This is a genomic window from Paenibacillus senegalimassiliensis (assembly GCF_001486585.1).
Taxonomy (GTDB): Bacteria; Bacillota; Bacilli; order Paenibacillales; family Paenibacillaceae; genus Fontibacillus; species Fontibacillus senegalimassiliensis.
The window spans coordinates 576,716-634,386 of record NZ_LN909045.1; the positions used below are offsets into that span (position 1 = coordinate 576,716).

At 42.7% G+C, this 57,671-nt stretch carries 55 protein-coding genes, 5 tRNA genes and 2 pseudogenes (2 of these 62 running past the window's edge); 51 read left to right on the forward strand and 11 right to left on the reverse strand.

Annotated elements, in window-relative coordinates; translation table 11 throughout:
- A protein-coding gene (locus BN3279_RS12495; protein ID WP_059051296.1) for a Tex family protein crosses the window boundary here: on the forward strand, positions 1 to 1,979 show its 3' portion. It extends 250 nt beyond the left edge of the window; 1,979 of the gene's 2,229 nt are visible here — the last part of the coding sequence; the start codon falls outside the window, past its left edge; the stop codon is at positions 1,977 to 1,979.
- 79 nt (positions 1,980 to 2,058) lie between these two features.
- On the opposite strand, the gene BN3279_RS12500 is transcribed toward BN3279_RS12495, so the two are convergent.
- The 3 genes from BN3279_RS12500 to BN3279_RS12510 all read right to left on the reverse strand — a co-directional run bounded on the left by BN3279_RS12500 (position 2,059) and on the right by BN3279_RS12510 (position 3,518).
- Entirely contained in the window at positions 2,059 to 2,742 is a 684-nt protein-coding gene (locus tag BN3279_RS12500) for a Crp/Fnr family transcriptional regulator (protein ID WP_059051298.1), read from the reverse strand.
- 125 nt (positions 2,743 to 2,867) lie between these two features.
- The gene (gene cmpA, locus BN3279_RS23575; RefSeq protein WP_089153476.1) at positions 2,868 to 2,999 is read right to left on the reverse strand and encodes a cortex morphogenetic protein CmpA; all 132 of its coding nucleotides are present in this window, start codon (positions 2,997 to 2,999) and stop codon (positions 2,868 to 2,870) included.
- A gap of 168 nt (positions 3,000 to 3,167) precedes the next feature.
- Complete coding sequence (locus BN3279_RS12510; RefSeq protein WP_059051302.1) at positions 3,168 to 3,518, reverse strand: hypothetical protein; 351 nt, start codon at positions 3,516 to 3,518, stop codon at positions 3,168 to 3,170.
- A gap of 100 nt (positions 3,519 to 3,618) precedes the next feature.
- Here BN3279_RS12510 and BN3279_RS12515 point away from each other — a divergent pair, with 100 nt between their 5' ends.
- The 9 genes from BN3279_RS12515 to BN3279_RS12555 all read left to right on the forward strand — a co-directional run bounded on the left by BN3279_RS12515 (position 3,619) and on the right by BN3279_RS12555 (position 8,363).
- Positions 3,619 to 4,089 (forward strand): SprT family protein, encoded by a 471-nt coding sequence (locus tag BN3279_RS12515; RefSeq protein WP_059051304.1) that lies wholly within the window; start codon positions 3,619 to 3,621, stop codon positions 4,087 to 4,089.
- A 46-nt stretch (positions 4,090 to 4,135) separates the two neighbouring features.
- A complete protein-coding gene (locus BN3279_RS12520) occupies positions 4,136 to 4,348 on the forward strand; it encodes a hypothetical protein (protein ID WP_059051306.1) in 213 nt (70 codons plus the stop codon).
- A 72-nt stretch (positions 4,349 to 4,420) separates the two neighbouring features.
- Positions 4,421 to 4,496, forward strand: a tRNA-Asn gene (locus BN3279_RS12525).
- 7 nt (positions 4,497 to 4,503) lie between these two features.
- Positions 4,504 to 4,592, forward strand: a tRNA-Ser gene (locus BN3279_RS12530).
- 153 nt (positions 4,593 to 4,745) lie between these two features.
- The gene (locus BN3279_RS12535) at positions 4,746 to 6,896 is read left to right on the forward strand and encodes a 3-keto-alpha-glucoside-1,2-lyase-like domain-containing protein (protein WP_082673054.1); all 2,151 of its coding nucleotides are present in this window, start codon (positions 4,746 to 4,748) and stop codon (positions 6,894 to 6,896) included.
- A gap of 156 nt (positions 6,897 to 7,052) precedes the next feature.
- Positions 7,053 to 7,127 (forward strand) — tRNA-Glu (locus BN3279_RS12540).
- 17 nt (positions 7,128 to 7,144) lie between these two features.
- A tRNA-Leu gene (locus BN3279_RS12545) sits at positions 7,145 to 7,227 on the forward strand.
- 88 nt (positions 7,228 to 7,315) lie between these two features.
- Positions 7,316 to 7,636 (forward strand): AzlD domain-containing protein, encoded by a 321-nt coding sequence (locus BN3279_RS12550; protein WP_059051308.1) that lies wholly within the window; start codon positions 7,316 to 7,318, stop codon positions 7,634 to 7,636.
- A 13-nt stretch (positions 7,637 to 7,649) separates the two neighbouring features.
- A complete protein-coding gene (locus BN3279_RS12555) occupies positions 7,650 to 8,363 on the forward strand; it encodes an AzlC family ABC transporter permease (RefSeq protein WP_059051309.1) in 714 nt (237 codons plus the stop codon).
- Positions 8,364 to 8,381: 18 nt separating this feature from the next.
- Here the strand turns inward: BN3279_RS12555 and BN3279_RS12560 are convergent, their stop codons facing one another.
- Entirely contained in the window at positions 8,382 to 9,014 is a 633-nt protein-coding gene (locus tag BN3279_RS12560) for a PAS domain-containing protein (RefSeq protein WP_059051311.1), read from the reverse strand.
- Between the two features lie 223 nt (positions 9,015 to 9,237).
- On the opposite strand from BN3279_RS12560, the gene BN3279_RS12565 reads away from it, so the two are divergent.
- The 10 genes from BN3279_RS12565 (at position 9,238) to BN3279_RS12605 (ending at position 19,452) form a co-directional block, all read left to right on the forward strand.
- Entirely contained in the window at positions 9,238 to 9,552 is a 315-nt protein-coding gene (locus tag BN3279_RS12565) for a helix-turn-helix domain-containing protein (RefSeq protein WP_059051820.1), read from the forward strand.
- A 77-nt stretch (positions 9,553 to 9,629) separates the two neighbouring features.
- Positions 9,630 to 9,712: transfer RNA gene (locus tag BN3279_RS12570), tRNA-Leu, on the forward strand.
- 48 nt (positions 9,713 to 9,760) lie between these two features.
- Positions 9,761 to 9,910, forward strand: coding sequence for a hypothetical protein (locus tag BN3279_RS24000; protein ID WP_187377788.1), 150 nt, complete (start codon positions 9,761 to 9,763; stop codon positions 9,908 to 9,910).
- Entirely contained in the window at positions 9,888 to 11,453 is a 1,566-nt protein-coding gene (locus tag BN3279_RS12575) for a response regulator transcription factor (RefSeq protein WP_059051313.1), read from the forward strand. The genes BN3279_RS24000 and BN3279_RS12575 overlap by 23 nt, the downstream gene beginning before the upstream one ends.
- Entirely contained in the window at positions 11,450 to 13,231 is a 1,782-nt protein-coding gene (locus BN3279_RS12580) for a sensor histidine kinase (protein ID WP_059051315.1), read from the forward strand. Before BN3279_RS12575 ends, BN3279_RS12580 begins: the two co-directional genes overlap by 4 nt.
- Positions 13,232 to 13,385: 154 nt before the next feature.
- Complete coding sequence (locus BN3279_RS12585) at positions 13,386 to 14,759, forward strand: ABC transporter substrate-binding protein (RefSeq protein ID WP_232436836.1); 1,374 nt, start codon at positions 13,386 to 13,388, stop codon at positions 14,757 to 14,759.
- A 121-nt stretch (positions 14,760 to 14,880) separates the two neighbouring features.
- The gene (locus BN3279_RS12590; protein WP_059051821.1) at positions 14,881 to 15,807 is read left to right on the forward strand and encodes a carbohydrate ABC transporter permease; all 927 of its coding nucleotides are present in this window, start codon (positions 14,881 to 14,883) and stop codon (positions 15,805 to 15,807) included.
- On the forward strand, positions 15,807 to 16,637 hold the full coding sequence (locus tag BN3279_RS12595) for a carbohydrate ABC transporter permease (protein WP_059051318.1): 831 nt from the start codon (positions 15,807 to 15,809) through the stop codon (positions 16,635 to 16,637). The genes BN3279_RS12590 and BN3279_RS12595 overlap by 1 nt, the downstream gene beginning before the upstream one ends.
- A gap of 30 nt (positions 16,638 to 16,667) precedes the next feature.
- On the forward strand, positions 16,668 to 18,512 hold the full coding sequence (locus tag BN3279_RS12600; RefSeq protein ID WP_059051320.1) for a glycoside hydrolase family 127 protein: 1,845 nt from the start codon (positions 16,668 to 16,670) through the stop codon (positions 18,510 to 18,512).
- A gap of 16 nt (positions 18,513 to 18,528) precedes the next feature.
- Positions 18,529 to 19,452 carry a glycoside hydrolase family 43 protein gene (locus tag BN3279_RS12605; RefSeq protein WP_082673057.1) on the forward strand — a complete coding sequence of 308 codons (924 nt, stop codon included), beginning with the start codon at positions 18,529 to 18,531 and terminating at the stop codon, positions 19,450 to 19,452.
- Between the two features lie 96 nt (positions 19,453 to 19,548).
- On the opposite strand, the gene BN3279_RS12610 is transcribed toward BN3279_RS12605, so the two are convergent.
- Complete coding sequence (locus BN3279_RS12610; protein WP_059051823.1) at positions 19,549 to 20,850, reverse strand: Nramp family divalent metal transporter; 1,302 nt, start codon at positions 20,848 to 20,850, stop codon at positions 19,549 to 19,551.
- A gap of 312 nt (positions 20,851 to 21,162) precedes the next feature.
- On the opposite strand from BN3279_RS12610, the gene BN3279_RS12615 reads away from it, so the two are divergent.
- The 4 genes and pseudogenes from BN3279_RS12615 to BN3279_RS12630 all read left to right on the forward strand — a co-directional run.
- The gene (locus BN3279_RS12615) at positions 21,163 to 21,441 is read left to right on the forward strand and encodes a hypothetical protein (RefSeq protein WP_059051322.1); all 279 of its coding nucleotides are present in this window, start codon (positions 21,163 to 21,165) and stop codon (positions 21,439 to 21,441) included.
- A gap of 190 nt (positions 21,442 to 21,631) precedes the next feature.
- A complete protein-coding gene (locus tag BN3279_RS12620; RefSeq protein ID WP_059051325.1) occupies positions 21,632 to 22,054 on the forward strand; it encodes a thiol-disulfide oxidoreductase DCC family protein in 423 nt (140 codons plus the stop codon).
- Positions 22,055 to 22,204: 150 nt separating this feature from the next.
- Positions 22,205 to 23,344: a P-loop NTPase family protein gene (locus tag BN3279_RS12625; protein WP_059051327.1), complete on the forward strand. Its 1,140-nt coding sequence runs from the start codon at positions 22,205 to 22,207 to the stop codon at positions 23,342 to 23,344.
- Positions 23,345 to 23,347: 3 nt separating this feature from the next.
- Positions 23,348 to 24,235 (forward strand): annotated as a pseudogene (locus BN3279_RS12630) (CpaF family protein); the annotation flags it as partial.
- A gap of 34 nt (positions 24,236 to 24,269) precedes the next feature.
- Here BN3279_RS12630 and BN3279_RS12635 read toward each other — a convergent pair.
- Positions 24,270 to 24,692 (reverse strand): hypothetical protein, encoded by a 423-nt coding sequence (locus BN3279_RS12635; protein WP_059051329.1) that lies wholly within the window; start codon positions 24,690 to 24,692, stop codon positions 24,270 to 24,272.
- A gap of 27 nt (positions 24,693 to 24,719) precedes the next feature.
- Positions 24,720 to 24,800 (reverse strand): annotated as a pseudogene (locus BN3279_RS24480) (hypothetical protein); the annotation flags it as partial.
- Positions 24,801 to 25,059: 259 nt separating this feature from the next.
- On the opposite strand from BN3279_RS24480, the gene BN3279_RS12640 reads away from it, so the two are divergent.
- Complete coding sequence (locus tag BN3279_RS12640; RefSeq protein ID WP_059051330.1) at positions 25,060 to 25,887, forward strand: hypothetical protein; 828 nt, start codon at positions 25,060 to 25,062, stop codon at positions 25,885 to 25,887.
- Positions 25,888 to 26,802: 915 nt separating this feature from the next.
- Here the strand turns inward: BN3279_RS12640 and BN3279_RS12650 are convergent.
- Positions 26,803 to 27,630, reverse strand: coding sequence for a discoidin domain-containing protein (locus tag BN3279_RS12650; protein WP_059051332.1), 828 nt, complete (start codon positions 27,628 to 27,630; stop codon positions 26,803 to 26,805).
- 563 nt (positions 27,631 to 28,193) lie between these two features.
- Here BN3279_RS12650 and BN3279_RS12660 point away from each other — a divergent pair.
- Entirely contained in the window at positions 28,194 to 28,820 is a 627-nt protein-coding gene (locus tag BN3279_RS12660; protein ID WP_059051334.1) for a hypothetical protein, read from the forward strand.
- Between the two features lie 558 nt (positions 28,821 to 29,378).
- On the opposite strand, the gene BN3279_RS12665 is transcribed toward BN3279_RS12660, so the two are convergent.
- Positions 29,379 to 30,161 carry a caspase family protein gene (locus tag BN3279_RS12665; RefSeq protein ID WP_059051335.1) on the reverse strand — a complete coding sequence of 261 codons (783 nt, stop codon included), beginning with the start codon at positions 30,159 to 30,161 and terminating at the stop codon, positions 29,379 to 29,381.
- Positions 30,162 to 30,181: 20 nt separating this feature from the next.
- Positions 30,182 to 31,417 carry a trypsin-like serine peptidase gene (locus tag BN3279_RS12670; RefSeq protein WP_059051337.1) on the reverse strand — a complete coding sequence of 412 codons (1,236 nt, stop codon included), beginning with the start codon at positions 31,415 to 31,417 and terminating at the stop codon, positions 30,182 to 30,184.
- 645 nt (positions 31,418 to 32,062) lie between these two features.
- Between BN3279_RS12670 and BN3279_RS12675 the strand changes: the two genes are divergently transcribed.
- The 10 genes from BN3279_RS12675 to BN3279_RS12720 all read left to right on the forward strand — a co-directional run bounded on the left by BN3279_RS12675 (position 32,063) and on the right by BN3279_RS12720 (position 44,751).
- Positions 32,063 to 33,055: an exodeoxyribonuclease VII large subunit gene (locus tag BN3279_RS12675; protein ID WP_059051339.1), complete on the forward strand. Its 993-nt coding sequence runs from the start codon at positions 32,063 to 32,065 to the stop codon at positions 33,053 to 33,055.
- A gap of 47 nt (positions 33,056 to 33,102) precedes the next feature.
- Positions 33,103 to 33,897, forward strand: coding sequence for a hypothetical protein (locus BN3279_RS12680; protein ID WP_059051341.1), 795 nt, complete (start codon positions 33,103 to 33,105; stop codon positions 33,895 to 33,897).
- Positions 33,894 to 34,925, forward strand: coding sequence for a RelA/SpoT domain-containing protein (locus BN3279_RS12685; protein WP_198343582.1), 1,032 nt, complete (start codon positions 33,894 to 33,896; stop codon positions 34,923 to 34,925). The genes BN3279_RS12680 and BN3279_RS12685 overlap by 4 nt, the downstream gene beginning before the upstream one ends.
- Positions 34,926 to 34,934: 9 nt before the next feature.
- Positions 34,935 to 36,305: a hypothetical protein gene (locus tag BN3279_RS12690; RefSeq protein WP_059051342.1), complete on the forward strand. Its 1,371-nt coding sequence runs from the start codon at positions 34,935 to 34,937 to the stop codon at positions 36,303 to 36,305.
- A gap of 449 nt (positions 36,306 to 36,754) precedes the next feature.
- Complete coding sequence (locus tag BN3279_RS12695) at positions 36,755 to 38,731, forward strand: AAA family ATPase (protein ID WP_059051345.1); 1,977 nt, start codon at positions 36,755 to 36,757, stop codon at positions 38,729 to 38,731.
- A gap of 156 nt (positions 38,732 to 38,887) precedes the next feature.
- Positions 38,888 to 39,502 carry a hypothetical protein gene (locus BN3279_RS12700; RefSeq protein ID WP_059051346.1) on the forward strand — a complete coding sequence of 205 codons (615 nt, stop codon included), beginning with the start codon at positions 38,888 to 38,890 and terminating at the stop codon, positions 39,500 to 39,502.
- The gene (locus BN3279_RS12705; protein ID WP_059051348.1) at positions 39,495 to 40,013 is read left to right on the forward strand and encodes a hypothetical protein; all 519 of its coding nucleotides are present in this window, start codon (positions 39,495 to 39,497) and stop codon (positions 40,011 to 40,013) included. The genes BN3279_RS12700 and BN3279_RS12705 overlap by 8 nt, the downstream gene beginning before the upstream one ends.
- On the forward strand, positions 39,994 to 40,737 hold the full coding sequence (locus BN3279_RS12710) for a hypothetical protein (protein ID WP_059051349.1): 744 nt from the start codon (positions 39,994 to 39,996) through the stop codon (positions 40,735 to 40,737). Before BN3279_RS12705 ends, BN3279_RS12710 begins: the two co-directional genes overlap by 20 nt.
- Before the next feature lie 686 nt (positions 40,738 to 41,423).
- Positions 41,424 to 42,290, forward strand: a complete 867-nt coding sequence (locus BN3279_RS12715) for a copper amine oxidase N-terminal domain-containing protein (RefSeq protein ID WP_059051351.1) — start codon at positions 41,424 to 41,426, stop codon at positions 42,288 to 42,290.
- Between the two features lie 79 nt (positions 42,291 to 42,369).
- Positions 42,370 to 44,751 carry a CARDB domain-containing protein gene (locus BN3279_RS12720; RefSeq protein ID WP_059051353.1) on the forward strand — a complete coding sequence of 794 codons (2,382 nt, stop codon included), beginning with the start codon at positions 42,370 to 42,372 and terminating at the stop codon, positions 44,749 to 44,751.
- A 162-nt stretch (positions 44,752 to 44,913) separates the two neighbouring features.
- Here the strand turns inward: BN3279_RS12720 and BN3279_RS24260 are convergent, their stop codons facing one another.
- Positions 44,914 to 45,024: a putative holin-like toxin gene (locus BN3279_RS24260; protein ID WP_222860887.1), complete on the reverse strand. Its 111-nt coding sequence runs from the start codon at positions 45,022 to 45,024 to the stop codon at positions 44,914 to 44,916.
- A 139-nt stretch (positions 45,025 to 45,163) separates the two neighbouring features.
- Between BN3279_RS24260 and BN3279_RS12725 the strand changes: the two genes are divergently transcribed.
- From BN3279_RS12725 to BN3279_RS12800, 15 genes are all read left to right on the forward strand, one after another.
- Positions 45,164 to 45,595, forward strand: coding sequence for a prepilin peptidase (locus tag BN3279_RS12725; RefSeq protein ID WP_059051355.1), 432 nt, complete (start codon positions 45,164 to 45,166; stop codon positions 45,593 to 45,595).
- Positions 45,596 to 46,660, forward strand: coding sequence for a DUF6710 family protein (locus BN3279_RS12730; protein ID WP_059051356.1), 1,065 nt, complete (start codon positions 45,596 to 45,598; stop codon positions 46,658 to 46,660). It begins immediately after the preceding gene.
- 380 nt (positions 46,661 to 47,040) lie between these two features.
- On the forward strand, positions 47,041 to 47,502 hold the full coding sequence (locus BN3279_RS12740; protein ID WP_187377789.1) for a hypothetical protein: 462 nt from the start codon (positions 47,041 to 47,043) through the stop codon (positions 47,500 to 47,502).
- Positions 47,495 to 47,830, forward strand: coding sequence for a helix-turn-helix domain-containing protein (locus BN3279_RS12745; protein WP_059051361.1), 336 nt, complete (start codon positions 47,495 to 47,497; stop codon positions 47,828 to 47,830). Before BN3279_RS12740 ends, BN3279_RS12745 begins: the two co-directional genes overlap by 8 nt.
- A 21-nt stretch (positions 47,831 to 47,851) precedes the next feature.
- Complete coding sequence (locus BN3279_RS23790) at positions 47,852 to 48,043, forward strand: hypothetical protein (protein WP_222860888.1); 192 nt, start codon at positions 47,852 to 47,854, stop codon at positions 48,041 to 48,043.
- 195 nt (positions 48,044 to 48,238) lie between these two features.
- A complete protein-coding gene (locus BN3279_RS12750; RefSeq protein ID WP_059051363.1) occupies positions 48,239 to 48,808 on the forward strand; it encodes a hypothetical protein in 570 nt (189 codons plus the stop codon).
- Between the two features lie 71 nt (positions 48,809 to 48,879).
- Entirely contained in the window at positions 48,880 to 49,245 is a 366-nt protein-coding gene (locus BN3279_RS12755; protein ID WP_148466841.1) for a hypothetical protein, read from the forward strand.
- A complete protein-coding gene (locus BN3279_RS12760; RefSeq protein WP_059051366.1) occupies positions 49,242 to 50,501 on the forward strand; it encodes an FtsZ/tubulin family protein in 1,260 nt (419 codons plus the stop codon). Before BN3279_RS12755 ends, BN3279_RS12760 begins: the two co-directional genes overlap by 4 nt.
- Before the next feature lie 95 nt (positions 50,502 to 50,596).
- Positions 50,597 to 51,226, forward strand: a complete 630-nt coding sequence (locus tag BN3279_RS12765; protein WP_059051368.1) for a hypothetical protein — start codon at positions 50,597 to 50,599, stop codon at positions 51,224 to 51,226.
- 241 nt (positions 51,227 to 51,467) lie between these two features.
- Positions 51,468 to 52,490: a replication-relaxation family protein gene (locus BN3279_RS12770; RefSeq protein WP_059051370.1), complete on the forward strand. Its 1,023-nt coding sequence runs from the start codon at positions 51,468 to 51,470 to the stop codon at positions 52,488 to 52,490.
- Between the two features lie 566 nt (positions 52,491 to 53,056).
- Positions 53,057 to 54,550, forward strand: a complete 1,494-nt coding sequence (locus tag BN3279_RS12780) for a type IV secretory system conjugative DNA transfer family protein (protein ID WP_082673060.1) — start codon at positions 53,057 to 53,059, stop codon at positions 54,548 to 54,550.
- A 70-nt stretch (positions 54,551 to 54,620) separates the two neighbouring features.
- Positions 54,621 to 55,439, forward strand: a complete 819-nt coding sequence (locus BN3279_RS12785; RefSeq protein ID WP_232436837.1) for a hypothetical protein — start codon at positions 54,621 to 54,623, stop codon at positions 55,437 to 55,439.
- Positions 55,440 to 55,489: 50 nt separating this feature from the next.
- Positions 55,490 to 56,161 carry a hypothetical protein gene (locus BN3279_RS12790; protein ID WP_059051375.1) on the forward strand — a complete coding sequence of 224 codons (672 nt, stop codon included), beginning with the start codon at positions 55,490 to 55,492 and terminating at the stop codon, positions 56,159 to 56,161.
- A 106-nt stretch (positions 56,162 to 56,267) separates the two neighbouring features.
- Positions 56,268 to 57,311 (forward strand): recombinase RecA, encoded by a 1,044-nt coding sequence (gene recA / locus BN3279_RS12795; RefSeq protein WP_059051376.1) that lies wholly within the window; start codon positions 56,268 to 56,270, stop codon positions 57,309 to 57,311.
- A gap of 308 nt (positions 57,312 to 57,619) precedes the next feature.
- Positions 57,620 to 57,671: the start of a DUF6650 family protein gene (locus BN3279_RS12800; RefSeq protein ID WP_059051379.1), read on the forward strand. The gene runs 428 nt beyond the window's last position; only the first 52 of its 480 coding nucleotides appear in the window; it begins with the start codon at positions 57,620 to 57,622; the stop codon falls past the right edge of the window.

A 57,671-nucleotide genomic window follows, 5' to 3' on the forward strand; every position in this document is an offset into this window, starting at 1 on the left:
GAAATTTGGAAGAACGGAAGCAAGAGGTTCTGCGTATCATTGAGGAGCAAGGTAAGCTGACGGAAGATTTGGCGGCAGCAATTAACCGTGCGGTCAAACTGCAAGAAGTAGAAGACCTTTATCGTCCGTATCGGCAGAAGCGGAAGACGCGGGCGAGCGTGGCTAAGGAGAAGGGACTGGAGCCGTTGGCCGAATGGCTCTTGTCACAGCCCAAGCAGGGAGACCCGTTGAACGAATCAGCGAAGTATACCGTATCTGCTGGTGTGAAGGATGGGGTGGAGACACCTGAAGAGGCGCTTCAAGGAGCGATGGATATTGTGGCTGAGCGAATCGCTGATGAAGCTGCCATTCGTACCTGGGTCCGCCAATATACAATGGATCACGGCATGATGGTCTCCGAGGCGAAGACACCGGAAGAAGAATCGGTATACGAGATGTACTATAACTACCAGGAGGCAGCCAAGAAGATGCCTTCCCACCGTATTCTGGCCATGAATCGTGGCGAGCGTGAAAATGTATTGAAGGTGGGGCTGGAGGTGGAGGCCGATGCAATCTACCGATACATTCAGGGACGAGTTATTCGCGGACAGTCCGCCACACAAGCCGTATTGCAGAACGTAGCCGAAGATGCCTACAAACGACTCATAGCTCCTTCGATTGAACGCGAGGTGCGCGGTGAATTGACAGAGAAGGCAGAAGCTCAGGCGATTACCATATTTGCCGGCAACCTGCGCAGCCTGCTGTTACAGGCTCCAGTCCGGGGCAAGAACGTGCTGGGTGTTGATCCGGCTTACCGGACAGGCTGTAAGCTGGCTGTAGTTGATGATACTGGTAAACTCCTTGAGGTAGCCGTTACTTATCCTACACCGCCGAATAATAAGAAACGTGAGGCTACGGCTAAATTTCATGAGTTAATTGATAAGTACAGCGTGGAACTGGTGGTGATCGGCAACGGTACGGCCTCGCGTGAGACAGAGCAATTTGTGGCTGAGATCATCGCGGAGCGAAAGAACCGGGGAGGAGAACTGGCTTATCTGATCGTCAACGAGGCGGGAGCGAGCGTGTATTCGGCTTCCAAGCTAGCTCAGGAGGAGTTCCCGAATCTGGATGTGGCCGAGCGTAGTGCTGTGTCCATTGCCCGGCGGCTTCAGGACCCTCTGGCTGAACTGGTCAAGATTGAACCTAAAGCGATTGGCGTAGGCCAATACCAGCATGATGTGTCACAGAAGCAACTGGACGGAAGCTTGACCCATGTGGTGGAATCCGCAGTGAACCATGTGGGTGTCGACGTTAATACCGCTTCTCCGGCATTGCTCGGTTACGTATCTGGGGTGAATGCAACCACGGCTAAGAATATCGTGAAATTTCGGGAAGAGAACGGCCGGTTTCTCAGCCGGAAGCAATTGCAGAAGGTACCGCGCCTGGGGGCCAAAACGTTCGAACAGTGTGTGGGCTTCTTGCGCATAGCTGAAGGGGAGAATCCGCTGGACCGAACACCGATTCACCCGGAATCCTATGGTGTAGTCAACCGTTTGTTCGCTGAATTGGGTGTTGCGTTAAGTCAGTTAGGGACCAAGGAATTAAACGAGAAGTTGACGGCGCTTGATGTAAGTGAACTGGCTACCAAACTGGAGGTTGGGGTACCTACCTTGCGTGACATTCTGGAGAGCTTGCAGCGTCCGGGTCGCGACCCACGGGAAGAGCTGCCGTTGCCGATCTTCCGCACCGACGTGTTAAAGATTGAGGATTTGACACCAGGGATGGAATTGCATGGTACCGTACGCAATGTCATCGATTTTGGCGCCTTTGTAGATATCGGTATCAAGAACGATGGCCTGGTTCATATTTCACAGCTTAGCAACGGTTACGTTAAGCATCCGATGGACGTTGTGTCCGTAGGAGATAATGTGACTGTATGGGTGCTGAATGTGGATATTAAGAAGGGGAGAGTTGGTTTGACCATGCGGCGTCCAGATTAAAGGGTGGATAGCCAGCAATACTGCGAGGCCGAGCTTGCCGGGAGAAGTTCAAGGCAGGCTCGGCCTTCTTGGTATTGAGCTATAATCCGGCAGCTTGTCTTAGCAGCAGGGGTTCCCGGATTAGCACCATCTTCTTCTCAACTTGAATCAGCTCGCTGAATTGTAGCTCCAGCATGACCTTGGTCACCGTCTCCCGAGCGGTACCGGACATGTCAGCCAACTGCTGATGGGTCAACTTAAAGGCGATTAGAACGCCACCTGGCTGTTTGGTCCCGTGTTGCTCAGTCAGTCGCAGCAAGGTTTTGACAATGCGTGCGCGGGCATCCAGCAGGGTCAAATCCATGATGATTTCGTTGGCCTTGCGAAGCCGTAATAACGTAGTCTCCAGAATTTTCATCGATATGAGGGGGTTATGGCTGAGCAGATTCATAAAGTCTAGCCGTTTCAATACATACAACACCGATCTTTCGATGGTTCGGGCAGAGGAGGTCCTATGTTTGATGCTTTCCAGAAGGGCCATTTCTCCAAAGAAATCTCCTTCGCAAAGTACGGACAATATAATCTCCCGGTTCTCATCATTCCGGTATACGTGAACAAGTCCGGATTGAATCAGATATAGCTCGTCCCCTTCTTCGCCTTCCCGATAGATTGCAGTTCCCTTATCATACTCCCGTGTAATAAATAATGGTGCAATTTTAATCAAATCAGCCATATCCAGATGCTCAAAATAAGGAAAACTCCGAATCAATTCAAGATTGTGCATCATCACGCCTCCTTTCTCCCACAGGAGAACTAATTCGTGATATTTTCAAAGTTTCCTTCAATTATTTTAATTTAGAGAGATATCCCCTCACATGGAGGGGCTGATCGAGATCTGCTTCTATGGATTTATTGCACGTTCTTATCCTGGGAATATTGCCGATTGTAATAAAAAAACCAACAGTCATTAAGCAAACGAATTTGACGGCGGTCTCTCTTATGAAAGGCACGCATGATTTGATGACTGAGCCAATTTGGCAAGCGTATCTCCTCCTTGGTGATTCCTCGTATGGATAGGGTATGGGGCATTTCCCCAGAACGTGCAAGTCCTGCATGGATCGGAATAAAAAAATCCGGCCTGCGCGCATCCCCCTCATTACCAGGGGATAATCGCAGGCCGGATGCCGAATGATTCATCATTCTTGGAACTTACGCGTATTCCTCTTCATACCATTGCTCCAATTGAGCCTGAAGCGCCCGAATCTCGGTCAGGAGTGAGACTAGCGGGTAATTCTCTTCTTGAATTGCAGCAAAGGAGGCTTCCAATTCATTGATGTAAGCCAGGCCGCTCTTGATTTGAAGCGATTCCTGGAGCAGGTCCAGACGGTCGCATTCGGCTACCGCGCGTGGCAAAGCCGGAACCTGACTCGCTGTCAGCTTGGCAATTTCCTTGTTAAGACGCAGATTCAATGCACTAAGCTGGTAGGCATAGTCCGCGGGCATCTCGACAAATTCCAACTGCTCTCCTTGCTGCAAAATGACATACCTCATTGTGGACATGCTTTCCATTCTCCTTTTCTAACCATCCTACTTGACAGTGTAGCGTAAGAAGAAGTTAAAATTCAAGTAGTAGAGAGAGACAGCGGGGAGGAGAGAGTCCATGACGAATGAACAATTACAAGCCTGGGTTGAACAGATTTCGCTGCATTCCTTCGGAGTACCCTTCCGCCATCAAGCCAGCTTTAATTCCCGGCTACGTACGACCGGAGGCCGTTATTTTATGAAGAGTCATCACATTGAGATCAATCCGTCTCAGCTTGCCGTCTACGGTCAGGACGAGGTCGAGCGCATTATCAAGCATGAGCTATGTCATTACCACCTGCATCTGTCAGGGCGGGGATATCGCCATCGCGATGCTGACTTCAAAGCATTGTTGCAGCAAGTGGGAGGTAGCAGATATTGCCATTCCTTGCCTGATGGGAAGGAGCGCAAGGTCTTGCCTCATCGGTACAAGCTGATTTGTGCGGACTGTGGGATGGAGTATTTACGCAAGAGGCGCGTGGACCCCAGCCGTTACCGCTGCGGGCAATGTGCCGGGCGATTACGACTGGTAACACTTGATAACTCCTGATATGGTATAATGAAGGCATATTTATATCATTGAAGGAGTGATAAGCATGGCTCGATCCAAAGCCAAGAAGCTGCGCCAGAAGCTGGTGCGGGAGGGAAAACGAAGTCCTGAGCTTAGCCGTAGCCCCTTTGCTACAGCCGATCTGAGAACACGAAAGACGAAGACGAAGCGAGAACTAATCCATACGCAAAAATACAAGAACCACGCTTCCTATCATGGAGACGATGGTTCTTTATTTTGGCTGCTGGCGGCATCCTGAACCTCCCAGGATCTTGACTTTGACGCGGAAGCGTGATAAATTAGGTGATGTTCTTGCTTCATTTGTAAACGTTCCCTGATAGCTCAGTTGGTAGAGCACTCGACTGTTAATCGAGTTGTCACAGGTTCGAGTCCTGTTCGGGGAGCCATTTTCTTGGAGAGATACCCAAGTGGCTATAAGGGGACCCTCTGCTAAGGGGTTAGACTGCGTAAGCGGTGCGAGGGTTCGAATCCCTCTCTCTCCGTTGATAGAAAGAGCATCTTCTTTAATAAGAAGATGCTCTTTTTTTGCTTTTATTCCAATTTAAGTGGGAAAGATTGCATAAGACTACAATAATTATGGATTAAATCATATTTCTTGTTTGCTTACCATAAGATCAATTCAGGGAGGAGATGAGATGTTGAGAAGAGTAATGTGTGCAGGGATTGCGCTACTAATCATGCTTTTAATGGTACCCCAGGTGTTGGCCGAAGGAGGTCCGGCGACGGTTCAGAGTGAGGTGACTGTAAATAATATCCCCGTCTTCACGGATGCGGGGACAGATGCAAGAGGAATAAATCCGGGTACCTTCGGTTCAGAGTATGGTCGGTTGCTTCAGTTGTCGAATGGTCATTGGCTCTCAGTGTATACAATTTACAATAATAATGGGTATACCCGCGATACTAACGGTGGAACAAGGCTCCAGGTGGCAAGAAGCACGGATAACGCCCGCACCTGGACGGTGCTCAGTACAATCGACGACCCGGGAAGTGATCTGGATAACGGTCAAATGCTTCAGTTGCCTACAGGGGATATCCTTCTGGCGGCCCGTTCCGTGCGCTGGGGAGAATCCTTCTATTTGCCTGTATACAGAAGCACCGATGGGGGTGTGACCTGGACCTATCTCAGCAATATTGATAGCAATGTTGGTGCACCTGGGACGCTTGGTGGCCGAGGAGTGTATGAGCCGCATCTGGGCTTCCTCGATGACGGACGGGTGGCTGTGTATTATGCCAGTGAGAAGTATGCGGCAAGCACGCCAGCCTATAGTCAAGTTATCTCCTTGAAAATATCTGCGGATAGTGGAGCTATGTGGGGGAATGAGATTTTTGCGGCCTGGGACCCGGGCAATTCCGCTTCAAGACCAGGGATGCCGGTATGGACCAAGATGAATAACGGAAAATATATTTTGACCTATGAGGTTTGCGGAACGGCAGGTTGCAATATCTACTATAAAGTATCCGAGGATGGTGCAACCTGGTCCAGCGGCCTGGGGAATCCAATCCCCAACCAAAATGGTGCGCCATACATTCTTTCGCTAAGTGATGGACGGCTGGCCGTTACGAGTAATAATAGCAAATTATCCTTCAGCAACGATTATGGCGCGACCTGGTATACCAATGACGAGGTGTTATGGCCGGGGGGCTTCCCGGACTATTACTGGGCCAGTCTCTATCAAACGGGAGATCATGAACTCGCGGCCATGACCTCTGCGTTGCGATCTGAGGGCGGACACAACGTCAAAATCAAGTTCCTTACGTTGCCAACTCGCTTCTCGGATGATTTCTCTGACGGGAATGACGTGGGCTGGACGAAATACGAAGGGACCTGGACCGTCTCCAGTGGAGCTTATCAGGTAACTTCGGCGAATGCGGCAAAATCGGTCATTAATCCTTATATCTCTCTGGTTAACTACTCGGCGGAAGCAGATGTTACGCTAAATGATGCTGGTCAGGCCAGCTTGATCTTTGATGTAACTGGTCCGGCTAACGGCACCGACCACTTTAAGGGATACGGCGCCGGGATTGATACGAACGGCACGGTATGGTTAGGCAAATTCAACAATAACTATACGGAATTATCCAAGGCATCCGTCCCTATATCGTCAGGGTCCAAGTATCACTTGAAGGTGGTCAAAAATTTCGGCAGAATTCAGGTATATGTAGATGGCGTGTTGAAGCTGGACCACACCGACACCTCGTATAACAGAGGAACGGTAGGCGTACGCGGAGGCTTTGGCAACACTGTCCGGTTCGATAATATCGTGGTAACTCCTCACACGTATTCAAATTCGTTCGATAGCAACTCTGACCCTGGCTGGATACGTTATGGTGGGACCTGGTCATTGCAGGATGGGATATATACGGTCGATTCTCCAACGGCCTTTGCCAAATCAGTGTTCAACCAACGGACGACAGGTTTGAATTACACGATTGAGGGTGACATTCGTCTCCATGATAGCGGAGAAGGCAGCTTGATCTGGAATACAACTCAACTGGCGGTGGGCACAGATAGCTTCAAAGGATACGGAGCAGGCATCAAAGCGGATGGTTCTGTCTGGTTGGGCAAATTTAATAACAATTATACGAATCTAGGCGGAGCCTCCTTCTCCATTAACCCGGGGGAGTGGTATTCATTGAAAATCGTAGTCACCGGTCCACGTATGCAGGTGTATGTCAACAATAATCCACTCATCGACAGAACGGATTATACTTATCATAACGGTTCATTAGGTGTGCGGGCTGGATATAACAATAAGGTTAGTTTTGATAATATTCGGATGTACTAACTAACAGAGCAGGGCGCCGTAGCACCCGTTATAGGGAATGGCGGCGCCTTTCCTAATAGATAAGGTAGCGAAGAATCCAGAGTAAAAATAGGGTTGCAAGGTACTATAGTTTTTGCTATACTCAATTTTGTCGCCGCTTAAGGCACCTATAGATATGGCCCGTTGGTCAAGGGGTTAAGACACCTCCCTTTCACGGAGGTAACAGGGGTTCGAATCCCCTACGGGTCACCAATATTTTAATTGAATATGCGGTCGTGGTGGAATGGCAGACACGCTATCTTGAGGGGGTAGTGGGCGTACGCCCGTGGAGGTTCGAGTCCTCTCGACCGCATCGATACAGAAAGAACCTTGCGTCCAAGCAAGGTTCTTTCTGTATAACCAATGATATGTATCCGATAGAGAATAAAGGGGGATAGGACGTGGGAACCGAGTTTTGGATTATCATTTTGATTGGAGCGGGTACTTACTTGTTTCGGGCAGGATCATTAACCTTGGGAAGCCGGGTGAAATGGTCTCCGTCAACCAAAGAGTGGTTGTCTTATGTATCCCCGGCGGTGCTTGGTGCGCTGATTGGGCCACTGTTATTGCTGAAGGAGGGTCACTTCATTCCGCTTGCTCAAAATACTATGTTATTTGCAGCCATCCCGACATGGATTGTAGCCTGGTGGTCACGCCGTCTTCTGCTGACCGTAGCTGCCGGTGTGTTATTTTATGCTGCGGTGATGTACATATGGGGGTAAGGGGGACAAGAAGATGAATCATATACAGCGTAAGGAGGATGTCGCACAGGCGATGCGGGATGCGCTGCCGATTGTGATTGCTTATTTTCCACTATCCATGACCTATGGGGTGTTGGCCTCCGCAGGAGGATTGCACGGGGGATTAGCGATGCTTGGGTCGGTGTGGATCTTCTCAGGGGGAGCCCAATTCATGTTGCTGGGTATGCTTACTTCGGCATCTGCTCCGGTCACGATTGTTACCACATTGTTGCTGCTCAATCTGCGTCATGTTCTGTATGGAGCCACGATGGGGCCCTATTTGACGTCATGGAGGGAGCCACAGAAGTGGTTGGCTGCGATAGGACTTACGGATGAAGGCTTTGCCGTTACTTCTAGCAGAGCGGCTCAAGGTAATCCATTGACACCTGCTTATTATATTTCATTTGCCTTGCTGATCTATGGCTCCTGGGTAGCTGGTACGTCTATAGGTATCGGTTTGGGTAGCTTTGTTAATGCTGAACTGGCTACCATTCTCTCATTTGCATTGCCCGCCTTGTTCATTGCGTTGCTGGCAGGGGGAGATCGTACAAGAGCGTCGATGCTGGCTGCGGTGAGCGGTGCGCTGGTAGCTGTGTTGGCCAGCATGCTTCACTCGGGAGGACTAGGTCTTGTTCTTGGCGGTGTAGTTGGGGCGACGGTAGGGCAGCAATGGACCAAGCGGTCCCGACGTGCTGAGCAAGCTAACTAATCTAACTACAGACAGCTTCTATTGCTCTCCCTCTGGCGGCAGATCAAGGAATGCTGCGTATTTGGGGTAGAGCGTCCTGATACAGTCGGGACAGATATCGTGTGTGAACTCTGCGTGGGTGTGTTTAATCAAATAAGCTTCAATGGTACTCCAGAGATCCTGTTCATCCTTGATCTTCTTGCAGACGGCACAGATCGGAAGTAGACCACGTAAAGTCCGGATATGGGACAAGTCGTGTTCCATCTTGCGAATTTGTTCCTTCAATCGGGTAATGTCGGTGCAAGTGACTACGAGGCCTTGGGGAGACTGCCCTTCTTCACCATACGGAGTGACTTCGGCCAGAAACCAGTGATCCCCTTGCGGTACCGCCATGTAAAGTTCGGCGGCATAGATCGGGATGGCTCCATCCAGAACCAGGGGGACATGCTCTAACAGTTCTTGTGCGGCTTCGTACTTAAGCCGATGCTTGTGACTTCGCAGGTAGTCCAGCAAATTGTTCCCTGGGCGGTCCCAGAGGGGAGCCAGCCCGAACAGTCTAGCCCGGTTGGCCCAGGTACGGTTAATGTATACGACCGTTCCGTCGGCAGTAAGAATGGCGATACTTTGATTAAGGGCGTGAAAGGCTTCTTTCCATGGAGGGGATGGGTTCACGGCGAGTTCGCTCCTATAAATGAATTAAGGGTGGTTCTCCGAACCTGTTAAGTCTTGCCGACGCTGTGCTAAGATAGAGGCGAAGTTTCATTTTCATATTATATACGCATTTACGTCATTAAACAACTATAAATTACTTATTTACGTAATAACGTAACAAAGGAAGGTTGGATCAAATTTGTCAATCTACGAACGTATTGAACTGCTAATTGAGCATGCGGGTATGACCAAGAAAGCATTTTGTCTGGAACTCGGCATCAGCACAGGCAATTTGGGGGATTGGAAGCGAGGCAAGTCGACGCCCAGTACCAATAAATTGATTGAAATCGCTGCTTTTTTTGATACTAGCCTGGATTGGCTTATGACTGGGCAAGAGAAGCAGGCTGAATATATCCGGGAAGACAAGGTTGATTATGTAACAGGAGAAGAGGATTGGGATACCTTTATGCATTCTCTGACCGAATCGGAACGGGCTTTGGTACGAGAATATATTGAGTTTACACGTTGGCGTCAAGAGAAGGCTGACCGGAAACCATAATTACAGCTTTACTTTTAGCGGCAACGAAGATATAATAACAAATGTTCGTTTCATTTTAAGTAAGGCTTTATCCAAACGCGGTCGTGGTGGAATGGCAGACACGCTATCTTGAGGGGGTAGTGGGTGTATACCCGTGGAGGTTCGAGTCCTCTCGACCGCATCAAATTGTAGAAGAAGCTTCTCGGAGAATCCGGGGGGCTTTTTTTGTATGTTCAAAAAAGGAGGAGCGTTAGCATACTCTAAAAAAAGTCCACCAAATCCAAGGATTGTTGCTATGGGAGAAGCCGCTTTTTTCACTATAATAAATGTTGAAGAGGCAGCGTGGGAGGGATACGATGAAGATCTTGATCGTGGATGATGAAGCCAGGCACCGCCGGGGAATGTTCCATTTGTTACAGGCCATCCGGCCTGAGTATGAAGTGGTGATGGCGAAGAATGGAGCGGAGGCTTTGGATATGGTGCCCCTGTTGCAGCCGGATGTAGTATTGACGGATATTCGCATGCCGCATATGGATGGGCTCACCTTTCTGGAGAAGCTGTCAGCGTTCGCCTTGCAGCCTAAGGTCATTTTCTTATCTGCTTATAATTTGTTTGAATACGCGCAAACGGCTCTGCGATATGGCGCTTATGATTATCTGCTAAAGCCGGTGGACACGGATAAGGTGGAAGAGGTTCTGTCAAGAATTGAACAACAACTGATGGAGGATAAGGGCAAGACTGACTCGAAGGCAGAGGGGATTCTAGGGTCTTGGCTTAAGGGAATTGTGCCGTCAGAGTCGTTGCAAGGTCCCGAAATTGTTGAACTGCTAGGCCATTCGGGTTTTGCCGTGGTGACGGAGTTCTGTGCCGGTGATGGACGTTCAGCAGGGAAGTCGGGAGCAAGGTTATGCCATGAGCTACGCGAGATTTGGTCTTGCGTGGGAGCAGCCCGAAGCTGGACGCTGGAGGAGGAATCGGATCGTGTCCTTGCCGTTACTCTCATTGCAGGCGGTATGAAGGACCCTGGGATATGTTCAGACATTACCCAAGTCAGACAGGCGCTGGAACGTATGTGTTACGCTCCGGAGTATGCCGGGGGGCGATTAAGTCATGCTGCAGGAGTTAGATGTAAGCGTTTGCTGGAAGAGGGTCCACATTCCTTCCAAACTGCCATGGCAGCTTTGACATTAAATTTCCATGATAGCTGGAAAGGGGTCGTCTTCGCTTGGGAAGAGCCTGAAATGACAGGAGCCCGTCTAAATCTTGATCATGAGCAACTGTTTGCCGTCCTTTGTACACAAGAAGCAAAGGCAGCTTTGCAATTGTGCCGTACGGCCTTTGAAGAGCTTGCGAATGGAGGATGGACAAATCCAGATACATTGAAGGACGGAGCTGCATTCACTCTAATGATGCTGAAAAGCCGTTGCGGAGAATTGCTGGATCGCAAAACGGCCCTGCGCCTTGCCGAGACTTCGGCGAAGGAGCTTCCCGCCTGCGAGACGATGTTTGCTCTTCTATCTGCACTGGAGGCAAGGTTACTGGAGGTCCGCCGAGAATTACAGGATAAGAAGAGGGGGAGGGGCGAATATGCGGCTGAGGCCACAATCAGGCTCATTCAAAGTCGTTTTATGGAGGAATTGACACTGGAAAATTTGGCGGAGCAATTTTATTTCAATCCCTCTTATTTCAGTACCTTGTTCAAAAACTATACGGGCCGGACCTTCTCGGAGATGCTTACGGAGACGCGTATCAACCGGGCCAAGGAACTGTTGTCCGATCCGGAATGCACACTCAAAATTTATGATATTGCCGAGCGTAGCGGGTACAGGGATACCAAATATTTTGGCCGTATCTTCAAGCGTTATGTGGGGGTGTCGCCGGAGGCCTACCGGCATAAATCGTTGGGGAATCTTGGCCGATGAAGCTGCGAACCCGGTTACTAACCAGTTACCTGATATTAATCTCGCTTCCCCTTGTTATTCTGGGTCTCTTGTTCTACAGAACGAGCTTGCAGGTTGTAACCAAGCAGGCCCAGGAGAATGTGTATGAAATTGTGAAGAAGAATAATGAAGTCCTTGATGGAAAGCTGAAGCAAATAGAGAACGACAGTACCACCTTGTTCGCGGACAAGGAGCTGTTCGATATATTTAATAACCTGAATTCGGACAATCAGGGTGAATTATTGATGGCTGACCGTAAAATCTCTCAGGTGTTGGGCCGTCATTTTGCCCAGAATGAGGATTTGTACACCTACCAGATTTGGACGACTTACTATACCTTCGGTCCCCAGCGGAACATGCCGCAGGGCGATCCAACCCTCTCGGATGTTTATCGCAAAGCCAGGGAAGCCGGAGGGAAGATGGTGTGGTACCCGACCTATAACTTTATGGACATGTTCGATCAGCCCTGGCTATCGATTGCCGACAATTATGATTACCAGTACCTGTTCAGTGCGGCACGCCTGCTTAACTTCTCACATCTGGACATTAGCTCCATGAAGAATCTTGATCCCGGGGTGGAGCGACCGGTACTGGCGATTAGCCTGAAGGCTAACTTGTTCCGCTCACTCTTCGAGAGTAGCATACCGGAGGATTCGCGTTACATGGTGCTGAGTCCGGAGGGAGTGATTGTTGCAGGCTCGGAGGAGTATCAGATGACAGCACGTTTCACCGAGGACTGGGCAACTCAGCTATTTGGCAGGGGGAGCGGGACAGAGCGAATGAGTCTGGACGGCCAAAATATGCTCATTTGCTTTGACCGTTCATCCATTACGGGCTGGTTGTCAATTGTTGTCATTCCGGAGTCGGCGCTGGTTAAGGATATCGTGCCGCCCATTCTGCTATCTACGCTAACGTTGGCTATCTTGCTAGGTATCGTTGCTGCCGGACTGGCATTCCTTGTCGTCGCACGAATTACGGTGCCAGTCAAGAAGTTGCTGGTAGCGATGCGCTTCGTGGGCGAAGGAGATTTCCATATGCAAATCGAGCCTGCGGGAAACGATGAATTCGGTATTTTGATCCGTAAATTCAATAATATGAACCAGCGCATTCAGAAGCTGGTGACCGAGAATTATGAAATCAAGCTGAAGGAGCAGCAGGCGGAAATTCAGGCGCTCAATCTACAGATGAACCCGCATTTTCTCTATAATACGCTGAATGTCATGAATTGGGTGGCTATTGAGAACCGGCAGCGAGAGTTAAGCCGTATGCTTGTGTGCTTGTCCAGCATGCTGCAATATACTACCCGCAAGAACTGGGATGCCGTGGAGTTATCCGAGGAAATGGAATGGATGAAAAATTATTTCTATATAATGTCCGTCCGCTTTGAAGGGAAATTTCGCGTTGCTTATGATATTGCTCCTGAGTTGTATGGTTATAAGGTGCCTAAGCTATTGTTCCAGCCCTTTGTGGAGAATGCACTTCTTCATGGCTTTGAGGAGCTTGAGGAGGGTGGTTCAATTGCGATCATTGGTCGACTGGAGGAAGGAGTTCGAATCTTTCAGATTGTGGACAATGGTCGTGGCATAACGCCGGAGCTTCTGGAACATATCGAGCGAGGGGATATCACTTCTGTAGGCATTCAGACCATGTTGTCGCGAATCAGATTGCGTTACGGGGCTCCTTATGGGGTGTTCATCACTTCAATACCGGGGGAAGGGACAAGAGTCACGATACGTCTACCTGCAAACAACGAAGAATAGTCCACCAAATCAAATCATTGATGGATTTTGGAAGCGCATTCTTGTTGTTATAGTAAAGGCATCATAGACTGCAGCTATGAGTTATCTATTCAAGCGCGAACGAGAGGGGTTATGCCGAGTGAGACTGACGAGAAGAATGATATCGGTTCTGTTAATGATGTTATTGTTGACGACTACCGTACTGTCCGCCTGCTCCAATGGGGGAGGAAGCGCAAATACAGGCACAGGTGATTCCCCGTCCACAGATGGCGGCTCCAAGGAGACCATTACACTAAGGCTGACACTTTGGGGTACTCCAGGTGAAATAGATACTTATCAGAAAGTCATTGACCGCTTCGAATCTTCGCATCCGAATGTCAAAGTCAAATTGGAGAGTATTCCAACCGACTATGATACCAAGTTGACAACGATGGTGGCCGGGAATGAGGAACCGGATGTAGCCATGGTTGAATCAGCAACGATTGCCTTCCCTCTTGCCGAGGAGGGTAAATTTCTGAACCTGGAGCCTTTGTTGGAATCAGATGCTAACTTCGGTGCAGAGGACCTTGTTCCAAACATTTCTTATTATGCAGAGCCAGGCAACATGGTTGGTATTGGTCCTGGTCCTGAGACTTTTCTGCTCTATTATAATGTGGACCTCTTCAAGGAAGCGGGGGTAGAACCGCCATCGTCAAAGGCCATGGAGACCTGGACCTGGGATGAATTTGTAGAGGCCGCCAAGCTGCTCACCTTGGATGAGAATGGCAATAATGCGACCCAAAGCGAATTTAACCCGAAGAAAATCAAGCAATTTGGGGTTAGTGGGGCGAATGGCTGGTGGGGAACCTGGTCCAACTTTATATTCAGCAATGGCGGCGATTTTGTATCCGAGGATGGTCAGACCTTTGGCTTGAATCAACCGGAAGCCGTTGAAGCTCTCCAAAAGGTAGCGGATTTGATTAATGTACACCATGTGGCGCCTTCGCCGGTGCAAGCCAAAAATGTACCTAGCACCAACGTAGCTTTGCAGACGAAGAAGGTGGCAATGGTCATCGATGGTCAGTGGGCTAACTTTGACCTTAGCAAGACGGGAGTAAATTACGATGTCGCTCCGTTGCCAGTGATGAAAGCTCCGATCACGACGGTGGTGTGTGGTATCTTCGCCATTTTCAAATCAACGAAGCACCCCGAGGAATCATGGGAGCTTGTGAAGGCATTGACCGATCCGGAGGGTTCGTTAGAACTGAACCATCAAGGCCTGTGGATGCCAGCTCTGAAGGATTGGTATCAGCAGCCGGAACTGATTGATAAATGGACGGCTGATTCCAAGGCACGTACACCGGGCTATAAGGATGCAGCGATTGATATGATGTTGAATTACAGCCGTCAATCACCAACCGGCTATATCAAGAATTTCAACAAAATTATGGACGTAGTAACTCCTGCCCTGGATAAATTATGGCTTGGCGAGCAAACCGCTCAGCAAGCGATGGACTCCATCGCTGACAAAGCGCAAGCACAAGTGCAGGGACGCCGGGATATTCAATAACCTTTTAATTTCAGCGAACGGCCGATTGCTCCGGGTGGTGATAGTAGTTATACACCGCGTCCTGGCTTAAGCGAGCGGCCGTTCCATTCATAAGGAGGCCACCATGGCTACTGAAATTCGCATGCAAACGGCTCCGGCGCAAGGCCAGCTTGTTCGCACGAAAGAGCGGAAGGCTCTATTCTGGGGATTACTGTTCACACTACCAGCCACGCTGGGGTTTCTTATCTTTACGGCGGGGCCGATGATTGTCAGCCTCTTTCTGAGCTTGACTGATTACAGTGTGTTTAAAGAAGCTACTGGATGGGTTGGATTTGAGCACTACGCTCGGCTGATGTCAGGTCAGGATGAGCTGTTTGTGAAATCTTTGCAGGTCACGTTTTATTTCGTAGTTCTCAAGGTACCGGCGACCATTCTGGTATCCCTTGCTATTGCCTTGCTGCTGAACATGAATGTCAAAGGGAGGGCCATGTTCAGGACTATCGTATATCTGCCGAGCATTGTACCGGCGGTAGCTACGGCGATGATTTGGATGTGGTTGCTGAATCCGGATTTAGGCCTGATTAACCAGCTATTGAGCAGTTTGAATTTGCCGACCAGTTCCTGGTTGTATGCCGAGAACACGGTCATTCCATCCGTCGTTTTGACAACGATGTGGGGGATTGGCGGGACAGTTGTTATCTTCCTGGCTGGCTTGAGCGGTATTCCCCAACAATATTATGAAGCCATCGATGTTGATGGAGGTGGTTGGTGGCACAAGCTGCGCCATATTACGATTCCGCTGGTAAGTCCAACGATTTTCTTTAATACAGTGATGGCCATTATCGGTGCGTTCCAAGTGTTCAACGAAGCTTATATTCTTACGGGAGGCGGCCCCAATAACGCCAGCTTGTTCTATATTTTCTATCTGTGGCGTACGGCGTTCCGAGATACGGAAATGGGTTATGCTTCGGCACTGGCCTGGATTATGTTCGCCATCATCTCGATATTCACCCTGTTCGTATTCCGTACGGCCAAATCCTGGGTGCATTATGAAGGGGAGGGACGTTGATGAGACCTGCCGTACTCAAGCAAACCTTGGCTTATATTGCGCTAATTGCTATTTCTGTCATGTTCCTCATTCCTTTTATCTGGATGGTGCGGAGCTCGTTAATGAATTTGGGGCAAATCTTCGTTATGCCGCCGGTATGGATTCCAAGTCCGGTGCAATGGGATAACTTTACGCGGGCACTAACGATCTTGCCGTTTGACCGTTTTTTTCTTAACACGTTAATCATTGTGTTCTTCTCCGTACTGGGTACGGTAATTAGCAGTTCAGTAGCAGCGTTTGGTTTCTCCCGAATCTCGTGGAAAGGGCGTAATACGGTATTTGCTATATTGCTGTCAGCCATGATGCTTCCTGGTGCTGTTACCTTGATTCCAACCTTTTTGGGCTGGCGCTCACTTGGTTTTTACGATACCTACATGCCGCTCATATTACCTGCATTCTTCGGCGGGGGGATATTCAATATTTTCTTACTACGACAGTTTTACATGACCATTCCGCGCGACTTTGATGAAGCGGCTGTCGTGGATGGGGCAGGGTATTTCCAGATATACAGCAGAATTATTCTGCCGCTCAGCCGTTCCGCGGTTATCGTTGTGTCCTTGTTCACCTTCCTGAATGCCTGGAATGACTTCTTCGGTCCGCTGATTTACTTGAAGTCGAGCGAGAAGTTTACGCTGGCCCTTGGCTTGCAGATGTTCCAGGGAGCCTACACCTCCCAATGGGATTTGCTGATGGCGGCTTCCGCTGCGGTAGTCCTGCCTTGTGTGGTTGTGTTTTTAATTGGACAAAAATATTTTCTGGAAGGGATTACGTTAACCGGATTAAAAGGTTAATGTTGAACATAGAGGGAGGGACAAATCCAAATGAATTTAATTAACTCAAACACCCAGCGTTGGAGGGGCGTTCCGTTTAACCGTGTTCGGTTAACGGACGGATTCTGGGAGCCCCGTCTGAAGACACTGAATCGCGTTACACTTCCTACTTGCCTGGCCCAATGTGAGTCAACAGGGCGTATTGCCAATTTTGCCAAAGCCGGTGGTCTGGAGAGCGGTGAGCATCTGGGAATGTACTACGACGATTCGGATGTGTTCAAGGTACTCGAAGGGGTCGCCTATTCGTTAATGTCGGTGCGCGATGAGCGACTGGAGGCGGAGATGGATCGCATTATCGATCTGATCGCAGCCGCGCAGGAAGAGGATGGTTATCTTACTACCTACTATACGCTAGGCGCTCGGGACCAGAAATGGACCGATATGGAGAAGCATGAGATGTATAATGGAGGCCATCTGCTGGAAGCGGCTGTTGCATATTACGAAGCAACGGGGAAGCGGAAGCTTCTGGACGTGGCCTGTCGTCTGGCTGATCATTATGACAAATTGTTTGGTCCTGGCAAACGCCACTGGGTGGAGGGCCATCAAGAGATTGAACTGGCTCTCGTTAAGCTCTACCGAACGACCGGAGTGGAGCGTTATCTGAAGCTGGCGGAATGGCTCTTGGAGGAACGAGGCCACGGACATGGTGTAGGAGAGATTTGGAACAAGGAGGAATGGGGTCCGGCGTATTGCCAGGATGATGTGCCCGTTCGGGAAATCAAGCGAGTGACCGGTCATGCAGTCAGAGCCATGTATCTATATACAGCGATGGCTGATGTGATGAGTGCTGCGGACGATTCTTCCTATGGAGATGCGTTGCAGCAGGTTTGGGCGCATACGGTAGAGCGCAACATGTATGTGACGGGCGGGATTGGACCATCGCGGCATAATGAAGGCTTTACAGAGGATTATGATCTTCCGAATGAAAGCGCTTATTGCGAGACCTGTGCGGCCATTGCCCTGGTATTCTGGAATCACCGAATGAATTTGCTGTATGGGGATGCCAAATATGCTGATGTTATGGAGCGGGCTATATATAATGGCGTGCTGTCCGGAATTTCGATGTCAGGGGACCATTTCTTCTATGTCAATCCGTTAGCTTCCTCTGGCGATCATCATCGGGTCGAGTGGTTCCATACCTCTTGCTGTCCTACAAATTTGGCGCGCTTCCTTCCTTCAATCAGCGGGTACGCGTATGCAGTGACGGATCGAGGCATTGCCTGTAACCAATTCATGGCCGGTCAGGCTGAGGCAGAGCTTCCAAGCGGGAATGCGATTAGACTGGAAATGCAAACGGGCTATCCTTGGGACGGCGGTGTTCATTTATTTGTCCATCCAAATCAGGAGGAGCGCTTCTCGATGTTGCTGCGAATTCCGGGATGGTGCCGGAGCTATCGCGTATCGGTGAACGGTGTGCCTGTACCCGCAGAGGACATTACTGTTCAAAAGGGCTACATCGTTCTGGAACGGTTATGGCGTGCGGGAGATTCCGTGGATTATCAGATGGAAATGTCCGTCCGGGTAATCCGTTCACGGCCGGAGGTGGAAGCGAATGTAGGAAGGATTGCTTTCCAGCGAGGCCCTATCGTATATTGTCTGGAGCAAACAGATAACCCTGGCTTGGTTTATGATCAATTTGAGGTTTCCCCTGAGCTGTCATTCGCCCTGGAAGCAAGGGAGGATGATATACTGGGAGGAGTGACCGTCATTCATGGTGTGGACCCGGCGGGTCAGCGGTATACCTTGATTCCCTATTATGCCTGGGACAACCGAAGCCCGGGATTTATGCAGGTGTGGTCGAAGGAAGCCGTATCCGCTGCAATCTATAGCGGTTGAGAAAGGAAGTGCAGCCATGACTAGAAAATCGGGCAACCCATTGTTTACGGGCTGGTATGCTGATCCCGAGGCCAGAATATTTGACGGCCGATACTGGATTTACCCTACGTATTCCGATGTTTATGAGAAACAGATTTTCTTCGATGCTTTCCATTCTGATGATTTAATTGAGTGGACCAAGGTGGAGCAAATTCTGGATTTGTCCGGTGTCTCCTGGGCCAATAAAGCTGTTTGGGCTCCTTCCCCGATCGAGAAGGACGGCAAGTATTATCTATACTTCGCAGCTAATGATATTCAGAGCAATGAGGAACTTGGGGGCATCGGGGTGGCGGTGGCGGAACGGCCAGAAGGACCATTTATCGATCCGTTGGGACATCCACTCGTTGATCAATTTGTCTTCGGTGCGCAGCCTATCGACCCGCATATATTTATCGATGATGATGGTACACCTTACTTATATTACGGCGGTTGGGGACATTGTAATGTGGTGAAGCTGAAGCCGGATATGATCAGTCTTGATTCTTTCGAGGACGGGACGATTTATAAGGAGATTACTCCTTCCGGCTACGTGGAAGGTCCGTGCATGCTGAAGCGAGACGGTAAATACTATTTTATGTGGTCAGAGGGCGGCTGGGGCGGGCCTCACTACTCAGTAGCTTATGCTATTTCAGAGAGTCCGCTGGGACCGTTCGAACGCGTGGAGAAAATTTTATTCGAAGATCCGGCTGTCGCTACTGGCGCGGGACATCATGGCTTCCTGCATATTCCCGGCACCGACGAGTGGTATATCGTCTACCATCGGCGGCCACTGGAGGAGACGGCGGCCAATCATCGTGTCGTGTGCATCGACAGGATGGAATTCAGGGAAGATGGAACGATTCGTCCGGTCCAGCTTACCTTCGAAGGTGTTCAGGCCCGCAGCTTGCCTGATAAATCCTAAAGAAAATAAACACCCCTGCTGGCAAAACATGGCTTCCGGCCAAGGTTTGCAGCGGGGGTGTTGTGTTTGTTAATAGTGAGCTTAGAGCATGCACGCTCAGGCGGCAATAGTTTGAACCAGCAAGTACACATTCAACACTACGATGATGCCTGCTATTGTCCAGGCCAGTAACTTCAGCCAAGGCTTGTTGGCGAACTCTCCCATCTTCTCCTTGCTGGAGGTGAATCTGACCAGAGGGATGACAGCAAACGGCAACTGCAGTGACAGCACCACCTGGCTGAAGATCAACAAGTCCTGTGTACCGCGTTCCCCATAGAGAGCGGTAACGATGACTGCCGGAATGATGGCGATTAATCGAGTAATCAACCGACGGAGCCAGGGGGCCAGCCGAATGTTGACGAAGCCTTCCATGACGATCTGCCCTGCGAGCGTTCCCGTCAATGTGGAATTTTGCCCCGAAGCGAGTAGAGCTACAGCGAACAGTACACTAGCCAAGGTCGTACCGACGATGGGAGTCAGCATATAATAAGCTTCCGAAATATCGGCTACTTGCGTCATTCCGGCCTGGTGGAACGTTGCTGCGGCGACGATCAGAATGGCAGAATTGATCAGCAACGCAAAGGTTAAGGCAATCGTCGAGTCCCAGGTGGCAAATTTGATAGCTTGACGTTTGCCGGCAGAGGTGCGATCGAACATTCGGGTCTGTACGATAGACGAATGAAGATACAGATTGTGTGGCATGACGGTGGCGCCTATAATGCCGATGGCGATATACAGCATGCCCGGGTCCTGCAAAATTTGCAGCTTGGGTACATAACCCAAGGCGACTTCACCCATATCCGGCCCTGCCAGGAGCAGGTCAATACCGAAGCAAAGAGCGATGGTAGCAATCAAGATGACGACAAAGATTTCTAAGGTACGAAAGCCCTTGTTCTGTAACAATAAAATAAGTAGTACGTCCACGGCGGTAATCATGACCCCGTAGATAATTGGTAAGCCAAATAATAGGTTTAAGGCAATAGCCGCTCCGATGACCTCGGCGAGGTCTGTGGCTGCAATGGCTAGCTCGCAAAGAATCCATAGGCCAATAACGACAGGCTTTGAATAATGATCACGACAGGCCTGAGCCAAATCTTTGCCCGTTACGATGCCAAGCTTGCCTGACAGAGTCTGGAGCAGCACCGCCATCAAGTTGGAAATCAATATAACGGATAGCAAGGTGTAACCGAAGCGGGAGCCACCTTCAATATCTGTTGCCCAGTTACCTGGGTCCATATAGCCCACGGCCACCATATAGCCGGGACCGGCAAAAGCAAGAAACTTGCGGAACCAGGAGCCGCCTGCTGGCAGTGAAATGGAACGGTGCGCTTCCGGGAGGGAGGGTTGACCGTTCCCCATGTTCCAGCCATTCTTGGGAGAACCGGTTTGTTGTTCAGTCGTATCCATTCAAATCACCCCTGATATGTATTGTATACCTACAAAATTCTTTGTCTAGGGCAACTTTATAATGAAAACGGTTAATTAAATGAGAGTTCGGGTATGTTTGTCAATTTTTTTGCACATCCTATCCAAATACAGGAAAAACAACGCAAAATAGAAGGTTTAGCGGCATTTTAAGTTGACACGTCTGTAAAAATTATTTAATATGTCTAAGTACAAAAAGCGAGCATTGACAGCTCAGGAATGAAATTTGATAATACGGGTGATAACATGTCCTACAGACCGAATGTTGTAAATGTGACCAAGGCCGGAAGCAACGAACGTGACGGGTTATATGAATTTATCGTTAGTATGGCCGATGGTACAGCGTGTCGCGTGTTTTACCACCGTAATCCTGATTGGCGCGTAACGGCTGTCAGCAGATTGCAGAAGACGCCTTGTCCCGTGTGCCGCAAAGATTTTATCTGCCAATGCATGGAAAAGTTTTCGGGCGAGATTAACCGTCAGATGGAAGAAGGCCAATGGTTCGACAAAGTTTTGGCCCAGTAATTACACCTTCATACTGATGACAGCGAGCGCGGGGGATGCCCCGTGCTTTTTTCTTAGGTTTTTTATTTTTGGCTTTGTTTATTGTGTACCGAAGTTGGCCAAATCATTAGCATAGAGGTAGTTCAAAAAAGTCGTCTTCCCTAGACGGAGTTACATATAGTAATCAATTGCTGCGAAGGGGGCTGGGGCAATGCCGGATACATCGACAGTACCGGAGTACATTGTATTGTTTGATGGCGTCTGCCATCTTTGCCAAGGAGCAGTCAAATTTATTATTAAGAGGGATTCGAAGCAGAAATTTCACTTTGCCTCCTTGCAGTCTCCAAGTGCTCGCAGGCTTCTTAAGGAGGCCGGGCTGGATGGCGAGTCACTTGAGACGATGATACTAATTGAACAGGGAGTATATCATACACGTTCAACAGCAGCCTTGCGTATTGCGAGAGCTCTTCGTTTTCCTTGGCCCTTGCTTTATACTTTTATCCTGGTTCCCAAGCCTTGGCGTGATGTGGTTTACACAGCTATAGCCAAGCGGCGTTACCGCTGGTTTGGCAAAGATGAGGTCTGCATGATGCCAACGGCGGAGCTTAAGGCCCGTTTCTTGCCGGAGGAATAGGATGAAAATAAAACTTGTTCAATCTCCAAAAATGTGATATTCTTACTGTAAATTTAAGGTATACGGGAACGGTAGCACCGTCCATGATCCGATTCACAATCGGGTTTTGGGCGGTGCTTTTTTTGTTCCCTCTAGCGAGGAGGACGACGTATGCATCCGATTAAGTTGGTATTGGTCGTGCGTGAGGAGGAATATATTGAGCCGTTTCTTCAATATGTGCACACAAGCGAGTATGACCGAAGCCTGAAAGTTACTGCATTTAGCAAGGCAGAATCCTTCAGCCGCTATATGGACCAATGTGGGGATGATGTGGACAGCGTTTTAGCTGAGCCAACATTTTTGCAGGATGTGGCGATGGCCAAGCATCCCCATATTCGCTGGGTGCTGCTTGGTGGGCTGGTCACTCCGGAGCTTTCGCAGCAGCCCTTGCCCCGATTGGATAAATATCAATCGCTTCATCAGTTGCTAATGAGTTTAGTCGAACTAATCAGGGGAGCGCACGAACAGAAGCGCAAAGAGGGTTACACACAGGTTATCGGGGTTTATTCCGCGACCGGAGGCAGTGGGAAAACAACAGTCTCCTTGAATCTGACCCGGCAATGGGCCGAAGAAGGGCGAAGTGTATTCTATTTAAATTTGGAGACGGTGGGCAGTGGGCTCTTATTTACCGGACCGGAAAGTAAGCGGGACGGACTGGCTCGACTGTTGTATGACCTCAAGGCGGCTAACGATCGACAGGAAGGGTTGAAGGCTCCGGTATCAGCTTATGCCTACCGGCATGCCGAAATCCAGGGGGATACTTTTCCTCCTGTAGATAACTTGGAAGAATTACTGGAGATGGGATGTGCTGACACCGTGTCACTGATTGACTACATTGCCGGTAGCGGTATGTATGATGTTGTCGTCATTGACACTGATGCCTATCCTGACGGCAGGATGGACGCTGTATTTCAGAAGGCAGACCAGATTGTCTGGTTGGTGGTGGATGATCACGAGGCCTTGCGTAAGACAGGGATTTGGTTAGGACATCTTGAGCGCACTCGTCCTGATTTTCCGTCAATCATGCAGAATAAGCTCAAATTTGTGCTGAACCGTTATACGGGTAGCAAGCAAGTGGAAATGCCCCCTCAAATCAAGCTGTACGGGTTGTTGCCTTTGATTCCGGTCTGGAGTCATCAGCCGACTCGTCAAGGTGAGCTGCCACACTCTCCTGTCTATCAACGTGACGTGATAAAGCTGGGGCGAGAACTTCTGGACGGAGCGGGCACAGTTAACATGCAGGAGGGATAAACGATGGATGAGGCGGATTTTTCAGCTCTGCGCCAGGACTTGCGTCAAGGTCTGGACGTTACCTCTGTGATGAAGGATGAGCAATTACTGGAATATATTGAGCGGTATGTGCTGGAGGAAAGGCGCTTGTGCGGATTAACCGCCACCGAGAAGCACAAATGGGTGCGTAGGTTATACGATTCATTTCGCGGTCTGGATGTACTCCAGCCCCTGGTAGATGATCGAAGCGTGACTGAAATTATGATCAATAGCCATAATGAAATCTTCGTAGAGCGCGATGGGCAAGTTGCCCGGCTACCGGTCTGCTTTGAGTCCAGGGAACGGCTGGAGGATATCATCCAGACGGTGGTGTCGGGAGTCAATCGGGTGGTGAACGAATCATCGCCGATTGTGGATGCCCGGCTGCGAGATGGGTCACGGGTTAATATTGTGCTCCCTCCCGTCGCCTTGAAGGGACCGACGATGACCATCCGCAAATTCCCCGAGAAGCCGCTGACGATGGAACAGCTAGTAGCCAGAGAATCCATAAGCGAAGAAGCCGCCGAGTTACTGCGGCAGCTTGTACGTAGCAAGTACAACATTTTTATCAGCGGCGGAACCGGCTCGGGCAAGACTACATTTCTGAATGCCTTGTCCCAATTCATCCCTTCTGATGAACGGGTGATTACCATTGAAGATTCTGCGGAATTGCAGATTAGAACCGTCCCCAACCTGGTATCGCTGGAGACACGCAATGCCAACACAGAGGGACGGGGAGAGATTACCGTTCGGGATTTGATCCGATCATCCCTTCGAATGCGCCCCAACCGGATTATTGTGGGTGAGGTTCGTGGGCCGGAATGTCTGGATATGCTACAAGCGATGAATACTGGACATGATGGTTCTCTATCATGGGTATTGTGATAGTAAATTAATCTAGAATCTTCTAGTTGAACGAAATATCATGGATGTAAGCATCAAAAAACTTGTTTTTTACGCCTTTTACGTTTCTTAAGTCTGTATTTACTATAATTTTGTTAAAGATTGTATAGATAAGTTCTTTCTTCTCTCGATCATCGAAATATGGCCAACCTTCAACTAATCCAACAAGTTCTTCAATTCGAGGTATTCCAGAAAAGGATTTTTGTTCTTGTGCAATGCGTTGACGAACTTCCTTCTCGTTTTCATCCTCCTCAGCCATTTTTTTACGGATGTCTTGTTTTCCTATCAATCCTTCAACAAACATGTACTGCCATTTCTCTCGTCGTTCAGCAATCTTCGCGAGTTCACGTTTGGCAGTATCAATTTCACTTTTCTTTTTTCCCTCTTCAGTATATATTCTCTTAGCTTCTTCATTGAGCTTCTCCATGTCTTCTTGGATCTGATTGATATACTGGAAAACCAAGTGCTCGATATGTGACTGACGAAATGTAGGTAGATCGCACGTTTTACTATGATGACGGTTTGAGCAAATATAATACTGAGTACGGACAAATGACTGGCCACGATGTCAGAGCTATCTAAAGTAAGCACAGGAAACATGTTCGCGAGAAGCTTATGTCCTTTCAAATTGGGAGTATGAAACATGGAATCAAATTACGGAAAACTATACCAATAATGAATCAAATATGGTAGCATGTACTATGATTCATAAAATTTAAACTAATTTTAGAAAAGGAGGATGTTTTTAGTATATTAGTAATTTTCATAAATTTGAGAACAGAAGGAGGATTATTTTGAAGAATTTCAAAAAAATAGTTGGCTTACTTCTTACTCTTACGGTTTTCTCTGTTTTCGCAACTTCTGCTTACGGATATGAGCTTGAATCTACTGAAAAGATTGTTCCCTATTATTTTGAACAGGCTATCGTAGATGAAAATAACGAGGTTATTGGCACTAAAATAACTGAAGCTTCTATCAAGGTGGATGCTGTTGAAAATGGAACACTAAAAACTATTACAGAAGATATAAAATACAATTTGAATGATAAAACTCTAGATTTAACAGAAATTTATAAGGATGAAATAAAAATAACGGAGATCCTTATAGAAACATCTGGGGATTATTATATAAACGGAGAAAAGCTTAGTGATAAATTTCTGAATACAGAAGTGAATTTACTTGGTGTACATGATCCAGAAATATCTCTCAACTACGAAACCGAAAGTGGAGGAAATTCATTCCTTACCTATTATACTAACTCAACAACCGGTGATGCTGAAATGTTTTACTTGAAGACATATTTGTCTTCTTATACAAACTTCTTTTTAGATCCTCCAAGTGATAAAACGTATATCTTTAAACATGCATATATAGGAGCAAATGTATCAGACTTCAAAATGTATGCTAATCAAGTTGCAAGTGCAAGATCAACGGTTAGTGCTGGAGTGGCTACACTGATTGCAAGTGGAATTACAATACTTACTCCCGCAGTTATTATTGGACTGATTGGAACATCAGCTGCAGCACTTGGTGTGTATCTTGGAAGTAATAGTGGTCATGAAGCTATGCAAAATGCTCAAAGTTTATTAATAAACATGGACGGTCACTACGTATATCCGTAATAGTATTGGGTAAGAACAATATAGGCTATGGAGTATTTTATACTTCATGGCCTATATTAATAATGTATAATAACATTATTGTAGAGTATACAGGTGAGGTGATTTAGTGGTTGGAAAAACTTTAAAAGCTCTGAGATATATTTTCATAATAGTAACAGTTGTTTTCTTAATATTTATTTTGTTAGATCCTCTTAAAACGATTTACTTTGGATATTTAACGTTTTTTTCAAGTTTAGGTGTATTAATGTACATTTTTGAAATGAGGAGAGAAGGCACTAAAGGGAGTCGGTTGGTTCTAACTATAATCTCATGTGCTTTATTCTTAGTTGTATCGCTGTATATTTTCGCTTCAAACTTATAGAATGATGGTTATATGGTACTAATCGTTTAGGTTTTGATTACAGAGGATACAATCTAAAAACGACACCTTTCCGCCTAATAATAATCACATACCCGTAATTTGCTGCAATCTCAGAGATAGCCTTCCTGCTGAGAAACACCAACATAGTCTTTACCCATAAAAAATGCCGGTTCGGATTTTGTATGTTAAATCAGATTCTTTGCATAAATAAGTAGGGCTCTTCTTTGAATGATTGCAGCAACAATTACGTTTTTTTTGTTTTTATGGCTTAATAAATCCCAGGACAGTTGTTACATGAGAAATTTCCTCTAATGGTATCCAAATCACTCCATCAGCCGAGTTGATCTTCACCCTACTCTTATCCTCTCCCCAACTGGCAATGCCCGCTATTTTTGATTCGTCTTTCAGTGTTAAGATAATTTCCTGTTTTGATCTTATAGCCTTACTTATGTATGTGTACAAGTATTTCACCCCCTCCATATACAATTCTATATTTTACATAATTGTCCTTTTGTGTAGAAAAGAAAAAGAGCTGCATTAGCAGCTCATAGAACTTAATGATACGTAGCGGCAGTAACTGTACTGTACTCACTTATCTCAAAGGTGAGAATGTTATTAAAGATAACGTAATCAGTCCGTTTGCTGAATGGCCCCCGATTGTTATCGTGCTTGTTAATGGCATATTTGGATGGACCAGAGCCCTCGTCTTTGGTGTCGTACCAGTTGATGAAGGCATTTACTTCATCCATAGAGAGGTCGTATTCTTTCTCCAGGCCAGTTAACATTGTTACGACTAAGATCGCTCGATTAACAGTAGGCTGTGGCTCTGGAGGAGTGACAGTAGAACTGTTATACATTTCTAAAGCCCCTAGAGTAACAGATGATTTTCCGTTATTTTTGGTAATATTTATTCTGTATTTAATATATGAGTTCTCATTTTCAAATAGAAATTCTTTTTTCTCGCCTTGTGTCCAATCACTTATACCAATTTGAGTGTCTAAAATAATCCACTTCTCTCCATCCCATCCTTCAAACGTCCAATCTTTTGGTGATTCTGCTTTGTAATCAATATGGCTGCTTCTTGGTATCAAAACATATTTATTAACTATAGTTGATTCAAAGAACTCGTAAGAAATCCATCCATAAGGAATACCTTCTGCTGATGCCCAACCCACATCATTTATATTTCTATCAAATACACTATATGCTTTATGGTTCGCGCTCCACTCACTACTTGCAGCGGCTATGCCAACTGGAGCATTATTTGAAGTCATTTTAGGAATTAAATTGACTTCTTCTGAGTTTTCATCAGCAAATGCATTTGTTCCAAGGCTTAATAGTAGCAAAAATGAAAGTAAAATAGATAATCCCGTTCTCTTCATAAGTATTCTCCTTAAATGTTTTTTGTTACGACCAACGATACATCGAATGAATAGCCCTGTCTAAACATAAAAGCCTATATCTGCAATATCATGTGGATTCAGACAAGGAAATTTTTCCTTGTTGAATATCGAATATGCATTTGCATATAATGAGAACAAATGTTCTTATTGGAGTGATACATATGTTAAATGATCTGGAGCGTAAACTACTACGTATTCTTTATAATTTTTCGTCTCAACACGGACGTATGCCTCGTATGCCCGAGTTGCAACAGAAAACCGGGCGGGGCAGGGAAGACATCACAGGAGCCCTACGCACGCTTGTAGAGCAGCAATACATCTTATGTCCAGATAATCCTAGCTTAGAGACGATAGTGATATTGGAGGCATGGGAGAGAGAAGAAATGATAGCCCGAAATGGGTTAGGAGTCCGAAGAGGGAATTTAGAAGGGCGTTATTCTTGGAGAAAATAATATAATTATCTCAAAAAAAAATAGTGAGCCGTCACTTATTTATAATAGTAACGTATTACTCCATATAGGATATAGTGGAGGGGGCCGGCGATGTATAAAATAAAAGAATTCGTATTGGAAAATCAACTATTAATTCTAAGAGTTTTATTAGGCCTTACACTTTTCTTTCTGATTACAAGTTTTGTGTGGATTTATAATCTTTTGAAAGAGGAAGACCCACGGTATACAACTTATTCTTGCGGACGTTTATTTGATGTTGGGTCTAAAAAATTAACTACTGAGCAAAAAATAGGGGTTTCGTCTTCAGTAAGTTTCAAACAAGAAATGAACATGATTTCTTTCATGTTTGAGACTATTTCTTTATTTAGCAAAAAGGCAAATATTGTGAATGATACTAATTCAATAATTTCATATGCGCAGCAGTTTGGTGAACACAAAAAAGTAGATTCGTTTACTATACCTGAAAATGCTTGTTATGTCTCATTAGATGAAGGCAAGATAGATTATAATTATCTTAATCTTCCCGATGTCCCCAGACTGCAAGTATACAATTGGGTGAAAGAATATCAAAATTATTTATCTGAAGAATATACAGAGCTTAACTTAATTCTTATTATCGATGACAATGCGATACATCAAAAGAGCGTTATTTCTTCAAATAAGTTCAAAGGTATTGAAGAACAGAATATTGTATATGATATCAACAAAAATGATTGATTATTGTAGCTACGGAATGCTGAAATAAACAAAAGCTAGCCAACGTGAAAAAACGACGCAGCAATCTGGAGTGGCCAATTTGTCGTATCTTATGGAGTCTCTTGGATTGTGAAAAAGAACTTCTTAGGGCTTCCGTGTGCCCAGGTGCAGAGTATTGAAAGATCTGGATCTACGGCTTTAGCATGGTGGAGAAATACAAGGTCACCATAAATTCGATTATTTAGCTGTTCAAGAAAATGTATTGAAGCATTAATCTTATCCGTTTAATTCCAAACAAGCTCTAGATGGAAAATGATGGGTAATGTCTATATCTGGCGAGCATTTTGAACCTGTTCAGGTGTAATTTCGAATTGATAAGTGAACGACGAAAGAACTGGTGCTAACGGCGTTGTACCGTAATCACAGCCAGCCACGATCATGTGGAGAGGGTACTGCATCATTTGGATCGTGGCCGTCTATGATTCCTAACTACAAAACATGACTCAAGCCTATAAGATGAAAGGCAGTGAGCTTCTCGGTTCTGCGCACCTATTTTATTGACGTAAATTTTAAATATTTTTACTCTAAAACTTTGCGACTTAACATTGGGCCTTCTAACTGTGGTAATTGACTATCATTGGAGCGTTTTTTAACTTTTGCATACACTTTAGTATGCAATTCTTCGTAAGTCATGCCTTTTTCCATAAATTCCATTAAAGCTCCGGTTAAGTAACCATTTTTACCATCATCATATGAATATTGATTAGATTTGCAGCCAGCTAACAGTATATGATTTGGACCAGACAAAGCATGGCTTTTTATTGCTCTTTGTCTGTCAGGACGTACTTCGTTTATTAATTCCTTAATCTTTGTTATTGTTGGAGTGGCATCTAGGCATTTTTTCTTATCCTCGTTCTCTAAAAATTTGGTTCCATCACCTGAGTTACAACTATCAAAGATTATCGTGAAATGTACATCCTGTTTTAATTTTGACAATTTTTCTTTTATCTCATCATCACGAATAAGATTGGAGGGACTAGCCAAACCATCAAAAGGCACAATTGCTTCGTCTAACATGTCTAATTCATCGAGAGGAGGGAAATCGGCAGTTTGTGTTCCATGTCCCGAATATGTGAATACACCAATGTCCCCGGGATTTAAACTTGTTACTAATAGTTCAAGGGCGTCCAAGATGTTCTTCTTGATGGCATACTCCTCAATTAAGAGTTGAATATCTTCAATTTTAAAACCAAATTTATTCACTAATAACCTACACATTTCTTTTGTGTCATTTATACATCCACCGAGACTATTGTCAGTTCCTTCATAATTTATCCCTACAACTAATGCAAGTTTTTTCATAAATCCTCCTCAGTAAATTATTATTTACCTGCTGCATAAGCGGAAGCACCTGCAGCAACTCCTGCTAAATACACAGCGTACCCCAGCGGTAATATTTCATTTGTATTTTTAATATGTTGATAAGCTTCTTTAGCAATATCAGGTTTTTCAAACAAATGATTTATCAAATTTCTTATTAATTGACTAGGCATCTCAGAATTTTCTTTTACTGAACGTATCAAATCGCTAATTACTGTATTCGCCGAAACAGATATACCAATGGAGACTTCTTTTTTACTTGTAACATGAGCCAAATGTGCTATCCCTGCCCCAGAAGCTACACCTGCAATTGCAGCCACTGTGAGCGGATCAAAAAACTCGGATGTTTGATGCAGGTTTATCCAATCATTCAATAATGGTTCAAACCTTGGATATTTTTTGTTAAATTCAGATGCCTCATTAGATAAAGAAGAAATGGAACTGTTTGAGAAAATCAATCTTTCTATATCGGGTTTTAACTCATTCAAAGTTATGTCGATTAATGGATCTGTTAATCCAAGAAATGCTTGAGCATCAAGAAGGACATGATTAATAAGGATACCTTCATTACAAAAGTCATATGTTCCATCAGGCTTTTGAATAATGTTGGACGCGTGATGCAGAGCTACAAGTCGCCAATTTGAATCAAACACGGGTGATCCTGAAGAGCCAGGCTCAGTATCTGTTGTATACTGCACTTTGTTTTCAAAGGTATTTTGAACATAGTTATCATTTAAACAGATTTGTTTTTTTCCACCCGAAGGATGCTGAATTATTACTACATTATTATTTGGAGAGGGCCTGCTTCCAATTGTTTGTATATTCACAAATCCAAAAATGTTGCCAGGAGCCTCTTTTACCTTAACTATGGTGTAGTCATGTTCAATATTTGTAATAAATTGAGTGGAATCTAAATTGAATCTTTGTGATTTCTCGATATTATTTTCCCAATCATCCTGATAATTAAATTCAACTACACTTTTTTCAGCATCCTTCGCCGATTTAATAACATGATTATTAGTGAGAAGAATATCAGGGCCAATAAGAAAGCCTGTTCCGTATCCTTCGGGGGTAATAATTCTTGCGACTGATTTTGAAATTTCTAAACCACGGCCCATCCAAGAAATATTTAACAAGTTGTTTTGCCCAATAATTTGTTTTGGCTTATCTGCAAAACCTTTCCATTCTGTTTTCTTAAGCTTTTTGATTACATTTTTACTAAGTGTCAATGTTGTCATTACTATGCTCCTTTGTAATTTGCTGAATTATATAATTTCCTGCTTTGTTTGAAATATGTGTTAACTGTGAATCCAAATAGAGACAATTTTTATCATAAGTTTTAGTTGATCAATAATATGGGAAGTATAATTCAGTTCTTCATTGCGATCTCAACAAACCGATGAGTCTTTGCTGAGAAATTTACGTACGAAGGATACTATTCGTACTCTCATCACATTCACCCTGTCACGAGTAGGAAGCGGAAAAGTACCCATTGATATGAATGAATTTCCCACGGTCGCATTGGCTGTGTTAAACGTACCTTGTGCGAATTGTCAGGATGAAAAGGCAGCTAGGATAATGATCTCAAAACCAATGGGCCGATCGGACTATACTAAATTTGCTACAGAAAATTGAAGCATACCGTATGAAGTGACAAGGAAACTTAACTAGGTTATTATTCAGCTTCTTTTATATGCGGGGAATTAGTCTTGAATTACTATTTAAGAGGAGTATTCCTATGAAAATAGGTATAAAGATCTATTTGGAAGAAGGAAAATGCTTCCTCATGGCGAAAATATATACTACGAACGTCAGATAATGTTGATTTTTGGTAGGATATGTTTTGGTGAATAAATACAACTTGAAGTGGAGCAGATACAGAAATGAGTAATTCTCTTTTATCAAAGGACAATTTATCAGAGGTATATAAGAGAGAACTGAAGGAAATTAGAAATATCGTTGGGAACTCCTTAGAGCAGCGTATGTATACCATAGTTGCTGAAGTCAAATACATAAATGAAGGCAGGTTTGGAACGAACTTCGTAACTGTTTTTGATGAGAACGGAACTGAGATTCAAATGAAGGTGGTAGAGCATCTTTCTCGTGGGTTAGAGCGAGAGAAAACCTATATCTTTACAGGTCATTTCGAAGTCGGTTACTCTGCGGAGTTTGGTGCGCTACAATTTAAACCAAGGCAAATTGAATCGTTTGGAAGCAGCTTCAGGACAATGCAACAGCAAGCTGTTTCGAAAGAGCTTATTGAAAGTCAGTATCTAAATAAGTATAAAAACGATTTTTCTTCATTCCTAGGCAAACAGGCTTGCCATGTGGCCCTAGTTACCTCAGGGCAGTCAAAGGCAATTCATGATGTTGAGGAAGTTTTTAAAAGACGACCAGGCATTGTAAAAAGCATTCACAGAGTAAGGTTAAATGATTCCAAAAGCATTGCTTTTGGAATTTTTGAAGCATCCGAATCTACTGCGGACGTAATTATGGTTGTTCGAGGTGGAGGCAAGGATACTGACTTTCTTGTCTTTGATAGTGTTGAAGTCATACAAGAAATTTATAATACCTCAATTCCAGTTATTACTGGTTTAGGGCATACGAGTAACCTCACGCTCGCTGATCAGGCTGCTGATCGCTGTGAGACTACTCCAACTAAGGCGGCTCAGTTTCTTGTGGATAGGCTAGGAGATACTGTATTTGTGATCCAAGAAAAAAAAGCTAATTACAAAACTTACGATATTAACACAGCCCTTCCAGTGGTTTCAACTACAAAGAAAAAAAGGAAGGTTATAATTATCTGGTCAGTTGTTATCTTTTTAAGTATTGTAGCTTTAATTTTAGCTTTGTTAACGTCTAGCTTAGGTAGGTAGTTAAGCAAGAACCTTTTTGGTATTTTGGATGAAAAGGAAGAAGTCAGATGAATTCTTTTAATGAATTATTAAAATATGCAGGTATACCTAATGCAATAATATTGATTTTAACATTTTGCTTTGCCTTAAATAAGATCAAACCTGTAACAATGATTACTTCGACTTATGTCGAAAAGAGCTTGCAAACAAAAGAAAAAAGATTATACGTAAAAATTATCAGGCATATTGGATACTTGTTGCTTTTATTTTTATATCAAGTAATAATTACAATCTGTTCTTATCAACTTAGAATCCCATTCTACAATTTTATCTTTTATATTGGCTTTGTAGTAAGTTTCTTGGGAATGATTATCTCTGGAGCTATTCGTATCAATAAAAGTTGGTTCAAAAATTTTCTGAAAAAACGTTCATTGAAAATGAAGTTTATAGTTTTACTATTACTTGTATTTAGCGTGCTTTGTACTATTACTATCTTTCCTTTTTTAATTGGTTCCGGTGCAGCCTTTGTTCCAGGAGAATTAATTACTGATCAAGAAAAACTAGTAGTTGTAATAATTATGCTTTTTTTTATAGCTTGTATTTTTTTGTTTTTATTTAAATGGGAAGTCAATTCAATTGATCTGGCATTTTCTGATTTGAAAAGTTTATTTGTTATGGAAGAATCAAAGAAATGGTATATATTCTACCCAGTTGATGACAAATACTTCTTGTGTGGTAATGAACCTAATAAACAGGAGTCAAATGTATTTAGGTATTTTGAGAAAACTAAATTACTTGAAAAGGAATTACATATCTGTATAGCAGATAGTGAAGAAGAGGATGATATAGAGTACATTATTTGATATTTATACGTAAAAAAAATCATAAAGGCGATGGAGGAGAGATAATGCTTGATCTTTCTTTGGACGAATTTTTTAGAAAATATCATATTTCTGAAGAGAGTAAAGATATTGTTAATTGGAATGAATTAAACAAGATACATACTCATTTTTTATCAATAAGAGAGAGTCTCATTGCCCAGGCTGACTTTATTGCAAATACTTTGCGTGCAAACAAAACGATTCATACCGTAAGGTCAAGAGTTAAGGACCCCGAACATTTAATAGCAAAAATAATTAGAAAAATGCCTCAACGTAAGGAACAAAAAGGGAAAGATTTTTGCTTTACAGTCGATAACTATCAAGATGAAATAACTGATTTAATAGGAGTGCGGGCAATACATATATTTAAAGAGGATTGGGAAGAAATACATAATTACATTAATAGAATATGGAATACCACTGAAATCATTGCTAACGTGAGGGCGGGGGATGACACAAGTAGATTTGAGGAACTTGGAATCCCAGTAGATCCAAGAGAAACAGGTTATCGTTCAGTTCATTACCTGATTGAATCTTCTCCTACCAGAAAAAAAATTGTAGCAGAGATTCAAGTAAGAACAATATTTGAAGAGGGTTATGGAGAGATTGATCATATTTTAAGGTATCCTCACGGTGATGTACCTCAAGTGCTTACTTTAAATTTATTATTACTCAATCGAATTGTTGGAAGTTCTGACGAGATGGCTTCTTATATTAATCTTTTGAAAGAAGATTTAAGGCAAATAGAAAGTGATCACCAAACTGCAATAAATAAGAAAAATGATGAAATAGAATCACTGAAAAATAAAATCAATAAAATGGAAATGAAAGAACAAGATAGAAATTCCCTGCTATCCAGTGTAAATACTATTAAAGAAAATAACACGATTTATAAAACATATCAAAATCAGATTATTACTTCCCAAAAACTCATTAACTCCAATACATTTTTGAAGAGAGCATTTTTAGATAGTGACTTTAAACAGGGGCAAAAGGGAGATGATGATTAATTCATAGTAATGTTTACAAAACGAGAGAAAACAGCTTATGTAAATAAGCGAAAGAAAGGTAGAGAAATGGAGCTAATAAAAAGTAAAAGTTCAGTGTCAGATTGTGTCATTTTTATGAGTGCTTACAAATCTAATTATTCTAGAAAAAAAATGATTTCATTTTATAAGAATAAAAGTGAAAAGAAATCAGAAATACTTAATAAGCATCATATTTCTAGCATATTAATTGATGATTCTTTTTTTACAGTAGATGGGATTCTAAAATTTGAACCAAATCATGATGCATATCATCAAAAAACTTCTTTTGAATTCAAATTAATCAATGAGAAAGATGATATTGATAAATTTCAAAAATATTTAAAAGAAACGAAATGGTGTTTATCATTGAAACACTCAGTAGAAATACTCTTGGACCCTTTTAAGTTTGAAGTTTCTTCTTTTATAAACATGGAAAGTTTTTTAATCTTTATAAACAATAGGAAGCTTCAAGTGGACCCGATAATTTTTTTTATAAACGAAGTTATGTTTATATGTTTTGAATTAATAAATTTTGATACAAGGGAGCCATTTAACAAAGATGAAATATATGGACGAAGTAACAATTATAATGTGAAAATAATAAAAGAAATGCAGTTCTTTGGAACTGAAGAAATTATAACGGTTAATAAAAAGATTCCAGACATAATTTTTGAAAACATAAATTCCTTACTACAAGACATTCTTCGGGATAGATTTGTTTTAGATAATACCAGTTTTCTGCATAATCTTTTTGTTATCTCTGATTTTGTTGAGGATATGTCTACGTATTTTCAGGATGTTTTGGGTGAGAAAATCACAAATATGCAATTGGATAACATAAGTGGTCATGATAGTTTCAATTACTTTTCGCAAGAATATTTAGGTGTTGTAACTTTAGCTGATGGGCAATATAAAACTGATGTATTGTGGGATACTCAGGTATTAGAAATACTAAAAATGTACATTTGTTTAAATCAAATTATTAACTACGATCTTACTTTAGACTTGAAGAATACTTTAGATGAGAAGATGCATACTGAACAACTTTTATTCATGTCAAGAGTTCCAATAATAACAGTCAAAGCTATTACCAATATGCAAAATACAGCTTCTTTTGAAAGATACAAAGAATCAATTAATTTTAAAATATCATATTTAACTATGTATTATGAGAGACGTAAAAATCGAAATGCTTTACTGCTAAATGTGCTTCTATATGTTATTTCATTTATTGGGAGTGTAGGTACGTTCCAAATACTACAAGAGGAATTCGGTTTATCCTTCAAGATAAGCTTTATAGCTCTAACAAGTGTTTTTTTTCTATTAGGAGTAATCTGGATTTATCTTGAACGAAAAAAATAATTTCCCGGTCTACATAATCTGTTGTATGTGAAGCAGATTGCAAGTTGGAATGTAACACTACTGCTAAAAAAATGCTACCTACCTACATATAGACATAAAGAAAGTCCGTCAAAATCTCATAAGTTAGAAATCCTTCACCAACAGAGGATAAAAATTTCCTAGTTTTTTTTTGTAATTTAGTAGATTGCATTCAGCTTTTAACTTGGAACGTTGTTTTTAATAGCGGAAAAAGATATGGATACGTCACTGCGTTTAATAAACGTAAACCTACTTGTACAATAAGTTGGTAAAGCTAATGCCAGTAATTCAGCTAATGATTAAGATGATAATGAATTACTACATACAACGATGATAAAACAGACTTTTTATAAACTCTAAAGGAATACTATTGCTTCTGGCGAAGTTATTTATAAAACTTTTAATGTAAATGTAATGGGGAGTGACTAATTGTGAAACTAATTGAGTCCAGAGTCTTACTCTACAAATCTATTGATGATAGTGAAGCAGTGAAAGTTGAACCAGATGTAACTATAATTGTTGGACAGAATGAATCGGGGAAAACGGCATTCCTACAAGCGCTACATAAAGCCTTTCCTGTGGAGCCAAATATAAAATATAGTGTAACTGAGGAGTATCCTCGAAAAGGGTTAAATAACTATCAAAAAAAACATGACGATAATCCTGCTGTAGTGTGCGAATTGACATACAAGCTTACTTCATCTGAAATTACGAAGATTAACGATGACTTTGGATTTGAATTACTTAATTCTTTGACCTTTACTTATTTCAGGAAATATGCGGGTAATGGAACGGTCTCTGTATCAATTGACGAAAAGCCTCTTATTGATCATCTACTGAAAAGTTCAAATCTAACAACTGAGATTAAATCAGTTCTACAAGGTGTGGACTCCATTACTCAAATGCTTAATTTACTCCAAGATTTAGACTTGAATAGCGAAGAAAAGTTGTTTTTTGACGAATTAACCCGAAAATATCCTGCTTCATCATGGGAAAATAGACTTGAACACTATGTGTGGGAAACTTATTTACTTCCGCATATCCCCAAGTTTCTATACTTTGATGACTATCGAGTTCTGCCTGGTAAAATTAATCTTACTGAATTGAAAAAGCGTGTTAATTTGAGTAATCAAAATAGTCAACCTCTAAACGATGAGGATATGACAGCTCTTAGTTTACTTCAGATTGCGGATGTCGAACTTGATGAAATTACTGACTCTAATGGATACGAGAACATAAAGGCTAAGCTCGAAGCTATATCTAACTCAATAACCGATAAAATATTTGAATATTGGAAACAAAACCAAGAGCTTGATGTTGAATTTGATATTCGTCAAGACCCTTCCGATACGCCTCCATTTAATAACGGTAATAACTTATATATTCGAATAAGAAATCGTAAACATCGTGTCACAGTACCTTTTAGTCAGAGGAGTAAAGGATTTATATGGTTTTTTAGTTTTATTGTTTGGTTTGATAGTATTAAACAACAGCTAAAAACTGACGAGGATTTAATACTTTTGTTGGATGAGCCAGGTTTAAGTCTGCACGCGTTAGCTCAGGCAGATTTTTTGAATTATATTGAATATCTTTCAAATGATCATCAAATTATTTATACTACTCATTCACCTTTTATGGTTCCGAGGGACAAAATTAGCCAAGTTCGTATGGTGGAGGATAAGTCGAGAGAAGGAACAAAAATAACAAGCAATTTGTCTTCCTCTGATCCAAAGACTGTTTTCCCACTTCAAGCGGCTCTTGGATACACGATTGCTCAAAATCTATTTATTGCAAAGAAAAATCTACTAGTTGAGGGGCCTGCCGATCTTGTCTACTTGAAATATTTCTCTTCAATTCTTGAAGCAAAGAAAATGGAGTTTTTAAACCCTAATATTACAATCGTACCGGTTGGAGGTTTGGATAAATTATCTACATTTGTTGCATTGCTTGGAGGAAATGATCTTGAATTCCTTGTACTTCATGATTACAATAATAAACCTGATCCCAAACTAGAGTCACTAAAAAAAGAGAGACTTATAAAAGAAAATAAAATTTTAAATTATGGAATGTTTAGGAATAATAATTCAAAAATAATTATGAATAGTGATGTTGAAGATTTAATGGAGCCGAAATTGTACCTCCATATCTTTAATTCAGCTTATAAGGATGAACTAGGAGGTATCATAGTCGCTGAGAGCGATTTGCCTAATGGAGAAAGAATTGTAGATAGAATAAATCGTTTTCTAAAAGAGAAATCAATTACACTTCGACCATCAGGCGGTTACAATCATTACATGATTGCTAACCATTTAATGACAAAATCTGTTCCAGCATCAAAATTAGATAAGAAAACAATTGAACGTTTTAATATACTATTTCAAACGATAAACTCTCAATTAGCTACTTGAACATCCATTTCAATCAAGTAAGGGAGTTATCCGTATCAACTATTTATTAAGATCCTACAAAGTTCGACATACTTTTATATCTTACATCTGATAAACTAAACTTAGATTAAATGTTGGGGCAGTTTTTACAAATAAAACACTATTGGAGTGTTAATCATGGAGAAATTTGAGAAAAACCTTCTATTTTTAAAAGATCTTATAAAAAGGAGAGTAATATTACCACATCCAGTGAGTTCGGGAGATTTTTATTTTCGTTATGATGAAAAGCAATTAGAAGACGAACTCAAACAAAATCAAGCTATTGATTCTAAGCTTTTCCTTGAAACTCTTAATAAAGAAGTCGGGCGCTATATCTTAGCTATTTATAACGACTCTTTAGATGCTCTAATAAGATTTAATGAGATAAAAGAAGAAGATGAAAAGAAAGAAGAATTGCTAAGAGAAAAAATTAATCTAGTACAGAAACATTTAATTGATGAAACCCTTTTAAACTCTTTCAAACTGAAGGAAAGTTCAAAAAACAATTTGCTTAAAAATATGTCTTGGGAGTTAAATAGTAAATTATTTGATGTATCTGTGGGTACTATGGACAGTTTGAACCATATCACTTTGGATTTAATCACTACAACGGCAGATAATGAAAATCCGTTAGGTTTTTTTAATCCTTTTGTTGATAGAGATACACACTTGGTTTTAAGTTTAACTGTTGAAGATATTGATTACTTATTGTTAGAATTCAACAAAATAAAAAGGGTGATAATAAATGAGTAATGTCCCTGCAAATTTTAAAAATAGCCCTTTTGTTCCTGTGGATCAGCAACAGTTTAATAGAGCAATTGAATTATTAGAGTATATAGCACGTTCTGAGCAAAAAAGGCAACTAGAACAGACAGAAGTAGAGAGTGTTTGGTTTTTTCAATATAAGGAAACTTTTAAGAAGCTTAGAAGCTATGTTAAAGAACTTGAAGAAACATTTGAGAACTATGCTGAACGTATTTGTTCTTTAGGAGCTATAAAAGATGAAGTGGACTATTTAATTAAGCAATTGGATAAAGATCTGTACAAATATGAGAGAAGACTTTGTATTGTGATTTATGATTCAATTATCAAGGTAAAAGCTGAGGATTTAACTTATAAACATCTTGAGGTATTAAGAGAGTCATTTGAGGTTCTTTTCAGAGGGCAATGTGATCAAACACAGTTTAAGCAAGTTGAAAAAGCACTAAGAAAATGTGGATTAAACTGGATCGTAGGTGGTACATATGAAGGAGATATTTCTTGAAAGTACAGTGAATATAGAAAGACATTTTGCTAAACTTTCCAGACAACAAGAAATTAAAAAAAATATGCAGGGTAAAAAAATTATCACCTCTAAATATGTTATAGGAGAATTAAAAGGGAATTTTTTATTGAATACTTGTACTCTTCATAGAGTTCTTTTTGAAGAAGACACTACAGAAGAGGCATTAAAAAGATTTGGTAAAGTATTTTATAGTCAAAGACAAATGTCCAGAGCTCTATCAGTTTATTCATATATCGCCGAGAATGTAGGGCACAATAAAGATGATTTGCTAGATCGATTAGAGATTCTTATTGAAGATGTTTTAGAAGAAATGTTAGTTGAAGATGTTGATGTTATTATCGACGAATGCAACTGTATTAAAGCCGATAGCAAACCCGAAAAAACAAAAAACGGATACAAACTTAATTTAGGTTGTAGACAAAGGCCTAAACCAAGTTGTTCGATTGAAGAATTCTATAGAAAATACAACGGTGAACTGAGTAGGGTTTCTAACAATGATGATAAAAATATACATAAATTGACTTCCTTGCTTGAAGGGACGGTTAATAATAAAGCAAGTAAATTTGGAAGGAATTGCTGGAATTTAGGTGATGTTATAATTGCTACGGAAGCACCTATAAAATCGGAAATATATACTACAAATAAAAAAGATTTTGCTCCGATTTTACAGGACTTGAATAAAAGAATGTATCAAGAGACATAGAGAATAAAATATTTATCATTTTCATGTAGAGTATAAGGTCTATCAGTACGATTTAGTAAAAAAACTATCTTAAATAGTTTCGCAGTTTGCAATGAATTGCGTTTGCACGAAATAATGGTCACTTTTTTTCCTCCTCATGTTCTTAATCTTTTTGAAGTAACAGATTATCGGTCTGGAAAAGGTTCAAATTGTAATCGAGAATTGCTAGGTGCATCTTCTTCTTTTAGGTATGTTTTATAATTAACTTATTACTATTTTTATCCAAGATAAGCCTCTTCAAACACATAACATAATTTATAATTATTGTTTTTGATATCCATTTAGAATTAGTTTTTTTGCAAATCGGTAAAAGTGGAAATCAAAAATTTGTATTTTTATTTTTAAATCGAACGAATGTTCTTGCATTCTCTTTGTATAAGGTATATAATGGAATTAATTTAGTGGCGAAGCTCTAAAATGAAATATGTAAAAATATTACACTTATAAATTAACTCCCCTAACTCTATGTTGGTGGAGTTTTTCGCATTTTATAGAGCTTAAATATAGAGGAGGGAGAAAAAATTGAAAGCAATTGAGTGAAAACGATGCTTGGATTATAATGGAATCTATGTTGTGTATTCGGAGTTTTCAAAAATCAATAGGGTATGTAAATACCCTACTATTTCAGAAAAGGGAGTTGTAGAAATATGCTTAAGAAATTAGGACTAGTTTTAATATCTACAATTATGTTGCTGGGGATGGCGTTGGGATCGGCTTCGGCGGCTCGGACAGTTTATGTTCAGGTTGATGGAAAGAACGTGAGCTTTCCAGATGCCAAACCTTATGTTGAAAGTAATAGAGTGTTGATTCCAGTTAGGTTTGTCAGTGAGTCACTCGGCGCTAAGGTGGATTATAAGAAGGAGACTGTTGGGAACAGAGTAAGCCGTACGGTTTACGTGACTATGGGTGACAAGAACATTAGCCTGGAGGTCAACAGTAACAAGGTGCTGGTGGATGGCAATATTGTAACCCTAGATGTACCAGCCCGGGTTAAGCAAGAGCGTGTGTTTGTACCGCTGCGGTTTGTTTCGGAGGCATTGGGTGCTACAGTAGAATGGAAGTCCAGTCAAAGCCTTGTAAGTATCAGTACAGGCAAGGAAGTGACGGAGCCTGATCCGGTTCCTGACGATGACAATATGTATAGCGCGGAGTTTGAATGGAAGGCTGGATATACGGAGCTAGCGAAAGAGTTGTTTATTGATAACATGAAGGTTGAGAATGGGAAGCTGATGTTTACTATGCCAGCAGGCGCAAATGGTAGCTACGGCAACACTAAACTTACTGCTGGGAAGAACTATACTTTTGATATTGGAGAGGGGACATTTTACTTCACTATTGCTATGGTATACCCTGGGCGAGATGAACAAGAAGCCTATACTGTAGCACTGGATAGTAGCGGGAATGAAGACTTGAAGAAATTATTCAGTGGTACTAATGATGCTATTGTGATTGGTAATAATGGTTCTGCCTCTACTTTAACCGAAGTTCTAAAAATGGCGAAATTGCTTCAATAGTACATGTACATCAGCTCATCCAAGGGCCTGCGATTATCGTAGGCTCTTTTTCATTTGAGCTTAAGTAGGAGGGAAAAGAATGGTGAAGAAAGTAAATTCAGTGACTTTAATTTTGTTTTTATTAATATCCACAATAGTATCTGCTGCTGGAAATCCCATGTTAAAAGTATATGTAAAAGACGTTGACCCATGGGAGTATGGTAAAACAGGTGAACGTTTTGTAGGATATATTCCAGCTCTTAACAAAAGAATATCTGATAACCCGTGGAAGCTATATCAATGGCAAGGTGTTTTTACTTTTGCAAATGGTCAGAAGCAAATTATAGACAATTATGACGTGTTTGCTGTGAAGGAAAAGCCTGGTGATCCGGTATTTTCGGATCAGAATGGATTTGGCCTAACTTATAAGAGTAAGGAAGCAGTGAGGGAGCTATTTGACGCTGTATGGTCAGGTCATATGAATGTATCTCTGAAGCAGCAGATGCATTTTCAAGAGACCTTTACTGAACGTGGTACTGATTATGACAAAAACCACGAGTATTACTACAAGCTTCAAGATTTTTATGAATTCCTGCGCACCTCCGGTATCGTCAGCCGCATGGGTGTTCAGTTCGACAGAACGCAAAAGATTGACGGTAAAGGACACGCCTATTTCAACGTCACTGCTTGGCCAACCTTGAAGGTCACACAAGGCGAAGAACTGACCGTGAGCTTCACAACTGCTGGTGTGGAAAACGGTGAACGTCAGGTGGATGTCTATGCCCTTCCTAAAGATGCCTTCCCTGATATGAGTAAGCGTGTAAAGCTGACCTCTATCATTACAACTGATGCCCAGTACAACAATACCGTTAAGATCGCCAGCAATGAGCTATCGCGTGTGTTGGGTAAAGACGTGGATATTATCGTAGACGATGGCTACGGCCGTACTCAGATTGAGAATGTGACACTGGCAGATGATCTGAATATGGACTACGTTCCAACCAAGCTAACGTTAACTGAAGCTGGTCAGCTTTGGGTGAAGTTCTGCTATGATGGTGATCGAGATATTATCTCTGGCGATTATGCAAGTGAACGTGGCATGCCGATGACAGCAAGAGTAACTATCGGCGGTGGGGTTACAACCAGCTTCGACCTCTCGTCAATGCACAAGGAGCTACCTGAGCAGTTCACTGTAGGGAAAGAGTACAGCTATATGCTGGGCAAGATTGAAATTAGTGATGATCCAGGCACGTATTACATCAAGGCAGATGTTACGATAAACAATCCCAATCATCCAGACAGGGCGCTGGAATCACCGAATGAGGCGTATCATAACAACGAGATTAAAGGTGGCTGGACCATTGAGCGTAAGGGGGCAGAGAACGACCTCATCGCCCAATCCATTACGGCCAGCCCATCGGCTCTGACGCTGGGTCAATCCTCTACAGTTACAGCCAAGGTGAAGAATGTAGGTGGTTCGGATATGTCCAACGTACTAATTCGCTTTGTCGAGAATGGTAAGAAGACCGTATATGAAACCCGAAAAGATATGCCAGCCAATAAACCAATTACTGTAGGTGGCTTTAACTGGACAGGTCCGGTTGGAACTCATAACTTGAGTGTTCATGTAGATCCCGAGAAGGAGAAGAAGGATAAAGATCGTTCTAACAATGTAGCCACCACAGGCTGCTCTGTGACAAAGAACGGCGGTGATGCTTATTGCGATACCACCAAGCCGGAAGCAAGCTGGGATGTGACGTATCCATTAATCATAGGGTATCCAACCAAGACCAGGACTGTGTCATGGACGGACTCAGAGGGTAAACGTCATACTTCTACGGAGAGCTACACGGATTACAGTGATCCTATTTGGGAGAACCGTACGGTAACTTATAATGAGAAGCTTACGGTTACGGCTGAACTGAATACGAAACAGGGGATTCCTACTGACCCGGAAAATCCGAAAGAGGAAGACCGGGAGAGTCGTGGTTCATGGGAGATCATCCCTTGGACGAATGAAAATGGATTGAACCCAAATGAGGTTACTCGTGCCGGCTATGGTGTAGAGATTAAGGTTCAGACGAAATATACAACTAACTGGGAGACGAAAGTTCCTAAAGGATTAGAAGGTACAGCCAAGCCCATTGGAGGGGAACTGAAAGGGCCTACTGAGGTCAGGGTGTACATTTGGGATACCAATGGGGATTACGTGACCAGCATAGGTCTAGTTAAGACAAGCGGGGATGATAAAACGGCAACTTGGGAACTACCGAGGGAACATTTTCAATCCAAGTTCCTTGATATCTATGAACGAAAATTCTATACGGATGTGTATGCTCCAGATGGAGAATACACCTTCAAAGTTGTTGCTATGCATGCAGGGCAGAATGACTTATCCTCTTGCTTTGTTAAGAAAATAACGATCTATGGCAGTATGTATGATGATTGGCAAACAAAGCGGGATACATCAGAGTGGTATTGACAAAGGGCGTTGCATGTATATAATTTGGAGCATATAATATAAATATAGTATTAATGGGACGGCGGTAACCGCCCCATGCAACAGCCGCTTTAAAGGGCGGTCGGCTTTGAAAAGGATAATGCTTATTAAGAAATAAGACCGAAACCTTTCCAGAGGGGCGGTCTATTTCTTTTGGCTAAGGATCGCTAAAACAACTGTTACTACCAGTGCCAGCAGCGTAATAATTAGCGAACTGAAACCGATCATAATTGTTAAAGCGTCTTTAACTTCCATGGCATCACCTCCCTTCCGGGAGAGTAGCCGACCGCCCATATAGCCTTTCTGTTGCACTTTCAATTATAGCATGAACAAACTATTAGCAGTCTCTTCGGAGGCTGCTTTTTTCTATTAGTAGAGGCTTAGGAGGAAGAACATGAACAATTTACTGGAGTCGATTCCGTTGATAATTCTGTTAGGGATAGCCACGTATACTGACTTACGGTATAGGATCATACCTGACTGGTTGAGCGGTGTTGGAATTGGATACTCCCTTGCATTTCGACTATTGCATAGTGTACAACCTTTTTATTATTACTTGCTAGGCATTTTGATTGGAGCTGGCTTGCTTTATGTTTTTGCTATCATAAAACCCGATTCTTTCGGCGGCGGGGATATTAAATTAATGGCGGTAGTTGGTATGGTTCTTGGCTGGCAGAAATCAATGTTGTTTTTGATCAGTATGCTAACAGTTGCTTGGCTATTTGCTATAGCTTTCAAATGGGCTGGATATGGAGTGGAAGAATTTCCATTAGCACCGTTCTATTTAATGGCATATTTGATGCTGTTCACGATTGGAGGAATATAAATGTTTACCATGGATGAGAGGGAACTTTATGAGATAATTAATCCTTATGCAAAATGGAGCAGACCAGGGGAACTTATTAATGAACAAAAGAATCAGGCGGCCAAACAAGCCCTTTTAAATTTTTATAAGGTGGTATCCATAAAAAGGATAGACCCGATCTATAGCAACAAAGCGTATCATACAGAATATGTGTATTATTTGTATCATATTTGGGGTGCATTGGAGCGAGAGGCATACCCTGTAGTCTGCAATGAGATCATTAGCTTTCTATACTACGAACCTTTTTTTCAGGGAAGAAATGTAACCAACGTTATGCTACTATTAAGGCAGTATCTGGATATTAAGGAAGAGGGTCCTGCTATGCAAAAGAGTAAGTTTAAGTTTCGTGGACGAAAAAAGGAACCAATTGCAGATGAAGGCAATGAGAGCTATGTGTTTGGTGGAGCAGGAGTTAATTATCGTCATGCTTTGGACTATATAAATATTACATTAGAGGATAAGGAAACCTCGGAAAAAAATGCATTGCTGGAATATTACATGATGGCAATTCGGCAGGATATTCAAAGCGACTATTTGACGGCAGTTTTATATCGGAATGAGTATTACGATAGGAATATTTTACAGCCGCTCCCAACTTGTTATCAAGATAAGGTGGGAAATAAAGTAGATCCTTTGAGTAAAACTGCTCGAGTAATTGATCTTGCAGATAATGATTTCACTGTCATTAGTTTTCCTTGGAGACAGGAGAGCTTAGTTGATGCAGTATTAAATGTGTTTTTGAAGGGTTTTGATTATGATACCCATGATCATAAGGCAATTTACTATGCAGGATTAGGTGTTGTACTTGTAACGAATGGGAAACATTCAATTTCAGCCGCTACGGTGAAGAGAGAAGGGCAAATTGTAGCCGAAGAATACGATGTTACCCAGTTATTTCCTCATGTAATGGTTGATGTGAAAGGGATGCAGTGGATAAATTGTCATACTGGTGAGGCACTCTGTGAGGTTCGAGATTTTAGAATCCCATTATTATATGAGTTAGCCAAAAGGAAGCAAGCTCTCTAAAAGATTATGGGAACGTATGATTGTATTGACAGTAATGGAATGCTATAATATTCCTATAATTATTTATTCTCTACACTCCCAATTTTGCCGGAGACAAGAGCACCTAATAGGTGAAGTTGCATTGCCTCTCCTACAAAGCTTTATGGCTGAGGAAAAAAGTAGGACAAAGAAGTATCCCGGTATCTCCACTGCTGAGAACAAGGGAAGAAGAGTACCGAAAGGCTCTGATAATAGCATTACTTTAGTGGATTCATTTGTGAATGAAATAATGACGTTGTTTTAAAAGCTGATTTTTGCATGGAATATCCATGTGGAAATCGGCTTTTTTTGCGTTTTATAAAAGTTGAAGGGATGGTATAATGGAAACAATTATATGGTTCTTGAAAGATGAAGATGAGAAACCGCAAGTCAAGCTTTTCCTGCAAAAATTGATTCGACAAGCTGAAACTGATGTAGCCTATGCTCAGTTAGTGGAGTTGATCTTTCAAGCTCTTGAATTTTTAGAAAAGCGTGGCTTGTCTCATTCAATACGTGAGTTCTTTACAACCTCAATCCGATCAGATTCTCTGTATAGTATCAGGGTAGTAAAAGAACTGGAAAATCATCCTCCTCTATTGGAATTTCGCGTAAATTGGAGAGGGGTAGGAGCGTTTCGCGCAATCTTCTTTAGATATATGGATGATGATGTTGAGGTATTGGTATTCACTCAAGCGGTACTGAAGAATGCCAGTTTTTCATTAGCCTTTGAGCAAATTGTCAAAGTATCAGAAAAACAGTACCTTGCTTTTATAAAATCTCCAGAGAAATACATATTAACAGAGGGAGATGATCTTGATGAGTAAGTACAAAAATTTAAAAAGGGATTTTCAGGAACTGAAAGAGATGGTTAGAGAAGTTCCTGGAGCTGCTGATTATTTGGATGGTCCAGAAGTTGCAGTAGGTCAGATGATCTTAGCGAGAAGCATGGAGCTTGGATATGATCAACAACAACTTGCAGACTTAGCGGGTGTTACAATTGAGGATGTCATCTCTATTCAAGCGGGGCTGCTACATCCTAATTTTGGACATTCAGTGCAACCCGATGCTTTGGCTAAAATTTTTAGAGCATTGAAGATTATAGGAGTACGTCCTATTCTTGATGAAGAAGCAGTTACTTATGCGACGTACTGATTTCTAATTGCGGATTTTGCAATGCACACAGCCGTTGGACATTTGGAAATAAAGGTGATGACCATGGAAAGAATGAAATTTCCAGAAGAGAGCATTGATGAAGCAGCTCGCCGCTTAACCGATGGGCATTACGTTGTTCCATCTGTTCCAGGTGATGATCCAGAGCGTGACAGAATCATCAGTGAAGCTATCGCTAAGATGAAAGCTGAATAGGCCACAAAGGCTCGTTCGTAATAACAGCTAATGAATATATGATGTTTTTAAAAGTCGATGAACAGGAACCTTCCTGTAGCCATTGGCTTTTTTGATTTCATAAAACAAAATTTCGCCTCTCGCCCGGCGTTAAACGGCGGTGTTTATTTCTGACACCGCCGTATGGCGGTTTGGGGTAAACGGGAAGGAGAACATATGAGTTTGAATTTAAAAGACTTAAGTGCAAATGAAGTTATTCAGGAAGAGATGAAAATTCGTCGTATGAATGCAGAAGCACGGCTAATCAATGCTCAGATTCGAGCCGAACTGTTAAAAGGGAAAAAGCAAAGTAACATAATGAAGTCAGACCTTCAGTCTGCTTCTGAGAATACTTATATCCTCAAGAAATATTATAAAATCAAGCAATTAGACAGCTACATCCAGGAAGAGAAAAAACGTTTGTTAAAAATGTTGGGTAGTTCGGATGGTATGTCTAATTTACATGATGAGAATAAGGAAGGATTAGATATTGGAGATCGCTATTTGAAGAAATACTATTTCGGCCTACTTCGAGAAAATGTTCTTAATATGGGTCTGCTTCCTGAACCAACGTGGTCCGATGATTTCAGTGTTCTTCTTTGGTGGAATAAATTATTGCCTATGCTTGAAAGGGAAACGATTCAGGAACTATATACTTTTTTTCAAGTAGATGAGAAGGATCGTGAAGTTGAACAAGTCATGCGAAAAATGATTGTAGAACAATATCGACGTTTAGGTTTGAAATGATTAGACTTAGCCTCTGCCTTCGGGTAGGGGCTTTTTTTGTTTTATCAAGAGTTGAAGGGAGGTAGACAGTCTTGATGAACAGAGAAGCCATTTTGGATGCGCTGCTGTTGGCTACTGCTGAGAACGAAAACATGATGTGGATGTTGGCAGCTCTCAGGATGGCAGAACGTCCTGTACAGAAGGAGCAGTTAAAAGATGTCACCAATGCTCTGTATCAGCAGATACATCCTGATGTAGATCAAGAACAGTTGCCTATAAGATCAAGGCATTTATTGGATGAAGCCGCCGCTATGCTTGAAGGGGCATCGTTGGTAATGGTTGCGGAAGTAGCAAAATCCAAGCGCTATACCTTGTCACCATTGGGAGAAGAACTTCTGAATTACAGGCAATACAAGCTGACACAGGAACGAATTAAACGAAAGGAAGCGGGGCAATGAATATCAGTTTAAAGTATGGCTTTTTCGGCTTGGGTATGGGAGGAACTTCTATTGCTCATGCGTGCGCTGGAATGAGGTTAACTGCAAAAAGCGAACAGCGTCCTTATACAGCCATGCTCATTAATAGCAATGAGATGGATCTGCTCAAGCTACCTGATTATCCGAATATCAAAAAAATCAAGTTATCAGGATATGAGCGCGGTGTAGGGCGGGACATTCAACTCGGGCAGGATGCATTCAATATTCACAAGGAGTCTATTGCAGAGACGGTGCAAAGCTTCTTTAATGACCGGGATTACATTTTCATATGCTGTGGTTTAGGTGGTGGTACAGGAACGGGTGCAGTTATTGAAGCCATTCGCCTATTGCATAGCAAGGGATTTGCAGGGCGCTTTGGACTACTGCTCACGTTACCACGGCGTAATGAAGGAAGGACGGTATTAGATAATGCCTTGCAGCGTCTTCAAGTGATTAAGCGAGCTATGCAAGGATTAGGGGCTATCGTTGTGGTGGACAATGAAAAGCTGTTTCAAACTGGTTTAAATCAAAATCAAAGCGTGGAGGATTTCATGAAATCATGTAATCGCCATGTGGCACGTCTGCTTCACGACCTGAATACAGTCACTTCCAGCTATAAGCCATATGGTAGCTATCACTTTGATGCTTCGGAATGGCTAAATATGCTTAAGACAGGTGGATGCATGCACATTGGTAAATGCGTGTTACCTGCTCAATCTATCAATTTGGCTTCTCCAGTAACGTATATGGAAGCGATCAAGCAGAGTGTACTGAATGGTGAGCTATCGGCTGGTTACGATCTTCAGGACGCGACAAGTAGTGCAGTAAGTATTGTGTCGGACAGTTCTACAGCTAAAAACTTGTTCACTCATGCCTTCGTTGAGCAAATTCAATCGTTTCTTCATGAGAGTACGCCAATATTGGACGAAAATCCGGTCGCTACTTATGTGGGAGATCAACCAGGGCAAGTAACGATTTACACCGTATTTACTGGTCTCAATTTCCCGGATAGTGTGACGCAGCTTACAGAGGAACTTGCAGAGCTAGAGCGCAAAGCAGAAGAACGTAGCCAGAAAACGGATACCATTGCCGAAGCTCTGGCAGGGGTCAGGTCTAAGGAGAAGAAGGCGGCGGTCGATTTGGAATCATTACTTTCAGAGGATGAGCCAGCCTCAGCCCCAGCCCAAGGACAGTCGATTGACAAAGACCCATTTGATTTTTTAAACCACTTGAACTGATACGCTTCAAATAAATCAGTCTGCGGCAGAAGAAACGAGAATTTTCAATTTTTTTACTGTTAAGTGATGCACATAAGAAAAGGAGAGTGAAGCAGATGTCATTTTGGGAGGATCAGGCCCGAAATAAAGCTGAAGAGGTTGAGGGAATGTACCGCCAAGCAGTAGAGCTTTCTTTTAAATTAGGAAAGTCTCTGGCAGAATGGCGAACGATGCTACATGAAAGCACATCTCCTGACCCCAAGGCTTATCCACCGTGTATCTATAGTACGTACATGATGAAAGAATATCCAGTGTATCAATTCTCTTATCAAGGGATGTTGCCGCTTTATCTGAAAGACAAACAATACACCAATCAGATAAAGGACTACTACACCAAAGCCACTTTGGAAGCAACAGTAGCTTTTCAAACAGAAGGTCCCGCCTTGAAGTCAGCCTTTATTTATACATGCCACTTTTTTGAAAATCTGATGATTCGTGATCTGGACAATCGTAACCGTAGCGCAATCATAAACGCGATTCGATATGCCGGATTTATCAAAGATGATTCATGGAAGGAAATTGAAACTATGGAATCTGGATTCTTAGATGTAGGACGTAAAAACCATGTTCAAGTTTTCGTTACCCCTTCCCAAAACACTCTAAAACTGATTGAAAATGTTCGTGAAAAGTATCGGGCAGGGCATGATTTTTCGGGTATGTTTGAACCCGATAAACACCCCCTATGAGTTGAACCCGAAATTTCGAGAACATATCTCCTGAAAATATTTGCTGGACATTGGATTGTACCCGATACGGAATTAGGGCTAGAGCGGAAAGGTGGGAAGAGGCTACCGCGCAACGCAGTTGAGCGTGAGACTCTGAGCACCCCGTCCTACGTCGACCGTCAATTAACCCGTAACCCGTTCCTGATAAGACAAAGCGCCTTAGAAAGCGGGGGAGCAAATTTCCAGCAGAAAGGAGGTTAAAATGCCAAGACAACGTGAATGGACAGACCGGGACCTGAGTATATTGCAGGAACTTTATGAATTACGGGAGATGACGAAAAAGCAAATTGCGGTGAAGCATTTCGATAGTGAAAAATATGCACATAAGCGGTTGTATGTCATGAAGAAGGAAGGACTTATTACTACGAATGTGTACGGTAAGAGAACAGCAGGCCAGACGGTAACGGCGGCATATGTTCGATTAACCGAAGCGGGAATGGACTTGTTAATAGAACGTGGTTTGCTAGATTGTAAGAACTATCGGGCAAGGGATTTGGGGCTGTCAATTCAGCAGCGGCAGTACATTACTGACGCGAATGAGCTATTCGTGCAGATACCCGAAGTGCCGTACATGGACTCTCGCCAAATCAAGCGGAAATATAATCTCAATCGTGGTAATCTAACGGTCGGTGGGTTCAGGAGTGACAAAGGGGATTATATGATCTACATCCTCATGCCAGATGCCAGGGACCAAACGCTGGTCAAGATCATCAACGAAATCAAGAAGCACATGAAACTACGAGGGTTCCTGATCTATTACAAGAGCCAGTCCGTTAAACGCGCTTTTGAAACCATGAGTGAGAAGATGAACTTGGTAACAGGCGGTATCCCGGTTCACTTGCTGCCGTTCAATGAGTGGGGAATTCAAATCACAAGGGAGTACATTCTAACAAACACGTTTTTAAAGATACAGAAATTACTTGAACCATACGGTGAGTTGAAAGAGGTCGGTGGCTCAAGCAAATACGGCTTTGAATACGGGCTGGTTCAAGAAGAACGGACTGGTCAGGGTAAAGGTAGTAGCGGCCCCTATGTAATCGAACTTTTGACCATGAACATGATGACTTTGAAACGATGTTTAACCAACTATTCCATAGGTGTAAGCCAAACAGTGGGACGACGAGTCCTGCTTTTTTGTTATGAGGATGAAGTTGAGTGGTACAAACAGGAGTTATCAAGTGCTGCACATGTGGATGTTGTAGGTATCTCGAAGGAATTAATTTAAACGAAGTTTTGAAAGGGGGGATGCCAAATAGTTCATATTAATTTGAAAGGAGATTTAATTTATCGGCCATGATTAGATTTATAAGTTTATTGCTCACTCTTGTCGGGTGGGCTTATTTGTATTGGCGTTTACCGGGATGGCCGCTATTTATTACGTGGTCACTAAGTATAGTCAGCTTCATCGTCTATTTGTACGGCTGGGTTATGGAGCAGGAGAATAAGCTAATATATTTCTTCACAAGCCTACTTTGGGTCGGAGCGGCACTAAGCCTTCGGCTAAAAGAAGAGATTCTAGCATCTCCCTCCTTCCCATTGTCGATAACAGGAACAGTACATGCTGCCTTGATAGCGGCACTTATTCTATCCATGTTCTTTGCCTTTGCCAATTACAGACTCGAACATAATTTGAAAAACCGTCGAGGCAATGTGAGTAAACAGCAACTCGTTCATGTGAAACCTACGGCGGCCGACCGTTGGAGAAGCTTTAAACGTCTATTCTTTCCATCTAAAACGGATATCAGGTTGAACTTGGGCGAGGAAATTCCTATGAAAGATTGAGGTGAGAGCATGATTCAATGGGGAGACAGCGATATGTTCACTCACATGTTAGCTGTTGGACCAACTCGTTGTGGGAAAACAGCGACATTACTCAAACCGATGATTTATCAGTTGCTACTCCTGAAAAAGAAGGGAGTCCCATTGGGGCTTTCTGTTGTGGAGCCTAAAGGTGATGTGGCTGCTATGGTAAATGAAATGTGCGGTGAAATGGATATACCGTGTGTCCATGTTGATCCGACTACCAGTAATAGCGCTCGGTTTCCAGTTATGAAGGGAGACGAGGATGATGTAGCTGAAGCCACGGTTACTGTCCTAAAATCCATGTTCGGGAAACAGGAGGCCTTTTTTGCTACGGTCCAGGAGCTTGCTGGACGGAATATCACCAAGCTTTTAAAACGTCTTTACTTGGATGATGTTAACCTGGGCGATGTCCTCCGAACCATGCGAGACCAACGAACATTAGAAGATAAGGTGCAAGAATTACGATTTAAGGAAGGCGAATCTGATCTGGTTCAGTTCTTTCAATCCGAACTGCTTGGAGCGCAGAAGGAAAAATATCAGCAATTTGTTATCGGTCTTCGCGCCCAGCTTGAGAACTTAACTTCTAATCGACATCTGGAGCCAATCCTAACAGGACAGTCCGATTTCGACATGGACAAGCATTTTGCATCTGGTGGGGTATTGGCCGTAAATACAGCCATGGGTAAACTTCGTAAGGCTGGGGATGCCTTTGGACAGTTTGTCGTTATGCACTTGCAAAGTGGAACCTTTCGCAGACCGGGAACTGAAAGGACGCGCGTACCTCATTTTATGATCGTGGATGAGTATTCCCGGTACATTAATCCTGACGTGGAGTTGTTCTTATCCATTGCAGCGGAATATAAAACGGCGGGAATCTTTGCAATACAATCCCTTGGCCAACTTGAAGTTGAATCAGGCAAAATCAATGCCAAGGCTATGAAGCAGTCGATTTTGACGAGCTGCCGTAACAAAATTGCTTTTGGTGGACTGTCTTATCAGGATGCGTTGGAATTTAGCCGGGAGTTTGGTAAAAAGCAAATTATCAGTAGACAAAGCACGTTTAAACAGCAATTATTGCTCCCTAACTTTTTACCGGAGAACTACCGGGATACAGAAAAGGAAGAAGACCGTATTTTCTATACTCAGATGATGGATGGACTTCCAAAATTCCATTACGTAGCGAAGCTTCTGGACGATGGTACTCCACTGCCACCAAAAATAGGTAAAGGTTCATTTGTTCCGCGAGACTGGAAAGAGCGGCGGGAATGGGAAATGAAGCGGCGATGGTGGAAAGGATTTACTACTGTGATCAAGGGGCGAGGAGCTAAACCCATACAGGGAAATTTGGCATTAGATGAGCAGCTCGATGTGGAACTGACTACATCTCGTTTGAAATTCATATCTGAATCAATTGAACCAAATGTGGAAGAAGACGATTTTGAACCCGTAACGACAGAAACAGAAGAAGATCCATTTGAGTAACATCCTCATCGCATAATCAGCGTTGAGGCTTTTTCATATATCAAAAAACAAATTTATGGAGGTTACGAACATGAGTGAAGAGTTGAAAAGAGTGTTGATCGAAGGGTATAACGAGGACAAATTGGAACAAAGCAGCTATGACGAAGGCTGGGCACAAATTTATAGTGCACGTCAGAACGATCTTGTATTGCAAGCTAAACTAATTGGCCTTGAACCAAAGCTGAACAAGCTGTGTGGCGTGGTTTTGGTTGGTGGGGTGAGAGGATACATTCCGCAGGAATTTTCTGGTGCAAAGGATGCCCATGAGTTTCGGCGTCTTCTCGGAGAACCAGTCGCCTTCAAAATTTTAAGCTATGATCGTGACGGGGATACTTTTATCGCATCTCGCCAAGCAGCCCTGGAACATATGGAAGGCTTAACGTGGAAATGGCTGGAACAGGATGCAGTGATTACGGCGGTAGCGCGTAATGTTACACCAAAAGTATTGGTATTAGATATTGGCGGTATCACCGTAGAAATGCCTGTTCAAGAGTATGGATATGGGTGGATTGATGATCTTCGCGAGGAAGTAAGTGCCGGCGATCACCTCAGAGTTAAAGTGATGGAGCTGGATAAAGAGAACAAAGTGGTCACGGTCAGTAAGAAAGCGGCAGAAAAAAGTCCTTGGCCAGATTGCACGAAGCGCTATGTAGCCAAAGGAACCTACGAAGGCAAGGTATCCGGTGTAATGGAGTACGGCATTTTCGTTAATCTGGAATGTGGGGTGGATGCACTCGTTCCTCATATCAGGTTCGGAAAAGTAAAGCGGGGGGATACCGTCTATATTCGGATTCGCGGGGTTGATGCAAAACAAGAGCGGATTTATGGACGAATTATTCCTAAAAAATAAAAGGGGCGGTTATCGCCTCTTTCTTACTTTAATTAAGAAAGGAGCTTGATATGAAAACATCACCATTTTCAGTAGATTATGAATGGACGTTTAAACCTGCTTCATTCCAGGAAAAGCTTGTGCCGGGATATGCTCCATTAAGGGCGGCAACAGAAGCAGATGGGCTGAGGTCTCTAGGACTCATAGGCTGCATTGGGAGTGTTCAAATGGGGCGTCTATTCCAGTGGAAGAGACATCAGATTCGGCGGATGCTGGATGAGAAGAAGCTTATTCAGCATCTTCTTCTCAAGAACAAAAATACGATTCCAATCTATACAATTGGGCCACGAGCAGCACAATTACTCAACTTAGAATGGTCACATGAGTTCTGGAGAACATGGCCAATGGAGAGAATACTATCTAATTTGGTCTTTTTTCAATTTTGCAGCGCGATGCGTGATAAACAAAAGGCTTTTCAAATTCATTCAGCCCCCTTTCCCTTTACGGGGAGGGTGGAAATTGGAGAAGATTCCCGGAATGTTCTCGTGATACGTGGGGATAGCAGTCATTTGCCTTCAATGTTACGGCATTCGTCTCATCCTATTATTGCTATTGCAGAATCACTTGAAGCAGTCCAGCCTTTGAACGAACTTTTAAAGGATGCAAAACTGTTATTAGATACTGACCTAAAACAGGACTATCGTTTCTATCGGCAAATCAAAGGAGAATGGGTAAGTAAGTGAATATTATGGGAATAAACTCCTAAGTTATATTGAAACGCGAACATACGTGTGGTAAATTGTTCCTATGAGAACATACATTCGCATCTATGGGAAGGAGTTTATGACTATGGACAACAATCGGCAAATAGCACTAGAAAAGGCTTTGATAGAAATTGAGAAGTCTTTTGGAAAAGGTGCTGTTATGAAGTTAGGAGAAGCAGCTCATGTTCAAATTGAATCCGTTTCGAGTGGTAACTTAGCTCTTGATATAGCATTAGGTGTAGGAGGTTTTCCGAAGGGGCGAATCATTGAGATTTATGGGCCGGAATCCTCTGGTAAAACAACGGTGGCGCTTCACGCCATTGCTGAGGTTCAGAAGCTGGGGGGACAAGCTGCTTTTATTGATGCAGAACATGCGCTTGATCCTCTCTATGCTAAGAACCTAGGCGTAAACATTGATGAATTATTGCTATCCCAGCCCGACACTGGAGAACAGGCACTTGAAATTGCAGATGCCTTGGCACGAACCGGCGCGGTAGAAATTTTGGTCATTGACTCTGTAGCCGCCCTTGTTCCTAAAGCAGAGATTGAGGGAGAGATGGGAGATTCACATGTGGGTTTGCAAGCTAGACTGATGTCCCAAGCTATGAGGAAATTATCTGGATCGCTAAGCAAGTCCAAAACTATAGCCATATTTATTAACCAGCTTCGGGAGAAGGTGGGCATATCCTTCGGGAATCCGGAAGTAACTCCTGGTGGTCGTGCTTTGAAGTTCTATTCCACAATTCGTTTGGATGTGCGGCGCGTGGAGACGCTTAAGGCGGGAACTGAAGCAACAGGGAATAGAACACGAATAAAAGTTGTCAAAAATAAAGTTGCTCCACCGTTCAAACAAGTTGAGGTCGATATGATGTTTGGGGAAGGAATCTCAAAAGAAGGCAGTATTATTGAGCTTGGTGTTGAGATGGGGATTGTTGATAAGAGTGGATCGTGGTATTCGTTTGATGGAGGAAAAATTGGCAAAGGAAGAGATAATGCAAAACAGTATTTAAAAGAACATTTTGAAATTGCATGGCAGATTGAAAAACGAATTCGTGAACTGAGTAACTCATTAAAAATAAGTACATCCGAAGAATTGACTTCTTCAATGCAGCATGGTTTGGTAGGATAATAAAAATCGGACTCTATTTCATAAATAAAGGGGCGAGATCGGGCCATAATTATTGAATGCCTGCCTTGCCCTTTTTCTATATTTAGGTTTTTGGAGCAACTTACTAATTCCTATTCTTTATCAGTCCATCTATTTTCAAGAGTATGGCATATTTCTTCTATCCTTACTTAGTGTTAAAGTTGAAAAAAATGAAGGGAATACATTCTATTTGCTGAATATTGGATATATTCACATACTGATTTATACTGAAATAAAAGCAGATCAGTATTAACCTAATTAAAAAAGAATTTAATGGGGAGGGATATATTTTGATCTATACAGAAATATTTAATAGGTTGACTGGAATAAGTTGTCCTCTTT

Coding starts and splice junctions, on each gene's coding strand:
- BN3279_RS12500 (WP_059051298.1), bottom strand. CDS start 2,742: ATGCACAATCTTGAATTGATTCGGAGTTTTCCTTATTTTGAGCATCTG.
- BN3279_RS12510 (WP_059051302.1), bottom strand. CDS start 3,518: ATGTCCACAATGAGGTATGTCATTTTGCAGCAAGGAGAGCAGTTGGAA.
- BN3279_RS12515 (WP_059051304.1), top strand. CDS start 3,619: ATGACGAATGAACAATTACAAGCCTGGGTTGAACAGATTTCGCTGCAT.
- BN3279_RS12520 (WP_059051306.1), top strand. CDS start 4,136: ATGGCTCGATCCAAAGCCAAGAAGCTGCGCCAGAAGCTGGTGCGGGAG.
- BN3279_RS12535 (WP_082673054.1), top strand. CDS start 4,746: ATGTTGAGAAGAGTAATGTGTGCAGGGATTGCGCTACTAATCATGCTT.
- BN3279_RS12555 (WP_059051309.1), top strand. CDS start 7,650: ATGAATCATATACAGCGTAAGGAGGATGTCGCACAGGCGATGCGGGAT.
- BN3279_RS12565 (WP_059051820.1), top strand. CDS start 9,238: ATGACCAAGAAAGCATTTTGTCTGGAACTCGGCATCAGCACAGGCAAT.
- BN3279_RS24000 (WP_187377788.1), top strand. CDS start 9,761: ATGTTCAAAAAAGGAGGAGCGTTAGCATACTCTAAAAAAAGTCCACCA.
- BN3279_RS12575 (WP_059051313.1), top strand. CDS start 9,888: ATGAAGATCTTGATCGTGGATGATGAAGCCAGGCACCGCCGGGGAATG.
- BN3279_RS12580 (WP_059051315.1), top strand. CDS start 11,450: ATGAAGCTGCGAACCCGGTTACTAACCAGTTACCTGATATTAATCTCG.
- BN3279_RS12585 (WP_232436836.1), top strand. CDS start 13,386: ATGATGTTATTGTTGACGACTACCGTACTGTCCGCCTGCTCCAATGGG.
- BN3279_RS12590 (WP_059051821.1), top strand. CDS start 14,881: ATGCAAACGGCTCCGGCGCAAGGCCAGCTTGTTCGCACGAAAGAGCGG.
- BN3279_RS12595 (WP_059051318.1), top strand. CDS start 15,807: ATGAGACCTGCCGTACTCAAGCAAACCTTGGCTTATATTGCGCTAATT.
- BN3279_RS12600 (WP_059051320.1), top strand. CDS start 16,668: ATGAATTTAATTAACTCAAACACCCAGCGTTGGAGGGGCGTTCCGTTT.
- BN3279_RS12605 (WP_082673057.1), top strand. CDS start 18,529: ATGACTAGAAAATCGGGCAACCCATTGTTTACGGGCTGGTATGCTGAT.
- BN3279_RS12610 (WP_059051823.1), bottom strand. CDS start 20,850: ATGGGGAACGGTCAACCCTCCCTCCCGGAAGCGCACCGTTCCATTTCA.
- BN3279_RS12615 (WP_059051322.1), top strand. CDS start 21,163: ATGTCCTACAGACCGAATGTTGTAAATGTGACCAAGGCCGGAAGCAAC.
- BN3279_RS12620 (WP_059051325.1), top strand. CDS start 21,632: ATGCCGGATACATCGACAGTACCGGAGTACATTGTATTGTTTGATGGC.
- BN3279_RS12625 (WP_059051327.1), top strand. CDS start 22,205: ATGCATCCGATTAAGTTGGTATTGGTCGTGCGTGAGGAGGAATATATT.
- BN3279_RS12635 (WP_059051329.1), bottom strand. CDS start 24,692: ATGGAGAAGCTCAATGAAGAAGCTAAGAGAATATATACTGAAGAGGGA.
- BN3279_RS12650 (WP_059051332.1), bottom strand. CDS start 27,630: ATGAAGAGAACGGGATTATCTATTTTACTTTCATTTTTGCTACTATTA.
- BN3279_RS12660 (WP_059051334.1), top strand. CDS start 28,194: ATGTATAAAATAAAAGAATTCGTATTGGAAAATCAACTATTAATTCTA.
- BN3279_RS12665 (WP_059051335.1), bottom strand. CDS start 30,161: ATGAAAAAACTTGCATTAGTTGTAGGGATAAATTATGAAGGAACTGAC.
- BN3279_RS12670 (WP_059051337.1), bottom strand. CDS start 31,417: ATGACAACATTGACACTTAGTAAAAATGTAATCAAAAAGCTTAAGAAA.
- BN3279_RS12675 (WP_059051339.1), top strand. CDS start 32,063: ATGAGTAATTCTCTTTTATCAAAGGACAATTTATCAGAGGTATATAAG.
- BN3279_RS12680 (WP_059051341.1), top strand. CDS start 33,103: ATGAATTCTTTTAATGAATTATTAAAATATGCAGGTATACCTAATGCA.
- BN3279_RS12690 (WP_059051342.1), top strand. CDS start 34,935: ATGTTTACAAAACGAGAGAAAACAGCTTATGTAAATAAGCGAAAGAAA.
- BN3279_RS12700 (WP_059051346.1), top strand. CDS start 38,888: ATGGAGAAATTTGAGAAAAACCTTCTATTTTTAAAAGATCTTATAAAA.
- BN3279_RS12705 (WP_059051348.1), top strand. CDS start 39,495: ATGAGTAATGTCCCTGCAAATTTTAAAAATAGCCCTTTTGTTCCTGTG.
- BN3279_RS12710 (WP_059051349.1), top strand. CDS start 39,994: ATGAAGGAGATATTTCTTGAAAGTACAGTGAATATAGAAAGACATTTT.
- BN3279_RS12715 (WP_059051351.1), top strand. CDS start 41,424: ATGCTTAAGAAATTAGGACTAGTTTTAATATCTACAATTATGTTGCTG.
- BN3279_RS12720 (WP_059051353.1), top strand. CDS start 42,370: ATGGTGAAGAAAGTAAATTCAGTGACTTTAATTTTGTTTTTATTAATA.
- BN3279_RS24260 (WP_222860887.1), bottom strand. CDS start 45,024: ATGGAAGTTAAAGACGCTTTAACAATTATGATCGGTTTCAGTTCGCTA.
- BN3279_RS12725 (WP_059051355.1), top strand. CDS start 45,164: ATGAACAATTTACTGGAGTCGATTCCGTTGATAATTCTGTTAGGGATA.
- BN3279_RS12730 (WP_059051356.1), top strand. CDS start 45,596: ATGTTTACCATGGATGAGAGGGAACTTTATGAGATAATTAATCCTTAT.
- BN3279_RS12745 (WP_059051361.1), top strand. CDS start 47,495: ATGAGTAAGTACAAAAATTTAAAAAGGGATTTTCAGGAACTGAAAGAG.
- BN3279_RS23790 (WP_222860888.1), top strand. CDS start 47,852: ATGCACACAGCCGTTGGACATTTGGAAATAAAGGTGATGACCATGGAA.
- BN3279_RS12750 (WP_059051363.1), top strand. CDS start 48,239: ATGAGTTTGAATTTAAAAGACTTAAGTGCAAATGAAGTTATTCAGGAA.
- BN3279_RS12760 (WP_059051366.1), top strand. CDS start 49,242: ATGAATATCAGTTTAAAGTATGGCTTTTTCGGCTTGGGTATGGGAGGA.
- BN3279_RS12765 (WP_059051368.1), top strand. CDS start 50,597: ATGTCATTTTGGGAGGATCAGGCCCGAAATAAAGCTGAAGAGGTTGAG.
- BN3279_RS12770 (WP_059051370.1), top strand. CDS start 51,468: ATGCCAAGACAACGTGAATGGACAGACCGGGACCTGAGTATATTGCAG.
- BN3279_RS12780 (WP_082673060.1), top strand. CDS start 53,057: ATGATTCAATGGGGAGACAGCGATATGTTCACTCACATGTTAGCTGTT.
- BN3279_RS12785 (WP_232436837.1), top strand. CDS start 54,621: ATGAGTGAAGAGTTGAAAAGAGTGTTGATCGAAGGGTATAACGAGGAC.
- BN3279_RS12790 (WP_059051375.1), top strand. CDS start 55,490: ATGAAAACATCACCATTTTCAGTAGATTATGAATGGACGTTTAAACCT.
- recA (WP_059051376.1), top strand. CDS start 56,268: ATGGACAACAATCGGCAAATAGCACTAGAAAAGGCTTTGATAGAAATT.